The following is a 57671-nucleotide window of genomic DNA, read 5'->3' as shown; positions in this document are numbered from 1 at the left end:
TCGGTCTGGGGGAGGGCGACGCAGGCGAGTGCGAGTGGCGCGGCGATCACCAGCACCGAGGTCAGCGCGGCGCGCAGTACGAAAGTGATCAACAGGAGCACCAGCAGGATCACCGCGACCAGAGCCAGCAGGATGTAGAAGATCTGCGAGTTGCCCGGCGGGACGATCAGGAACTTGATGGCGTTGGCGGCGCGCCGGGCGTCGAAGCCCTGCCCGAGCAGCGCGGCGGACAGGGCGTTGGCGACGTCGATGGACTTGGCCGTGATGACGAAGCCGGCATTGGCCGCCAGGGACGCCACCACCAGGCGCGGCAGGATCTCCCTGATGGCGTACCGGGACTGGACCGTCTCGTAGGTCATCGTCAGCATGCCGCCGACCACGACGAACATGACGAACGCGCCGTTGGCGATCGCGGTGGTCGCCTGACACAGATCCCAGATCCGGCCCTGCCGTTCCACGCTCGGCGTGGCCAGCAACGTCACGGCGAGCAGATCGAGCAGCGGCTTGATCGCCATGGCGACCAGGTCTGCGAACCAGGTGGTGATCGCGTTGCCGATCCAGCCACCGATACCGAAGCTGAAACCGGGGGCACTCGGCAACGGCGGCAGCCATGGCGCGTCACCCAGCGGCGACGGCGAGGGAGACGGACTGGGAGTATGGCCGGGTTCGGCCCATGCGGCAGGGGCGGCAACGACCACCGCACTCGCGGTAACGAGGGCGGTAATCCACAGGCTGTGGAAAAGTCGAACGGGCACCATGCCGTCACCCGCCGACCACGCGCTTGAGCACGTTGACGAACAACGGCGCGAGCACGGCCAGGGCGTAACCCAGCGCCGCCGCCTTCAGAGCGGCCTTGGCCTTCTGCACCTCACCGGGGTCACCCCCGGCGATGAGATAGCGCAGGCCGCCGATGGTCAACATCAGCGTCGCCAGGGTGGTGAGCAGGCTGATCAGCCAGGTCCGCAGGTTGCCGAAGACCCTGCCGAGCTGGTCGGGGTTGGAGGGCGCCGCCGCGGTGATCGCGTCGCTTTCGGCCAGTACGGCGGTCGCCGCGAAGGCGACGAGAAGGGCCACGGTCGTCGTGACGATCAGAACCTGCCTGGCCTGTCGCACCCAGGCGAGCCACGGCGGGATCGGAGGACGGTCGGGCGGCCCTTCCTCGACTGAGCTGTCCGCCGCGATTGCCGGAGCGGCAGTGGTTGACGTGGTGATTTCCGCCTGGCCGTCCAACGGCAGGGGGGTGGTGGACCGCACGGAGCCGGAGGTGGTGCCCGAGCCTCCTTTCGGATCGTGGTGACCGGAGTGCGCATCTGAGGAGCTCCGGCTCCGTGCGGTGGCTGTTGTCCCTGCCGTTCCAGGGATGTCCGTGACCACGGCGTCGAACAGCACGAGGTCCGGGTGCTTCCAGGGCGCCTGCGGCGGGGCGGCGGCACGGTACGGCAGGCGGCAGGACCCCGTCTCGACCACCCGGCGCGCGTACCGGCTACCCCGACGGGCGGCGTCACACAGGTGCGGCCGGACGTCACCCGCCTCAAGGTCGGCGGTACGGATCGCCTCGATGAAAAGGTCAGAACCTCACTGTCGACATCGGCGGCGTCACGCGCGACGTGATCACTCTTGATCTGCCCGGCGGTGCGTCGCAGCGCGGGGATCGCTACACCCACGGCTCCCACAAGCCAGGCAGGACCCTCTTGGCGGGCGCGGATCACCAGCGACCGCCAGACGACGTCGCGGGCGTGGTTGCCGAGTCTGCGGTCCATCAGCAGGTCACGCAGTTCGGGAAGGAGGATCGGCCGCTGCGGGAGTTCGGCGATGAGCCCGGTGGCATCGAGAGCGAGGCCGCCGGGCTCACGGCAAAGGAGCTGGAACATGTGCTCGGCGATGTCGAGAGGCGAGTGGCCGGCGTCTGCGTTGCGAAAGTCGATACCCATGAGATCGCTCCAGAGCGAGAAGGTTTCCGCGTCTTGAAACCTGGTATACGGACCGCCTCTGGCGAATCTCTGGCGCAGTGGAGAAAGCGCAAGAATTTCTTCGGACGCTGCTTTCTTCGAGCCTCTGGCACAGTGCGTCCCCGCTGCTCAACGCTCATGCCAGAGCACTGCCAGAGCCGCGCCAGAGGGCTTCGCCGGAGACCTGCCAGAGCGCTCTGATGCACTGGTGGCCGCATCCGAGGAACGCCCGAACGAAAATGGAGCCAAGAAATGAAACGAGCCCGCGAAATGACCTGAAGCAGGAATCGACGAACCAGCGGGCAGCCCAGGAAAGGGAGAACGCGACGCCCTTTCTGACGGTCACCTCGATCCCGGCCTCGACCGCCCGGGCGTTCATCGCCTGGTCCCACTGCAGGCTGCTGTTGCCGGGGAAGGTCGAGTTCGCCGTCGGAGTCACCACCGAGGACGGAATGCTCGTCGGAGTCGCCATCGCCGGCGAGCCGAATGAGGCCGCTCTCGACGACGGGGACACCGTCAGGCTCCTGCAGTCGGTCGTCGACGGAGCTCCCGGCGTCTATCAGCTGCTGCTGCAGGCCGCCTGGCAGGAGATCGAGACGCGGGGATACCGGCGTCTGCTCCTGAGCACCTTCACCGACGACGCCTACGCCCCCACCACCAGGACCCAGCAGGCCGGAGAGCCGCGGTGAGGGCCCCCTACTGGAGCGACGAACACGCGGAGATCTACCAGGGTGACGCGCTTGAGGTGCTCACCGAGACGCCCGACCGGTCGGTGGACTGCGTCGTCACCAGCCCGCCGTACTGGGGACTGCGGCACTACTGCGACGGCGAGTACGGCCAGGAGCCCACCCCCGAGGCGTACGTCGAAAGACTCCGCGCGACCTTCGCCGAGACCCGCCGGGTCCTGGCCGACGACGGAACCTTGTGGCTGAACCTCGGAGACTGCTACGCGGCCAACTCCGACGGCTGGGCCCGGGGCAAGGACTTCAACGACAGGCAGCCCGAGGTCCGGCCCCGGGCGAGGCTGTCGGTCCCACCCAAGAACCTGCTCGGCATGCCCTGGCGGGTCGCCTTCGCTCTCCAGCAGGACGGCTGGATCCTGCGCACTGCGCAACGCCATCGTCTGGCACAAGCCGAACGCGATGCCGCAGTCGGTCCTCGATCGCCTGTCCAACCGCTACGAACTGCTGTTCCTCCTCGTCAAGCAGCGCCGCTACCACTTCGACCTCGACCCGATCCGCCAGATCTACATCGGCGACCGGCCGCTCTCCTCCCGCGCACGCAACGGAGGTGGCAACAAGCCCAACTCGATCAAGACCCCATGGCCGCCCACCGTGCCGACCGGCAAGTACGACTCCGAGGCGGAGGTCTTCTCCGGCAGGCGCCCCGGCGCGGCGATGCGTCCCACCGGGGAGCGGCATGTTGCGGGTCACCCCAACGGCAGGAACCCCGGTGATGTGTGGTCGATCTCCACCCGCCCGCTGAAGGCCGCTCACTTCGCGGCCTTCCCCGTCGACATCCCGCTCAGAGCGATCGTGGCCGGTTGCCGCTCCGGCGGCACCGTTTTGGACCCGTTCGCCGGCAGCGGCACCACCGGCATCGCCGCCCGGCAGCTCGGTCGCCGCTTCCGTGGTATCGAGCTGAGTCCCGTCTACTGCGAGCTGGCCCGGGAGAGGTTGCTCGCTGCCGCTCTCCGGCCTCCTTCGGGAGGTGGCCAGGGTGGCTGAACGGCTACAAAGGGCCTGCTCAGGGCCTCCGGAATCCGATTCGCCGTCGTACGCTTGCGGGCCCGGAGCCGCGAACGTCTCGGGTATCCGAACGGTTCTGCCCGAGGATTCGCCGTACCTGACCCCCAGGGCGGCGGTGGCGCTGTTCCGCATCCTGATCAAGGCCTACGAGCGCCTCGCGCAGGAGACAAGCGAGCAGGAGACAGGAGAAGGGAGCTGACGTGATCGACCTGGCGTTCTGGGGCCGGTGCTCCACGGAGGACCGGCAGGACCCCGAGGCGTCCCGTGCCTGGCAGTTGAGCCGTGCCAGGACGCTCGTGGAGCCGCAGGGAGGCCGGATCACGGCGGAGTTCTTCGACGTGGACAAGTCACGGTCCATACCTCCGCTGCGACGGCCCCAGGCCGCCCTGTTGCTGGACCGGCTCGCCGACCCCGGCCGCGGTTTCGCGGCCGTCGTGGTCGGTGAGCCCCAGCGGGCGTTCTACGGCAACCAGTTCGGGCTGACCTTCCCGCTGTTCGAGCACTACGGCGTGCCGCTGTGGGTGCCCGAGGTCGGCGGCCCGATCGACCCGGCCAACGAGGCCCACGAACTGATCATGTCCATGTTCGGCGGGATCAGCAAAGGCGAACGCAATCGGATCAAGATCAGGGTGAGGACCTCCATGGCGGCGCTCGCCCAGGTCGAGGGCCGCTACCTCGGCGGTCGCTCGCCCTACGGCTACCGCCTGGTGGACCTCGGACCGCACCCGAACCCGGGCAAGGCCGCCGACGGCAAACGCCTCCGAGGTCTGGAACCGGACCCGGTGACCAGCGAGGTGGTCAGGCGAATCTTCCGGGAGTTCATCTCCGGCAAGGGCCTCTACGCCATCGCCGAGGGCCTCACCTGCGACGGTATCCCCTCCCCATCGGCGTACGACCGTTCCAGAAACCGCCACAGAGAAGGCTTGGCCTGGTCCAAGAGCGCCATCAAGGCCATTCTCACCAACCCCCGCTACACCGGCCGTCAGGTGTGGAACAAGCAGCGCAAGGACGAGGTCCTCATCGACGTCCACGACGTCGCCCTCGGCCACATGACCAAGCAGCGCTGGAACGACGCCGACCAGTGGATCTGGTCCGAGCAGATCACCCACGAGCCGTTGGTCTCCACGGAGGACTTCCAGCAGGTTCAGGCGATTCGCGCCGGTCGCGGTAGATGCGGGAATGAGGTCATCACGCACAAGCCCCATCCGACGCGCAGGCCGTACGCCCTTCGCGGAGTGCTCTTCTGCGGCTACTGCGACCGTCGTATGCAGGGGAACTGGAACAACGACCAGCCTTACTACCGCTGCCGTTACCCGGCGGAGTACGCCCTGGCCAACAAGGTCGACCATCCCAAGACGGTCTATCTCCGTGAGGTGGACGTTCTTCCTGACCTGGACAGGTGGCTGGCGAGAGAGTTCAGCGGGTCCCGGCGGGACAAGACCATCCGGCTGCTCGCCGCGTACGGCCAGCCCGAGACGGATGTGGCGGCCGAGGCGGCCCGGCGACGCGTCGCCGAATGCGATCAGAAACTCGCCCGGCATCGTGCGGCTCTGGAAGCCGGTGCAGATCCCGTTCTGGTCGCTCAGTGGATAGCCGAAACACAGGCACAGCGAGTGGCGGCCGAGGCGAACCTTCGCCAGAGAGGTGATCGTCGCCGTATGACACGAGAGGAGATCGATGCAATGGTGACCGCGATCGGGGACCTGGTGCAGGTCCTGTCCGAGGCCGACCCGAACGACAAGGCCGAGGTCTACGCGCAGATCGGCCTGCGCCTGACCTATCAACCCCAGAAAAAGCTAGTGGAGGCTCGGGTTCAACCCGGCCTCCACATGTGCGAAAGGTACGTGTCCGAGGGGGGACTTGAACCCCCATGCCCCGCAAAGGGCACTAGCACCTCAAGCTAGCGCGTCTGCCTATTCCGCCACCCGGACTTGGTGCCTGCACGCGGGACCGTCATCCCGCGTCGGCGGAATCAGGTTAGCAAACTCTTGAGCTTGCGTCATATCGGTATGCGGGCAGGTCCGCCGGGGATGCCGAGACGTGTCCGGCGGCGGCAGGATGGGAGGCGCAAGCCGTACGAGATTTAAGGAGTCGCCATGACCGCGCTCAACGGTGAGGACGAGGTCGCGGGGCTGTGCCGTGATCTGATCAGGATCGACTCGACCAACATGGGCGACAACTCGGGTCCCGGGGAACGGGCGGCGGCGGAGTACGTCGCTGAGAAGCTGGCCGAGGTCGGGCTTGAGCCGCGCGTCCTGGAATCCGACAGCCGCCGGGCGAACGTGGTCGTGCGCGTCGAGGGGGAGGACCCCTCCCGTGACGCGCTGCTCCTACACGGTCATCTCGACGTCGTCCCGTTCGACGCCGCCGACTGGACCCTCCACCCGCTCAGCGGGGAGATCGCCGACGACTGCGTCTGGGGACGCGGCGCCGTCGACATGAAGAACATGGACGCGATGATCCTCGCGGTCGTCAGGCAGCGGATCAGCGAGGGACGCAGGCCGCCGAGGGACGTGGTGCTGGCGTTCACCGCCGACGAGGAGGCGGGGGGCGAGTACGGCGCGCAGTGGCTGGCCAACGAGCACAAGGACCTCTTCGAGGGGTGCACGGAGGCGATCGGCGAGGTCGGCGGGTTCAGCGTCTCCCTCGACGACGCGCGCAGGCTCTACCTCATCGAGGCCGCGGAGAAGGGCATCGCCTGGATGCGGCTGACCGCGACCGGCAGGGCGGGGCACGGCTCCATGCTCAGCGCCGAGAACGCCGTGACCGAGCTGGCCGAGGCGGTCGGCCGTGTCGGGCGCCACCAGTGGCCGGTACGGCTGACGCGGACCGTGGAGACCTTCCTCACCGAGGCCTCCCGGGTGCTGGGGTTCGACTTCGACCCCGACGACCCCGAGGCGACCGTGGCCAAGCTGGGCCCGCTGGCCAGGATGATCGGCGCCACGCTGCGCAACACCGCCAACCCGACCATGCTCCAGGCGGGTTACAAGGCCAACGTGATCCCGCAGACCGCCACCGCGCACATCGACGGCCGCTTCCTGCCCGGTTACGAGGAGGAGTTCTTCCGGACGCTCGACGAGCTGCTCGGGCCCAACGTGACTAGGGAGTTCGTCTATCACGACGTCGCCCTGGAGACCGGGTTCGACGGGCCGCTGGTGCGGGCCATGGCCGACGCCCTGGTGGCCGAGGACCCGGGGGCGCTGGCGGTGCCGTACATGTTGTCGGGGGGGACGGACCTGAAGGCGTTCAGCATGATGGGGATGCGCGGGTTCGGGTTCGCGCCGCTCAAGCTGCCCGCCGACCTGGATTTCTCCGGGATGTTCCACGGGGTCGACGAGCGGGTGCCCGTCGACTCGCTCAAGTTCGGGGTGCGGGTGCTTGACCGTTTCCTCGACGCCTGCTGAGAGGTTCTTGGCCAAACCCTCAGGAAACCTCTCACGTTAACTCCCCGTGCTGATAGCGTAACCCTCCGTTGAGGGCCGGGCTTTGCCTTGGGCTGGTCCGGCTGGGAGCTTCGGGGAGGTTCGCGTGGCGCGTGTGCCGCATGGTCGGTGGAGGGTTCTCCCGTCCGCCGTCCAGCGCGCGTGCGTGACCGTCCCCGTTGTCCGGGCTGATCGGATGGCACGGTTCGTGGCCGGTGCCCGGACAGTCGTCAGGCGGGTTCTCGCGCTCGGCGGCGTAGTGGCCGCCGGGTGGTTGCTCGCGCTTGTCTTCGGGCTTCTCGGTGCCGCTCCGGCGGCCGCGGGCACCACCGCGGCCGCGGAGACGGCACGTCTCGACGTTCTCGATCCGGCCGCTCCCGGACCGGCCTTCCAGGCCGGTGTCTTCCCCACGGGAGGCGGCGGGTTCTCGGTGTCAGGAGACGCCGAGGCCATGGCGGGGCGGGGTGTGGACGGGCTCACCAGCCAGTCGAAGCCTGCTTTCCCGGCCCCCGCGTCGGCCGACCACAACTCGGGCGCGAACGGTTTCGTGCCCCAGGGCGGTGGCGGTTCCGGCCTTTCCTGGCCGGGCGCGGGGGACGTCACCCGGTTCGTTCACGACCCTCGGGTGACGGCGCGGCGTGCCCCTGCGGCCCGCGCGTTCCCCCCGGTCGTCCGCACAGCGGCGGACGACCCCTCCATCTCCCCTGACTGAGTTCCCCGGGCTCCTTCCGGGCTCCTCACGCGCTCATGCCGGGCGCCGGCCTGGTGGCCGGGAACTCCGATCATTCCGCCGGAGAACACACATCCCTCGTGACGGTCGCTGCCGCACGGGCGCTCAGCCGACCCCGCACGGCCTCCAGCCGATCACGAAATATCCGGCATTTCCCCATTAAGCACTGATAAATAATCGCATAGGAGCATAAACAATGCGTATGTGGGTCAAGGGCACCGCCCCGGCGGCACTGCTCGCGCTGGGCGTCATGTCCCTGGGCAGCGGTACGGCCTTCGCCGACACCGACGGTGGGCACTCGGTCGGCGGCGGCAACCAGATCCAGGCTCCCATCACCCTGCCCGTCGACATCAGCGGGAACGCCGCGACCGTCGGAGGCAAGTCGACCGCGGTGTCCCAGGGTGGCGCCTCGGCCACCGAGAAGGGCGGCATCCCCGGCAAGACCTCGGGCAGGTCGTCCGTGCTCGGCGGCAACCAGGTCAACGCGCCGGTGACCGCTCCCGTCAACGCCTGCGGCAACGCCGCCTCGATCATCGGCGGCTCCGTGGCGGCCTGCCGGGGCGGTGCCTCCGTCGTCAAGCGGGGCCGGGGCGCCGGCGGGGCCGGTGGCAACCGTACCGATGGGACCTCCAGCGTCCTGGGCGGCAACCAGGTGACGGCGCCGGTGACGGCGCCGGCCAACGTCTGCGGCAACGCGATCGCGATCTTCGGTGACACGGTCGCGGGCTGCCGGGGCGGCGCCTCCGTGATCGGGTCCGGCGGCCGTGGCGGGGCGGGCGGCAACACCACCTCGGGCAGGTCGTCGGTGCTCGGCGGCAACCAGGTGACGGCGCCGGTGACGGCGCCGGCGAACGTCTGCGGTCTCGCGGTCGGGGCGGTCGGCAACGCCTTCTCCGGCTGCACGGGCGGTGCCGAGGTCCCCGGCGCCCCCGCCCGTCCGAACACCGGCTACGCGGGCGCCGGCCGTCCCGGAGCGGGCGGCAACACGGCCTCCGGCACCTCCGGTGTGGCGGCGGGCAACCAGGTCACGGCGCCGATCACGGCCCCGGTGAACGTCTGTGGCACGGCGGTCGCGGTGGCGGGCGACGCAGCCGCGGGCTGTGTCGGCGGCTCCTCGATCAACGGATTCGGCGCGGGGCGGGGCGCGGGCGGCAACACGACCTCCGGCAGGTCCGGTGTGGTGGCGGGCAACCAGGTCACGGCGCCGGTCGCGGCCCCGGTGAACGTGTGCGGTACGGCGGTCGCGGTGGCGGGCGACGCCTTCGCCGGGTGCCGGGGCGGTTCCTCGGCCGGCGACGGTTACGGCCGGGGCGCGGGTGGCAACCGTACCGACGGGACCTCCGGTGTGGCGGCGGGCAACCAGGTGACGGCGCCGGTCGCGGCCCCGGTGAACGCGTGCGGCAACGCGGTCGCCGCCCTCGGTGACGCCGCCGCGGGCTGCCTCGGTGGTTCCCGGGTGGGGAACCCGGTCGGTTCTGTCGCCGGGGTGCCCGTCGGGGCGCATCAGGCGTGGCGGGCCTACGGCAAGGGGAACCCCCCGGCTCCCGCCGCGCCCCCGGCCGTACCCCCGGCTGTGGCCCCCAGGGTCGTCGGAGGGCTGCTGTCCGTGCTTCCCGCCCCGGTCAAGGGGCTGATCGGCCGCGTCAAGGGAGTTCTGCCCACGCTGCCTCAGACGCCGGTCGGTTCGCGCCCGCGTCCGGCCTCCGCCGGTCTCGTGGACGGCCTCCTCGGCAGGGGCGGGATCGTGGGGGTGACCCGTACCTCCCAGTCGGCGCCCCAGGCGGTACCTCAGTCGGCGCCCCGGCCCGCGCAGGGGAAGGGCGGTTCGCTGCTGGGCGGCAAGGACCTGCCCGTCGACGCCGGACTGCCGGTCGGCCTGATGAGCGCCGCCCAGCCGATCGGGGTGACCGGGATGAACTCGGGCTCGCTCTTCGCGCTGCTTCTCGGGGCCATGGCCGCCGCCTCCGCCGCTCTCTTCGTGACCGCGCGCCGTATCCGCTTCGCCAAGAAGTAAGGCGTTAGTAACCCTCTAGACATGTCTCCTCCGATCATCTGTGGGAGACGCCAGACGCTTCGCGGATGACGGGGGAGATCGACGATCTTCGTTCATCGAGCGGGGCACAGGAGCTTTGCCCGCTCCGGGGGCGCGGCCCGGGGCGGGCAAGGCCATGTCGAAAGCCGTGGAGGGTCATGGCCGAAAGCCATGACAGAGGTCACATTGTCCTGGTCACACGTATGATCTTGCGACGCAGGCGGATGTCACGGCGGCCGTCGGGATACAGTCGCAGACGGTCGAGTTCCCAGTCGCCGTATTCTGCATGTTCGGTCAGTATCCTCCGGGCCACGTCCCGGGAGGTGCCACGCGGAAGATGGAGAACCAAGTAGGAGTAGTCGAGCACAGCGATTAGTCTCCGAGGGTGTGCAGGGGACGTCGGCTCCCATAGGGCTTTATTGTGCGTCCTTGCGGCTTTACTTGGAGTGTGCCCGATGCGGATCGGGTAACCCGAGTGGAAGTGAACGGGGAACGAATGGGAACAGCGAGGTAGGAAGCAGCGTGCCAGCCAAGAACGGCAACGTCGGCGGAACCCGCCTGGTGATCGTCGAGTCGCCCTCCAAGGCGAAGACCATCGCTGGGTACCTCGGCCGTGGCTACGTCGTGGAGTCCAGCATCGGACACATTCGCGACCTCCCCGAGAAGGCCGACGACATCCCGGAGAAGTACAAGGGCGAGCCGTGGGCCCGTCTGGGCGTCAACGTGAACCACGAGTTCGAGCCGCTCTACGTCGTCAACCCCGACAAGAAGTCACAGGTGAGCAAGCTCAAGCAGCTGCTCAAGGACGCCGACGAGCTCTACCTCGCCACCGACGAGGACCGCGAGGGCGAGGCGATCGCCTGGCATCTGCGCGAGGTGCTCAACCCCAAGGTCCCGGTTCACCGCATGGTCTTCCACGAGATCACCCCGAGGGCGATCCAGGAGGCCGTCGCCAACCCGCGCGCCCTGAACCTGCGTCTGGTCGACGCCCAGGAGACCCGGCGCATCCTCGACCGTCTCTACGGCTACGAGGTCAGCCCGGTCCTGTGGAAGAAGGTCAAGCCCCGCCTGTCCGCCGGTCGCGTGCAGTCCGTGGCGACCCGGCTGGTCGTCGAGCGGGAGCGTGAGCGCCTGGCGTTCACCAGCGCGAGCTACTGGGACCTGCAGGCGCTGTTCGACACCGGCCGTGACGAGGTTCCCCACGAGTTCACCGCCGCGCTGACCGGCGTCGAGGGCAAGCGCGTCGCCCAGGGACGCGACTTCGCCAGCAACGGCACCCTCAAGACCGCGGGCGTCCTCCACCTGGACGAGGAGGCCGCGCGGGCACTGGCGGGCAGACTGGCCGGCACGGCCTACACGGTCGCCTCGGTGGAGCGCAAGCCGTACACCCGCAAGCCGTACGCGCCGTTCAGGACGACGACGCTGCAGCAGGAGGCGAGCAGGAAGCTGGGCTTCTCCGCGAAGTCCACCATGCAGGTCGCCCAGCGCCTCTACGAGAACGGCTTCATCACCTACATGCGAACCGACAGCATCACGCTGTCGGAGACCGCCGTCGCCGCCGCCCGCAGCCAGGCCATCAAGTTGTACGGCTCCGCCTACGTGCCGGACAAGCCCAGGGTCTACACCAGCAAGGTGAAGAACGCCCAGGAGGCGCACGAGGCGATCCGCCCCTCGGGGGAGGAGTTCCGCACCCCCGGCGAGACCGGGCTGACCGGCGACATGTTCCGGCTGTACGAGCTGATCTGGCAGCGGACCGTCTCCTCCCAGATGAAGGACGCGGTCGGCGAGTCGATCAACGTCAAGGTGACGGGGACGTCCAGCTCCGGTGAGCGGGTCGAGTTCTCCGCCACCGGCCGGACGATCACCTTCCACGGCTTCCTGAAGGCCTACGTCGAGGGAGCCGACGACCCGGCGACCGACCGCGACGACTCCGAGAAGCGGCTGCCGACCCTGACCGAGGGCGACCGTCTCACCGCGGCCGAGCTCAACGTGCTGGCGCACGCGACCAAGCCGCCCGCCCGTTACACCGAGGCCTCGCTCGTCAAGGAGCTTGAGGACCGGGAGATCGGCCGTCCGTCGACCTACGCCTCGATCATCGGAACGATCCTGGACCGTGGCTACGTCTTCAAGAAGGGCACGGCGCTGGTGCCGTCCTTCCTGGCGTTCGCGGTGGTCAACCTGCTCGAACAGCACTTCGGGCACCTCGTCGACTACGACTTCACCGCCGACATGGAGAAGGTCCTCGACGACATCGCCAACGACCGGGCCGAGCGGGTCCCCGAGCTGCGGCGCTTCTACTACGGCGCCGAGGGTGACGAGGGCCTGAAGGTCCTGGTCACCGAGCTGGGGGAGATCGACGCCAAGGAGATCAGCTCCTTCCCGATCCGGGGCACCGACATCATGATCCGGGTCGGCCGCTACGGTCCTTATCTCGACCGTGACGGCGCCAGGGTGAACGTCCCGGAGGACCTCGCCCCCGACGAGCTGACCGCGCAGATGGCCGAGGAGCTGTTCGCCCGGCCGTCCGGGGTCAGGGAGCTGGGCAAGGACCCGGTCACCGGCAACGTGATCGTGGCCAAGGACGGCCGCTACGGCCCCTACGTGACCGAGATCCTCCCCGAGGTGGAGGAGCCTCCCGCCGAGGGGAAGAAGCGCACCAAGAAGGCCGACGCGCCCAAGCCGCGCATCGAGTCGCTGCTGAAGAGCATGACCCTGGACACCGTCACCCTGGACGACGCCCTGCGCCTGCTCTCGCTGCCCAGAAGTCTGGGCGAGCTCGACGGCCAGGTGGTCACGGTGCAGAACGGCAGGTTCGGGCCCTACGTGAAGAAGGGCACCGACTCCCGCTCGCTGGCGTCCGAGGAGGAGATGTTCACGGTCACCCTGGAACAGGCCGAGGCGCTGTTCGCCCAGCCCAAGGCCCGCGGCAGGGGCAGGGCCGCCGCGGCTCCCCCGCTGCGTGAGCTGGGTGAGGACCCGGTCTCCAAGAAGCCGATCGTGGTCAAGGAGGGGCGTTTCGGCCCGTACGTGACCGACGGTGAGACCAACGCCTCCCTCCGCAAGGGTGACGAGGTCGAGCAGATCACCACCGAGCGCGCCGCCGAGCTGCTCGCCGACCGCCGCGCCCGTGGCCCGGCGCCGAAGAAGCGCACCACCTCCAGGGCGAAGGCCAAGGCCTGACGTTCGTTCCCGCCCGGGGCCCCGATTTCCGGGGTCCCGGGCGTTTTTTCGTGGTTTTCACGGAACGCATCCGGGTTGGTAAGCGTTCTTGGAAACGAGCCGGGTACGGCGAGCGGACGCGAAAGAAAGCGAGTCGTGGCGGCGATGGGCTTCGTGGTGCTGATCGTCCTGATGACCACCCTCGTCCACTACTACCTGTGGCGCCGTCTCGTCCGGGCGACCACCGCCCCGGGGCCGCTCCGCAGGGCGCTCACCTGGGCGACGGTCGCGCTGGGAGCGCTCATCCCCGTCACGCTCGTCGGCTCCCACAGCGACTGGGGGCGTTTCCTGGTGTGGCCGGGGTTCCTGTGGCTGGCGGTGATGTACTACCTGGCCGTGTTCCTCGTGGTGCTCGAGGTGCCCAGGGCGGTCGCGCTGGCCGTACTGCGGCGGCGGGCGCCCGCGAGAACCGTCCCCGTGCTCGTCGGGGCTCCCGAACCTCCCAATGAGGAGCCTTCCACTGAGGAGCCCAAGAGGGAGGCGATGAACCGCAGGGACTTCGTCGCCCGTACGGCCGCCGCCGTCGCCGGGGCCGGGGCGCTCGTCACGGTCGGGACGGGCGTGCGCACCGCCCTCGGCGACCCGTTGATCGAGCGGGTGAGCGTGGCGCTGCCCGGCCTCGACCCGCGTCTGGGCGGGCTGCGCCTGGCCGTGGTCAGTGACATCCACCTCGGTCCGCTCACCGGCCTCGGGCACACCGAGCGCATCGTCCGCATGATCAACGGGCTCCAGGCCGACGTGGTGGCCGTCGTGGGTGACCTGGTCGACGGCACGGTCGCCGAGCTCGGTCCGCTGGCCAGGCCGCTGCGGAGCCTGGAGTCGCGCCACGGCGCCTACTTCGTCACCGGCAACCACGAGTACTACACCGCCAACGGCCCCGACGAGTGGGTCGAGGAGCTCCGTGACCTGGGGGTCCGTCCGCTGCGGAACGAGCGGGTCGAGATCACCCACGCGGGAGCCGTACTCGACCTGGCGGGGGTCGACGACGTCGCGGGGGCCGCGGGCGGGGGCGGGCCCGACTTCGAGCGGACCTTCGGCGGGCGGGACCCGGGGCGCTCGACCGTCCTGCTGGCCCACCAGCCGGTGCAGGCCGTACAGGCGGCGAAGTACGGCGTGGACCTGCAGCTTTCCGGGCACACCCACGGCGGGCAGATGGTGCCCTTCAACCTGATCGTCCCGTTCCAGCAGCCCATGGTCTCCGGCCTCGGCGAGGTCGACGGCACCCAGGTCTACGTCACCAGGGGAGCGGGTTTCTGGGGGCCGCCGGTCAGGGTCGGGGCCCCGCCTGAGATCACCCTGCTCGAACTCCGCCCGGGAGACCGGCGGAAGGCGGGGTGAACCGACCGGTTTTCCTGCCGCCTCCGCTGCGCGGGCCGGGCCGTACGTACTAACCTCAGGCGACGAACGGCCTGGCACATCGCCTGGTCCCGTGTCTTCCCCCGCCCGGCGAACACCTGGATACGCTGACATCATGACCACCCCTGGCCGGAACACCGCGCGTCGCAAGCCTCCCCACGTGCTGGCCAACGCGCCGTTCCGCAAGCTGTGGACGGCCATGTCGGTGTGCAGCCTCGGTGACTGGCTCAACCTCATCGCGCTGACCGCCCTGGCGGGCAACCTCACGGCCGGGTCCGGCTACCGGATCCAGAGCTTCGCGATCGGCGGCGTCTTCGTGGCGAAGATGCTCCCGGCGATCCTGCTCGGCCCGCTCGCGGGCGCGTTCGCCGACCGGTTCGACCGCAGGCTGACGATGGTCGCGGCCGACGTGGCGCGCTTCGCGCTGGTGCTGTCGATCCCGCTGGTCGGCAACTACCAGTGGATCATCGTCGCCACGTTCCTGGTCGAGTGCGTCAACCTGTTCTGGGTCCCGGCGAAGGATGCCACGGTGCCGAACCTGGTGCCCAAGGAGCGCCTGGAGGCCGCCAACCAGCTCAACCTGCTCGTCACGTACGGCACGGCCCCCATCGCCGCGCTGCTGTTCGCGGTGCTGTCCTTCACCACCGACCTGCTGGGCGCCTTCGTGCCCTCTCTCGCGGACACCTCGCTGGCGTTGTTCGTCAACTCCCTGGCCTATCTGGTCTCGGCCGTCATCATCTTCACCCTCAGGGAGATCCCGAAGACGACCTCTCCGATCGTCAAGGTCGCCACGCCCTCGGTGCTGCGGCAGATTGTGGACGGCTGGCGCTTCGTCGGCCGCGACAGGCTGGTCCGCGGTCTGATCACCGGCATGATCGGCGCGTTCGCCGCCGGAGGCGCGGTGGTCGGGGTGGCCAAGCTCTACGTGCGGGCGCTCGGCGGTGGCGACCCGGCCTACGGTGTGATGTTCGGCGCGGTCTTCCTCGGTATGGCGGCGGGCATGTTCTTCGGTCCCCGGATGCTGCGGGAGCTGTCCCGGCGCAGGCTGTTCGGGCTGTCGATCATCGGAGCCGGGGTGGTGCTGGCCGCGGTCGCGCTGGTGCACAACCTGGCGATCGTCGTCATGCTCACCACGCTGCTGGGGGCGTGCGCGGGAACGGCCTGGATCATCGGCTACACCATGATCGGCCTGGAGGTCGAGGACGGGCTGCGGGGCCGTACGTTCTCCTTCCTGCAGTCGCTGGCCAGGGTCACGCTGCTGCTGGTCGTCGCGGTGGTACCGACGCTGGCCGGCCTGTTCGGCACCCACGAGTTCGTCTTCCGCAGGGAGACGGTCTACGTGTTCGACGGCTCCAACCTGGTGCTGCTGATCGGCGCGCTGCTCGCGGTGACCGTCGGCTTCCTCGCGCTGCGGCAGATGGACGACCGTCCCGGCATGTCGGTCCTGGCCGACCTGGTCGCGGCGCTGCGAGGGCACGGCAGCCCGGTGCCGGACGGCGCCGGGCACCCGAAGGGGGTGTTCGTCGCCTTCGAGGGCGGCGAGGGGTCGGGCAAGACCACCCAGTCCCGGCTGCTGGCGATCTGGCTGCGGGACCAGGGCTTCGACGTCGTGCAGACCAGGGAGCCCGGCTCGACCAAGGTGGGGATGCGCCTGCGCGCGATCCTGCTCGACGCCGTGCACCAGGGGCTCTCGGCCAGGTCGGAGGCGTTGCTGTACGCCGCGGACCGGGCCGAGCACGTGGAGAAGGTCATCCGTCCCGCCCTCGACCGGGGCGCCCTGGTGATCTCCGACCGCTACGTCGACTCCTCGCTGGCCTACCAGGGCGCGGGGCGGGCGCTCGACCAGGCGGAGGTCGAGCGGCTCAACAGGTGGGCGACGGGCGGGCTCGTCCCCGATCTGACCGTGCTCATCGACACCCCGCCCTCGGTCGGGCTGGCCCGGCTCGGCGGGGCCGCCGACCGGATCGAGTCGGAGCCGATGGAGTTCCACGAGCGGGTGCGGCGCGAGTTCCGCGCGCTGGCCGCGGCCGAGCCCGAGCGCTATCTGGTCCTCGACGGGACGCTTCCCCAGGAGCGGATCTCCCAGCTCATCCACGACCGGATGCGCGAGATGCTGCCCGACCCGGTGCCGCAGGAGGCGGAGGACGCCACGGGGACCATCCCCGTCATCCGTGACTGATCCCGGCGGTAGGTTGATGACGTGGGTGTCTTCGATGACCTTGTGGGCCAGGAGCAGGCGGCCCTGACGCTGCGCCGCGCCGCCGTGGCGGGGGCCGAGCTCCTGGCGGGCGGGCGCGGAGCGGGGATGACCCACGCGTGGCTGTTCACCGGCCCGCCCGGGTCGGGCAGGGAGGAGGCGGCCAGGGCCTTCGCCGCCGCGCTCTTCTGCAAGGACCAGGGGTGCGGCCACTGCGACATGTGCCACCAGGTGGCCGTCGGCTCCCACCCGGACCTGGAGACGGTACGGCCTCAGGGGCTGTCGTACGGCATCAAGGACACCCGTCAGCTCATCCTGCGCGCGGCCGGGGCGCCGACCCTGGGCCGCTGGCGCGTCGTGCTGTTCGAGGACGCGGACCGTGCCACGGAGGGCGCCTCGAACGCGCTGCTCAAGGCGATCGAGGAGCCACCGCCGAGGACCGTCTGGCTGCTGTGCGCGCCCGCCCCCGACGACATGATGATCACCATCAGGTCGCGTTGCCGTCAGGTCACGCTCGTCACCCCGCCGACCTCCGCGGTCGCCCACGTGCTGGCCACCCGGGAGAACGTGCCGCCCGCCACGGCGGAGTTCGCCGCGAGGGCCGCCCAGGGGCACATCGACAGAGCCCGCAGGCTGGCGCTGGACGAGGAGGCGCGTAAGCGCCGGGACGCGGTGCTGTCCATCCCCAGGTCGCTGACCGGCGTCGCCGAGTGCGTCACGGCCGCCGAACGGCTGGTGAAGACCGCCGAGGAGGAGGCCGCCGCGGTCACCGCGACCCTGAACGAGTCCGAGGTCGCCGAGCTGCGGAAGATCTACGGTGAGGGCTCCTCGGGCAAGGGGCTCAACAAGGGGCTCATCCGGGGCGGGGCCGGCGCGCTCAAGGACCTGGAGGATCGGCAGAAGTCCCGGGCGACCAGGACCAAGCGCGACGTCATCGACACGGCCCTGCTCGACCTGGTCGCGTTCTACCGGGACGTGCTGGCCGTACAGTTCGGGGCGCATGTCGAGCTGGCCAACGAGGACCGCAGGGACGACCTCGAAGGGCTGGCCCGCTCCTCGACGCCGGAGGACACCCTGCGCAGGATCGACGCGATCATGCGGTGCCGGGAGCGGCTGGCCGCCAACGTCAACCCGCAGATGGCCGTGGAGGCGATGACGCTCTCCCTGCGGCGTCCAGTCGCCTGATTTTTCGGACTTTTCACCACCTGTAAGCAACCTTACGGGTGGGTTTCGGCGTCTCTTGGGCATGCAGGTCGGGATGAAACCCCGCCCGGGACGGCCCGCCTCCCTGTGGCCTCGCTCACGCTCGCCGGGCGTGAGCCTGCCAAGGACGTGCGAGAACGTCCGGCGCGCGGGGAGCGGGTGCCGCCCGGTGAGGAACGGTTCCTAGATCGGATGGAACCATTCCAGGCTAATTCCCCTCAAAGTTGGGGTGTGCATCGTTAGAATTCCCAGCAAATTTCGATGCATTCGTTATAAAACTACCGAACATGTCCTGTTCGACGGGGATGGACAGGGAAGGACCGGGGGACTCTTGGTCAGCATGGGATCGCGGGGGGACGTGACGGCGCCAGGGGGCAGGCGGGCCGTCACCAGCCGCGTGAGAGACGACGACACGCTGCGGATCGAGTGGCCGGGGCAGACCGCTCCGGCCGACGACGCGGAGATCGTTCTGCGGCACGCGGAGACAGGGGAGGAACGTTCCGGGACGGACCTGGCAGGTCTGCGGGCCGGGATATGGCTGGCCTCCCACCGAGGGGAGCCGCTGGCCACCGACGACCCCGGTTTCTCCCTCGACGACCTGGTCGCCTACGCGGGAACCCCCCGTGACCGGGAGGTCAGGGCCTTCCGTACGTCGGCGGGAATCCTCGCCCTGACCGTCCGCGAGGTCGAACCGTACGTCGAGGTCACCGGGGTCGTCGCCGACGGCGGGGCGATCGAGGTCGAGGGCCTGGTCGCCTACGGCGAGCCGTACGAGGGGGCGGCCAGGCTCGTGGCCGTGCCGCGCAAGGGGACCGAACCGGTGAGCGGACCGGCCATCTTCGGAGGACGGCGCTTCGGCGGCAGCGTCCTGATCGAACCGATGGCCGACGGCCAGGCGCGTAAGCGCGTCTTCTGGGACCTGCACGCCGAGATCGCGGGAGTACGGCTGCCGCTGGCCGCCCGGCTCGACGACGTCGCCGACAAGAAGACCAAGGTGCGCTTCCCCGCCCAGCACGTGGGCCGGATCAGGGTCAGGCCGTACTACACCGACAGCGACAGCCTGGCCGTCGCCTTCAGCGTCGAGGAGGAGGCCGCGTGAAGGTCTCCTACCTGATCCTCAACGCCTACGGCATGGGGGGCACGATCCGTGCCACCTTCGACCTGGCGACCGAGATGTCCGAACGGCACGACGTCGAGGTGATCAGCGTCTTCCAGCACGCCGACCGGCCCTTCCTGCCGCTGGGGGAGAAGGTCAGGCTGCGTTCGCTGGTCGACCTGCGGCCGGGGGCACGGGTCCGCTGGCCGTACACGAAGCGGGCCGAGCGGCTGAGCGCGATGGAGAGCACGCTCGTCCACCCCGAGGAGCGCGCCTACCCCTCCTTCACCGCCTGGAGCGACGAGGTGCTCAGGCGGGAGCTGCGGCGGCTGCGCACCGACGTGCTCGTCACCACCAGGGCCGGACTGAACATCATGGCCGCCAGGTTCGCCCGCAGAGGGGTCGTGAGGATCGCCCAGGAGCACCTGCACTTCGAGGCGCACAAGCCCGGAATCTTCGAGGAGATCCGGCAGTGGTACCCCAGGCTTGACGCGGTCGTCACCCTCACCGAGGCCGACGAACGCGACTACCGCGCCATGCTCGGCCAGGCGGCGACCCGGGTCTACACCATCGGCAACGGCCTGGCCGGAGGGGCGCGCCCGCGTTCGAAGCAGGACAACCGCATCGTGCTGGCCGCGGGGAGACTGGTGCCGGTCAAGGGCTACGACCGGTTGCTGAAGGCCTTCGCCCAGGTGATCACGAAACGCCCCGACTGGAAGCTGCGCATCTACGGCGAGGGCCGGATCGCCGACAAGCTGATGAAGACGTCCGTCAAACTGCGCCTGCACAACAACGTCATGTTCATGGGGCCGACGGACGACATCGAGGGAGAACTCGCCAAGGCCTCGATCCACGCGGTCAGCTCCCGCTTCGAGGGCTTCGGCATGACGATCATCGAGGCGTTCGCCTGTGGCGTCCCGGTGGTCAGCTTCGACTGCCCCCGGGGCCCCCGGGAGATCATCACCTCCGGCCATGACGGGCTGCTGGTCCCGCCCGACGACGTGGACGCCCTCGCCGAGGGACTGCTGGAGATGATCGACGACGAGGAGGGCAGGCTCAGGATGGCCGCCAACGCCCTGCGGACGGCGGAGAAGTACGACATCTCCACGATCTCCGCCCGCTGGGAGCGGGCCTTCGCCGACCTCACGCACTGAGGTTTCCCGGCGGCAGAAGCAGCGGATCCCGCTCCGAAGCGTCTCTGTGATGTGAAGGCCGAACTGCTCTCCCACAGAGAGCCAACGATCAGGGACGGCACCGACATCGCGGCGTTGTTCGCCGACCACCATCTCGGGCTGGTACGGCTCGCGCTGCTCATGGTCGGCGACCAGCCCACGGCCGAGGACGTCGTGCAGGAGGCGTTCGCCCGCACCCACGCGGGCAGACGCCGCCTGCGCGACCCCGGACGCGCGCTGGCCTACGTCCGCTCCGCGGTGCTCAACGGTTGCCGTTCCGTGCTGAGACGCAGGGCCGTGGCGTGGCGGCGGGCCATGCCGTACGAGCCGCCCGTCTGGTCGGCGGAGCACGCGGCGCTGCTGGGCGAGGAACGTCGTGAGGCGCTCCAGGCCCTGCTCAGGCTGCCCAGGAGGCAGCGGGAGGCGCTCACGCTGCGCTACTACCTCGACCTGTCGGACACGGAGATCGCCGAGACCATGGGCGTCGGCGCGAGCACGGTCCGGTCGACCATCACGCGCGGGCTGGCCGCCCTCGCCAGAGCCCTCGGTGACCCCGGAGCGCCCGGAGCATCCGGAGCGTCCGGAACCCCGGAAAGTCCTGGAGACCTTGGAGACCTTGGAGAGCAGTCATGACCGAGACGGAGAACCGCCTGCGGGACGCCCTGTCCGCCGCCGCCTCGACCGCCGTGGACGTCCGCCCGCTGACCGTGCCTTCGCGACGCCGCAGGCGGTGGACGGTCCCGGTCGCGGTTGTCGCCGCCGCCGCGTCCGTCGCCGTGTTCCTGACGGTACGGGTCACCGCCGCTCTGTCTTCTCCCGACCGGAGCGAGGTCGTCGCCATGTCCGTGGGGACTCTGGACGAGTCCGGTACGCCGAGCGTCAACGTCTTCCTGTGTCTCAGCGGTGATACAACCGTGTACCCGGGATGCGCGGGAGGGAAGGCGACCGAGACGGAGAAGGCCGGCATCCAGCGGGCGCTTCAGGGGCGGCCCGAGGTGGGGAGCGTCTCCTTCAGGGACCAACGGACGGCCTACGAGGGCTTCCAGCGGGAGTACAAGGACAAAAACCCTGTTCTTCTGAAGGCCGTGAAGATCACGGATATGCCGGAAGCCTTCATCGTCCAGGTCAGGCCGGACGCGGACCGGGCGGCGGTGCTCGGAGCCGTGAGCGAACTACCCGGGGTGGCCGTCGCCGTGGACGCCGTGTGCCTCCGCGAACGCGCCTCCCTGCGGTCGGTCATCATCCACACGCTCTTCGGGGACGAGGACGAACCGTCGTGCTCGGTGAAGGGCAGGGGCAGGTAACCCGAGCTTGGGAGTCCACAGGGACGGTCGTGACGCGTAGGGTGACTGGCGTGGGCGCTTAGCCGTACCCCCAGCCGCCTGGAGCCATATGAGCATGATCATGGCCGTGAGCTTCACCCGATACGGCCGTCTGTACTACCTCGATCCGGGCGGTCACAGCCCCAAGGTCGGCGACAAGGTGCTGGTTCCGACCGACGCCGGCCCCGAGGTCGCCGAGTGCGTCTGGGCGCCGCAGTGGACGAGTGAGGAGATCGACGGCCTGCCGGTGTGCGAGGGCCTCGCCGGGGAGGAACACCTGACCCGAGACGAGACCAACAGACGTCGGCGGGCCGAGGCCAGGAGCGTCGCCAAACGGCTGATCAGGCGGCACGAGCTGCCCATGAAGGTCGTCGGAGTCGACTATCTCGACACGGACAACGTCTACACCGTCTACTTCTCCGCCCCCCACCGGGTGGACTTCCGGCTCCTCGTCCGCGACCTGGCCAGGAACCTGCGGGCCCGTGTCGAGCTGCGCCAGATCGGCCCCCGCGACGAGGCCCGGCTGCAGGGCGGGATCGGTCCCTGCGGCCGTGACCTGTGCTGCGCGACCTTCCTGAAGGACTTCGAGCCGGTCTCGGTACGGATGGCCAAGGACCAGGAGCTGCCGGTCAACCCGATGCGCATCGCCGGGGCGTGCGGGCGGCTGATGTGCTGCCTGAAATACGAACACCCCCTCTACACCGAGGCGCAGAGCAGAATGCCCAAGGTCGGGGCGAAGGTGGACACCGAGCAGGGTCCGGGAACCGTGGTCGGGCGCAACGTCCCCTCCGACTCGGTGGTCGTCCGCCTCGACGACGGCGGCCGTCGCTGCGCCTGCCCGTCCGCCTCCGTCTGTTCCCCGAGAAAACAACACGACGCCGCCTACGGCGACTCGCAGTAGGATCCGAACGTCTCGCGCGTGACCTCGCACGCCCTGACCCAGAAGGATGAGGCGAGTGGTCACACCGCACAGGTACCGCCGTACGGCCGTCGCGTTCGCGGCGCTGACGTTGTTCGCGACGGCTTGTTCGGGGGTGGACGCCCGCGACGGCCGTGACGCCGGTGCCGCTCGTGACGGCGGTGCCGCTCGTGACGGCGGGGCGGCCACCTCACTCGCGTGGACCTCCTGCGGCGGTGGCTACGAGTGCGCCAAGCTGGGGGTCCCCCTCGACTACGCCAAGCCGGACGGCGAGAAGATCGAGATCAGCGTCATCCGGCTGCCCGCGAAGGGCAAGCGGGTCGGCTCCATCCTGATCAACCCCGGTGGTCCCGGCGCCTCGGGCGTCGAGTACGCGCGCAACGCCCAGTCGGTGCTGAGCGACGCCGTACGGGAGAGGTTCGACGTGGTGGGCTTCGACCCACGCGGGGTCGGCGGCTCCGCACCCGTGCGCTGCCTGTCGTCGAAGGAACTGGACGACTACACCGGTCTGGACGGCTCACCCGACTCCCCAGAGGAGATCGCGGCCCTGGAGAAGGGCGCGCGCGCCTACGTCGCCGGATGCCAGGCCCGCTCGGGCAAGCTCCTGCCGTACGTCGGCACCACCAACGCGGCCAAGGACATGGACCTGCTGCGCGCGGCCCTCGGCGACGAACGCCTCACCTACCTCGGCAAGTCGTACGGCACGCAACTCGGCGCGGTCTACGCCGACCTGTTCCCCAAGCGGGTGCGAGCCCTCGTGCTGGACGGCGCCGTCGATCCATCGCTCACCCCGGTGGAGATGAACGTCACCCAGGCCCGCGGCTTCGAGGTGGCCCTCGACGCCTTCCTGAAGAACTGTCTCACCGCGCCCGACTGCCCCTTCCAGGGCACCGTGGCCTCCGCCCGGAAGCAGATCGCCGACCTGCTGAGCCGCGCGGACCGGCAGCCGCTCACCAACAGGACCGACAGCCGCGCGATCGGCGAGTCGTGGACCGTCCTCGGCCTGGTCACCCCGCTCTACGAACGGCAGGCGTGGCCGATTCTGCGCCGTGCGCTCACCGACGCCCAACGTGGCGACGGGACCACCCTGCTGCGCCTGGCCGACCTGCTGGTCAACCGTGACCGGAACGGCGAGTACGCCAACCAGACCGAGGCGAACACCGCCATCAACTGCGTCGACTCCGCCTTCCCCAGGGGTTCGACCGAGTTCGCCGCCGCGGCGCGCGAGTCGCTCAAGGACGCTCCCCTGTTCGGGCCGTACATCATGTGGGGGACGCTGGCCTGCGCCTACTGGCCGATCGAACCGGCCCCCAAGGAGAAGATCGACGCTCCGGGGGCCGCGCCCATCCTGGTCGTGGGGACCGAGCGTGACCCGGCGACGCCGTACGAGTGGGCCAAGGCCCTGGCGAGCGAGCTCTCCTCGGGCGTCCTGGTCGACTTCGACGGCGACGGTCACACGGCCTACCGCAGTGGTTCGTCCTGTGTGGACCGTCTGGTCGACGACTATCTGATCAACCTGACCGTTCCCGAGGACGGCGTCCGCTGCCCGAAGATCGACTGACACGGTGGAGCACAAACCCCCGCGAAGCCTGTAGACTGCCGTAGGTCGCGTTCACGCGGACGCGACATGCCGCCTTAGCTCAGTCGGCCAGAGCACTTCACTCGTAATGAAGGGGTCTCGGGTTCGAATCCCGAAGGCGGCTCATAGTGTGACCAGGGCGTTCTCCCGAAATTGGGAGGGCGCCTTTGTCATTCTGGTTGCAGTTCCCGCAGAGCGGTTCAGCGGGCTTTTCCGGCCCTCAGTTCCAGAGGGCTTGTCCCATCCTCTCCATTCCCTCCTGCGCCATCGGAGAGGCGATATGGGTGTAACGCTGGGTGACCCGGATGTCCGAGTGGCCGAGGATCTCCTGAACGGTCCGGACATGGACGCCCTGCTCGATCAGAAGCGTCGCCGCGGTGTGCCGTGCGTCGTGGACGCGCGCCTCCCGCACCCCGGCCGCGGTGAGTAGCTCCTTCCATTCCTCCCAGTCATCATGCTTGTCGATCGGATGCCCGTTCCGCTGCGCGAAGACCAGGTCGAAGTCCTCCCACGCCTCTCCCGCCGCGAGCCTCTCCGCTGCCTGGCGGGCGCGGTGCGCCTTCAGGAGCGGAATCAGGGGCGGCAGCGGTACGGGCCGCTTGGGCTTGCCCTTCGGCTTCTTGAAGGCAAGGATGGCTGGGCCGTACCGGCCACCATCTGGCGCACCTTCTTCGAAGCCGCCCAGACCGAGATCGGCATCCTCGTCTACAGCGGCCTGTTCCTCGCCGAAGACGCCGGACTCCTCCGCATCCTGGTTGGGAGGGCAACCGCTGGAGTTCGGGTACGCATCCTGCTCGGTGATTCCGACAGTCCTCATGTCGCCACTCGGGGTGCGGACGAAGGCGTCGGAGCCGATGTCCTGGTCTCCAGGACCAGGAACGCTCTCACTCTCTGTCGTCCTTTGGGGATGTGGAGGGGATCGAGGTACGGCTACACGGGACGATCCTGTACAACTCCATCTACCGCGCCGACAACGACCTGTTGGTCAATCTCCACGCCTACGGCACCCGCGCCTCCGACGCCCCGGTCGTCTACATCACCGGCAACGAACCCAACAGCACCGCGGCCACCTACCGCGACAGCTTCGAACGCGTCTGGGCTTGCGCAGTACCCGCAGCTCAGAGTGGCTGACGACACTCATTCCAAGATCGAAAGAAACTTATCTGTCCGTCTTTAAAGGCGATCCGCCTTCGGCGTCTCGCCGCGCGTCGGGCGGTCGCTGGCCGCGCTGCGGCTCTTCGGCCGGTCGCGACCAGCACCGCCCACGCGCCTGTGATCACCAGGCGGTAGACCTTATGAGCCGAGAAAGCTCTTCACCGATGTCGTCGTGGTGACGGCCGTGACGATCGCTCACTTCGGTGCTGGCCGTAATCGGTTGGGGCGATCGACTGCCGCGGACCGACTTCGTCGGCCCTTGCCACCGAATGACGCAGAGTAGATTGAAGTTGACGCTTTGCCGGTGTTGGCCGAGGTTTGGTGATTAAAGTCGCTCTTGGTAGAGGACGCCATGGGCAAACCAGCCGGAGAGGCAGAAGCGAAGCCGATAATGGGCTGTATTTTCCCTTGAAAAGAGTGCGCCCTCTAATGTGCTCGTTTGCGCTGGCGAGCGGCGATTTCCGACTTGTGACGGATTGTTGTCGCTTTGCTCAGCCGGTGCTGGATGGCCCGGCGGAAACTGGCGGCTCGTCTCACGAGAGGGGAGGGGCGGCGGTTGGCGGCCCGCCTAATCAGGGCGGTGGCCAAGTTCAAGACGCCGATGGCCAGAGGGATCCATTCAGAGGGCTGCATGTTCGGACTCCTGTCGCTGTGTGGAGATGAGATCGACCCGGCGGATGGATTCCATAGCAGTTCGGATGGGCGGGGTCCGGCAGCGAACGATCGGCAAAAGGCCGAACCGGTCATCCAGACAGGCCCCACAACAGACCGGAGCGCAAACACGATTGGCCTGTCCCAAATTCCAGATTACGACCGTGCGAGCATCAGGTCACACTGGCGAGAGCGTCGATGTGACGCATATCATAGTCATATCGCAGCTGATTGAAATCGGATGTAACCAACTCTTCTGACTACGCGCATTAAACGCATCTACCCACGGCCGGGAACCTTCCGTGACCGGAGCGGCACTTCTCTGGGTATTGACACATATCTGTCGCGCAATGAAGATCGAATATGTTTCATGACATCCCAGTCCTGGCTGTCGACTCCAATCGCGATATCACCCAGTATCAGAGGAAGTCCATGAGCAAGAAATTAAGATTATTACCGAGAAGCGTGTTGCTTCGGCGACGGTTATTCGCCGGAACCGCCACGTTGACCGCGGTCGTACTGGCCGCCCCGCTGTCCGCGCTGACAGGCCTCGCCCCCGCCGTGGCCGAGGCTCCGCCGGCACCCTCCGTGCAGGATCCCGCTCAGCCGAGGCAACTCGACCGGGCCAGGCGGGAGGCGGTCAGCCGCCACACGCCGGTCGAGGTGGAGGCATGGACGACTGAGACGGCGCAGTTCTTCGCCAAGCCTGACGGCAAGACCATGCAGGCCTATCTGAACACTGGGCCGGTCCGCGTGAAGCGAGCAGGCCAGTGGCACGACATCGATACCACTCTTGCCGAGAAGGACGGGATCCTCGCCCCCAGGGTCGCCAAGAACGGACTGCAGCTGTCTACTGGCGGCAGCGGCCCTGTGGTCAAACTCCGGCACGAGAGAGGCCGTTCCGCGCTGCTTGCCCCCTCCACCCTGCCCGCTCCCATTCTTGCGGGGGACACCGCCACCTACCGTGACGCGTACGGCAAGGGCATCGACCTGGCGATCTCGGCCACCCCGACGGGATTCAACCAGTCAGTAGTGTTCCGTGAGCGTCCCCGGCGCAAGACCACGCTTAGCCTGCAGGTACAGCTTCCCCGCGGACTGTCGTACGCGCCGGCCGCGAATGGGAAGACGCAGCTCAAAGAGGGCAAAAAGAAAATAGCCGATATTCCTGACATGCCGATGCTTGACGCCGCGGCGATGAAAGGAGGTCCGGACGATGGCCACCGCGCCGTGGCGAAGGTGTCGACGGGCGGCGATGCTTCACGGCTGGTCCTGTCGGCGGACACCGCCTTCCTGGCAGATCCCGCCACCCAGTTCCCGGTGACCCTCCAGACCGGAGGCTCGGAGTGGCTGGGAGCCGGCCGCGCCATCGACACGTTCGTGTCCAGCACGCAGTATCCGAACTCGCAGGGCTCGTCCACCTGGCTTAGAGCCGGTAAGTCGAGCAACGGCGGCGAGACGTGGCGTTCCTACATCGGTTTCCAGATGGACGCCTCTTTTCAGCTCATGGGTGCCAACATCCTCAACGCCGACCTGCGGCTGTGGAATTACCGTTCCAATGCCTGTGGCCTGGAGGTCGGGTCAGGCATCCTGGTGCGCCAGGTGACCCAGGAGTGGACTCCGTCGACAATCTCCTGGAGCACGCAGCCCGCGACCACGTCCAGTAACCAGGTCATCAATAAGGCCGCCTACAGCGACACCTGTTCATGGGGCGAGGGCGAGCTGTACTACTCGATCGAGGGTATCGCCCAGGCCTGGGCGAACGGAGAGCCGGACAACGGCCTGCAGCTCCGCGCGGTCAACGAGTCCGAGGCGACGAACTGGCGGCAGTACCGCTCAGCCGAGTACGGCTACTCCGCGGGTACGTCGGGACCGCGCGGCCCGGTCCTGTTCATCGAGTTCGAGCCCTCGCAGCAGTACTCCTACTTCCAGGCGGAGAAGCCGTCGAGTTCGCCTTCCCAGGCTGAGATCGACGACATCAAGAGCCGGGAGACCTCCGAGACGAATCCCACGTTCCCCCTCACCGACGATCGGAAGATCGTCGAGGCGGCCAAGTCGGCGAGCGAGTCATTCGACGTCAACGCCGACACCCAGGAGACTCCCCCGGATCTGACCCCGGAAGAGCTCGCGGATCTCGAAGATCCGGACACCGGTCCCGGTTACCGCGTTGAGCCCGACGACCCTGACGCCTCTCCCTCTCCTACTCCTACTCCTACAGGCTCTCCCTCTCCCACTGGTTCACCAGGAGAGGAAGAAGTCCTGGAACTGCCTCTGACGTCCGCCATCACCACCACCAACTGGGGGTACGAGGAGCAGGGCGATCCAGAGCTCGCCGCGGGCAGCTATGACTGGGAGGACGGCACCTACGACCTCTCCCGGACGTACCTGAAGTTCGACACCTCGGCCCTGGCCGGCAAGACGGTGGTGAACGCGCAACTGAAGCTCCGCAACCGATACGGCTACTGCCCCGATGGCACCGCCGCGATCAAGGCGTCCCAGGTCACCGGTCCGTGGAATGAGGCGAGCTTGACGTGGGACTCCCAGCCCACAACGAGCACCACCCAGATCGGTGCCGATTCAGACCCGCCCTGCGAGGATGTGGCGGACATCAGCTGGACCGTCACCCCTATGGCCAGTGCGTGGGCGTCGGGCGCGGTCGACCACGGAATCCAGCTTCGCGCAGTGCCCGAGGCTCAGCCGGGCTCGCTTGAGCGTTACTTCGACTCGACCACGTCGGAGCAACCGGATCCCGCCGCACCGGTGCTGTCGGTGACCGTGGTCGGACCACCCGCAACCGCCAGAACGACGAGCTCGGCGGGTTCGGCGAAGGTGAAGGCGAACACCGCGGCGGTCCCGGTCGGCGGCGGTTTCATGACCGAGGCCGAGTGCCGGCAACACACGGCTGAGGCGAAACGTCCGGGTGTCAACACCCAGACGACCTTCTACCCAGGCGGCTGGCAAAAGGACCGCTTCAACTGGTGCGCCATCCGCCAGGTCGGCATGGAGAGCAGGAGTTGGTCGACACCGCAGGTCAACCACTACATCAACGGTGAGGCGACCGTCCGGATCCGGAGTTACAACGCTGGCAAGGACAAACACGAGCGCACTTTCCAGGTCCGCGTCACGATAAACAACTTCACGTTCAAGGGGCGCGCGTATCCGCGCTGGGCCAGGGTCACCCTGGGCATGAACCTGGAAAAGCCGCCAGGAACGCAACGCTGCCAGATCGTCGGTCAGACCTCGTACACGTATCACCATTCGGCGTGGCCCAACACGGAAGCCGTTTTCACCGTGACCTCCGTCGACGACAACGACTACGACGATCTGGACACCGTCGCGGTCTGTAAGCCGCGTTTCTGGTCGAAGGTGACAAGCCTGACGGAGACCGTTTCGGCGCGATCCTACGACACCGTCCCATCGATCCGATGTGACAGCGCCGCATATCTCGTCAGTTCCATCGGCGCGGGGTGCGTGGTCTACTACGAGGCGCCGACGCTGACGTACGGGCTGTCAGATCCGGCTGATCCGACCGTACCGTCAAATGATCCGAACTCTACGTACCGGTCCGTCGCGGGACATGTCTGGACCGCCCTCAACCAGCCACTGAAGACGATTCCGCACAACCCCAACAAATCCATACCTGGGAAGTCGGGTTCGCCGTCCCCCCTCTACAGGTCGGTCAACGCGACCTGGAACAGGGCCAGCGGTCGCATCATCAGGGCTGAATGCGACAAACTACCGGACTACGATAAGAGCATCAGGCAATGTGACGAGTATCCTTTCAACTCCACGACGTCGAGTGCCTCCAGGACGTCGAACCAGTCATATTCGGTACGCCCGGTGACCAAGACCGTAAACTCCAGTGCGGGCGGAAAGCTGGGGCGTTTCCTCACCAACCAAAGAATCCTGGGCCGCGACGGTTCCCTGCAGAGGGACGTCCTGAACTGGGACCCGTTCTACGTCAACGTCACCCGCCCGGCATCTTCGCACTAGAAATGCGATAGAAATCAGGAACGGAGTAGGATGACGGGGGAACGGATATCCGTTCCCCCGTCATTCCTCGCTCCCTGGGCAGGTCAGGTCATGTACGAAGACGTGTTCCAGCACTACAGATCCCTGCTCAGGAGCCAGCCCATCGAGCTCGGCGCCTGCTGGGGCGTCCTACGGGGAGACTCGCGGACACTGACCGTCGAGGAGGTCGTGCGCCGCCTCGGGCATGAGGCGGGCGAACTACGGCAGCACGCCCTCGATGAATGGCCTGAGCTCGACGGGGCCCCGCTCCATCTCGTCACGGCCCAGTCCGCTGTGATGACCGTCGAACCGCACGGGGCGCGACTCTCCTCCCCCGGCCTACTGGAGTCCCTCAGCGTCGACGCCCGGATATGGAGCGTCTCCTGGAACATCGACCAGCAGGCCTGGCTCACCTACGCCCGCGACGGAAGGTGTCTAGCCACCTACGACTTCCTCTACGAGTCGTCAGCCAGCGGGGACGAACCTGATGTCTTCGACCGCTATCACGAATTCCTCACCGAGCATGTGGACGTGGACGAAGATGACGACGACTCCAGATACGAGCAGACACTTATCCGATGGTGGGCGGCGGGGATGACGGTCGTCGAACTGGCCAGTGGCGTCAGGCTGGAACCTGTTCTCCTCGACGGTCCCCTGCCCACCCTCCTGTACGAGGACGAGAGGTAGCGGGCTCTCCGGTGGATCCCGTGCCGCCGCGGCTTCGGATCGTGGCCAGGTGCCCCGGGAGCCACCCTCCCCGGGAACATGACGGATCCGGTGAAAGCATGTGGTCATCGCCTAGTACTCCAGTGACATTTTGAGATCATGGTTGGGTTCTGCGCTTAGCGGCACCGGCGAGCGATGGCCTGATGATGGCGACGCTACTGTGACCAGCGCAGAACCTCCGAGATCTCGCGAGGCCGGGCAAGAACGAGTACGTCCAGTGGACGACGGATCTCGGGCATCGTCAGCGGGATGTGCTCAGAGCCACTGTCTGGCTGACGTGCGGCCAAAACGGCCAACAGCACCAGCGCGAGCATGGCCAGTGTGATGCGCCGATACCAGCCGATCCAGCTGCGAACCTGGTAGTGGTCCAGGCCGACCTGGCCTTTGGCCGCTTGGAAGGACTCCTCCACCGCCCAGCGCATACCCGCGACACACACCAGCTTCGGCAACGGCATCGCAACGGGGGCGTAGCAGCGGTAGAAGGCCAGCTTTCCGGTGGTGGGATGACGGCGGATCAGCAGTCAGCGGTGACCGCCGGGCTTATCGGCATCGATACGGGTCCAGGCCCACAGGTAAAAGCGCGCGCCCTTGGCTCTGGCTCCGGCGCTGTAGCGGTGCCAATGCCGATCGGCCGCCAAAGCGGCGGCCTCGGCGGCCGTCTGGTCTCTCCCATGCTCCGACCTCCCCCTTAGGCCAGATCTCCACGATACGAGGGAAGGGTCAGATGACCCCTTCGGGTCGGTCCGCTGATCTTTCTGTATCCGATGAACTATCGTCCGTTCGGCCGATGGCGGAGGCCGGTGAGCTGGGGACGATCTAGATCATGAAATGGACACCCCTCATCACGGGCTTGGCGCTGATCGCGGTAGCGGTTCCCGCGGCACCTGCCGCCGCGACCGGCCAAGTGACCCAAGCAGTGAGTGCGACCGGTACGGACACGATCGACTGGCGAGCCTGCGGGGAGGAACCCGGGGCCGAGTGCGGCGCCCTCGCGGTGCCGGTGGACTGGGCGAAGCCGGACGGGCCTCGGATCTCGCTGAACATGACGCGTCGCAAGGCCACCGGACAACGGGTCGGGACGCTGTTCTACAACCCGGGCGGACCAGGGACGGGTGCGGCCTATCTGGTGCGGAATTGGTCGCAGTACTACTTCTCCGAGGAGTTACGCGAGCGGTTCGACATCGTCGGGATCGATCCGCGCGGGGTCGCCGGCAGTGGGCAGATCCAGTGCGGGAAGGCGGTGCATGATCCGGCTGTCACGCAGTTCCCTGAGACGCGGTGGGAGTATGACCGCCTTGTCGCGCACAACCGGGCCGTGGGCGTGAGTTGCGGGCCGTTGATCGGTCACGTGGACACCGGGAGTGTGGCGCGAGACTTCGACGCGGTGCGGGCCGCGCTGGGCGAGGAGCAGATCAGCTACCTGGGACGGTCCTACGGGAGCATGCTGGGGACCGAGTACGCGCGGCGGTTCCCCGACCGGGTACGGGCGATGGCCCTGGACGGGATCGTCGATCACGGGATGGGCTCGCGCCAGATGGTGCGGGACGCGGCGGCGGCGGTGGAGGACGGGTTCGACAGGTTCGGCGAATGGTGCGAGCGGACGAAGGAATGCGAGCTGCACGGTCGGTCCGTACCGCAGGTGTGGGACGCGCTGATGCGCAAGGCGGAGAAGACGCCGATTCCGGTGACCGGCGGGCGTCCGCTGACGGCGGACGAAATGCGCTATGTCGCGTACGCGATGCTCACGCTGGCCCCCGACTTCAACGGCGATCTGGCCCGGGGCATCGTTCAGGCTGAGGAGGGCGATGCGGAGATCTTCGGGCAGATGCGGACCGAGGCGCTGGACAACTCCGCGATGACCTCGGCCTACCGGGCGGTCCTCTGTCAGGACATCGACCCTGGAATCAACGGATTCCCGCAGCTCAGGGCCTGGGCTCGGGACGCCGCACGGAGGGCCCCGCACATGCGCGGGACATCGGAGTTCTGGGACATGACGACCGGATGCCTGGGATGGCCCGTTCAGCCGTCCAATCCGCAGCGGCCGGTGCGCATCACCCAGGTGCCGCCCGTTCTGCTGGTCGGGAACACGCATGATCCCGCGACGCCGCTCGTCTGGGCCAAGAGCCTGGCCAGGGGCATCAAGGGGTCACAGGTGCTGACCTATGACGGCGACGGGCACACCGCATACCTGCGTAACGCCTGCGCGACCGGGAGCGTCGACCGTTACCTGATCTCCGGGACGCTCCCTGTGCCCGGTACGGTCTGCCGCTGAACCCGGCGAGGGCTCCGGTATTCAGTCGCGGCGTCCACCCTGTGGGTAGTCGGCTCGCTCCAGCTTCCCCAGGGTGTCCGGTGCCGCGTTGCTGATCGAGGGTGTGGATGTCGGCCGGGCAGGGGGAACGATGGTTCGGGAGATCATCATGCCGAAACCACTGTTCGCGCGCCCGAGGCCGGACACCGACGAGGGCCGAACGCGGGCGGACATCGCCTTGGCGCGTTCGGCCCCGCCCGGGCGCCCGGGCGGCGGCCGATGGGAGCGGCCCGCCGCGGTGGATGCCGAACAGCTTGACCGCCTTCCGCCCGCCCCGGGCTGGTCGTCCGGCGGGTACCGCGTCAAAGCTCCGCTGACCTGCTCCCGCGGTACTGACAAGACCTGGGTTGCGTATCCGCGACGGGTCGAGTGCGCCCTCGCGTGACAGTGACGGTTGGATCCGGTTGCTTCAGCGGATCGCCGCGGCCAACCGGCGCGGACCGGTCATCGTCGTCACTGACAGTCTGTCCGGCCGTTTCAGCTGACGGGTCCGCCTGACGACTACGGCCAGGGTGGGACCGTCTCCATGGGCATGTCGGCGGTAGGAGCATCCAGGCCATGCCTGGCGGTGGGTCGTCGTCCTATGCGAGATTGATCTCGTGAGTTCCGCAGATCGGCCTTCGTCGTGGTTCAACGCGCTGTCCAAGTCACAGAAGGTGACCGCGATCATAATGTCGCTGATCGGCTCCATAGGCGGAGCGGCCTGCCTCTGGTTGGGGCCGCCGATGGATTCCGTACCGGGCTACCTGATCTTTGCTTACGTGATTCTCAGTTTGATGATCCTCAACGGCATTCCCCGTGTCCACCTGTGGTTCGACGGGCGAGGCTTCGTGCTCTACCTGGGTGCCTTCTTCGTGCTCAAAGGGGCGTCAAGAGACCTTGAGACCCCCGCGATCCGCGTGGGTGTCCTCGTCGTGGGGGTGCTGCTGCTGGCTTACCTGATCGTTCGCGCCGTAGGCATCGAACGGAAGAGGCGGCAGACAGACCATGCCGAGGCGCAACTTCTCTGATGGTTCTACGGGGATGTTAGAGGCCCTTGCCGTACAGACGCCGTGCGTGGTTCCGGTTGGGGAGATCCAGCAGGAGGGTGGGTTTCCATGGCGGAGCTTCTCGCAAGCGTGGTGGACGAGGTGCACGAGGCCTTCTCCCTGTTGGACGGTGAGATCCTCGAGGGCGACCAGCCAGACGGGCCTGGGACGTGGGGCGATGAGTCCGGTCCGCCGGGGCAGGACCGGCTGGAAGTCGGCTCCGGCAGCGTGATCCTCTGAGGTTCCAACCGTTACGGCACACGTTACGCTCGGTTCGAGCTGTGGAGCGGTCAGCCTCCCGCCGGCCATTCATGGCAGAAGTCATGGGAGGGGAGCTTTTTCCGGCGTCAGGGTGAACCACAGCGAGGCTGACCAACACCACCTTCTCTTTGGTGTGGGCCGGCGAGAAACGACCTGGCGGGTTCGGATACAGACGGAGCTCCTGGAGAACGATCGGGAACCGGAGTTTCCCACCACCATCTATCAAGTGGACCTGTACGAGACGCAGCTCCGGCAGTCGCCCGAGAGGACATCTTTGTGACGGTGGTGTGTGGTGCGATCGCTCCCGGAAACGGGGGAGGGATCCTCCGGGCATACTCCAGAGCCGGCCGGGGCCCTTCTCCGTCGAGTCTCACCACCGACCATGGCTGAGGTAGCCATGGCGTTGGCGGCGGCGTTCCCACTCGTGAGCAGAATCGATGTCTTCAGTGCTCGAACAGGGCGGTCGGCGGTTCAGTCGAAGCTGGCGTGCGGGGCGCTGGTGCCCTGCGGTACGCGGAACGGGCCGGACGCGCCGGGACGGACGTCGAAGTCGAAGATCGCGGTTGGCAGATAGACGGTGGCGCAGGAGTTGGGGATGTCCACCACCCCCGACAGCCGGCCCTCGATCGGCGCGGCGCCGAGCAACAGATACGCCTGCTCGGGGCTGTAGCCGAACGCCGTCAGGTAGTCGATCGCGTGCAGGCAGGCCCGCTGGTAGGCCAGCTGCGAGTCGAGGTAGCGCTGCTCGCCGTCCAGGGTGACGGACACTCCGGAGAAGGCCAGCCACTCGCTGTACTGAGGGTCCGTGCGGCCCGGCATGAAGATGGCGTTCTCGCCGACACGGTAGGTCTGCATGCCGTCCTTGATGACGTCGACCCGCAGGTCGATGAAGCCGCCCATCTCGATGGCGCCGCAGAAGGTGATCTCGCCGTCGCCCTGCGAGAAGTGCAGGTCGCCGACCGACAGGTTCGCACCGGATACGTACACCGGGTAGAAGATTCGGGAGCCCCGGGTGAGGTTCTTGATGTCCTGGTTGCCGCCGTTCTCTCGCGGCGGCGCGGTACGGGCGGCCTCGGCCGCGACCCGGTCGAACTCGGACGGGGAGACACCGCCGAGGATGGCCTCCCGGGGCTCGGGAGACAGGGCCAGCGGCGGCACCCTCTGCGGGTCTGTGGCTATCAGTGCCGACTCCCGCGCGTTCCACTTCGACAGCAGCGCCGCCGACGGCGCGGTGCCCATGAGCCCGGGGTGGGCGATGCCGGTGAACGACACCGCTGGGATATGGCGTGATGTGGCGACCTGGCCGGAGAAGTCCCAGATCGCCTTGTAGGCGTCGGGGAACTGCTCGGTGAGGAACCCCCCGCCGTTCTTGGTGGGGAAGATCCCGGTGTAACCCCAGCCCTGACCGGCCAGTGGGCCGCTGTCCTCCTGGGGGATGGGCCCCAGGTCGAGGACGTCCACGACCAGCAGGTCGCCCGGCTCGGCCCCCTCGACCGCGAACGGGCCGCTGAGCGCGTGCACCTTCATCAACGGGGCGTCACGGACGTCCTCGGCGGAGTCGTCGTTGTGGATCGCGCCGTCGAACCACTCCCGGCAGTGGACCCGGAAGCTGTCGCCGGGCTTGACCCGTGCCACAGGCGGGATCTCGGGGTGCCAACGGTTGTGACCGATCTTGGCCTGGTCGGTGAACTTCTTCGTCGAGTCGAGCGGGAAAATCAACTCTGGCACGGCTGGATTCCTTTCGGCACTGCGGGACGGTCACGGCCGCGGCAGGCGGGCGGTGGCGGGATGGACGGCCACCGCGCCTCCGGTACGGCGCGGCGGCAGGGACGTGACGACTTCGGGCTCGGAGGCGCTGCGCTCCGCGCGCTGCAACCGCGTGGACACGGCGGTTGGAATGCGCGTCAGCATCGGCGCTGAGAACGTCCGAACCGAGGCCGTTCCGCAGTCCGGGCACGGCACCGTAGCGGGTGCGGTGCCGATCGGAAAAACGGCCTCAATTTCGGAGCAATGCGGACACCGGTATGCATATGCCGCCATAGCATGCACCCTTCGAGCGAATTCAATCCGGTCCTCCCCGGTCGTGATCCCTCTCTACCGATGCAACCTCGGGAAACAGTCTCAGAGTCGGATGTATCCGCAATTTAACGTGTGAATTGGATGTAATCCATCTCACTTCCGTCAACTTGCTCACGCATTAAGGTAGATCGCTCAGTTCATGGGCGGAAATTTGGGGATATGTCTTTCGTGCTGAATAAGTGAACTATGTTACTTTTTGCCGATCCGGCTCCCCTGAAGTGGCCGTGACCCATCCCTCGGCCATTTGAGTTGCTTGGTCCGGCTGCCTGCGGCTGAGTTCGATTTCAGGTTGGTCGTCGGTAGGTGTCGATCAGGGTGTCGAGGGTCTGGACGATCCGTTCGCGGAGTTCGACGGGGGCGAGGACCTCGGCGTCGGCGCCGAGTTTGAGGAGTTCGGGGAGGGCCTGTTCGACGGACTCGATCGGGATGGTCACCCGCGTCCAGCCGTCGGGATCCGGGGCCGTGGAGGTCCGCCGTGCGGCGTGGACCACGGCCGGTTCCATCAGATGGGGCAACCGGTCGAGGGCGTTGGGGGAGAGACGGAGCGTCGCCTCCCCCTGGTGCCGGCGCGCGTCGAAACACTCCAGATAGGTCCGCCAGTAGTCGGCCAGGTCGAACCCGTCGGGCCGGTCGAACCGCTCGTCGAGGACGTCGAGGTCCAGGATTCGCGAGACTCGGTAGGTACGGATCCGTTCGGCGCCACCGGCCACGAGGTACCAGCGACCCGCCTTGAGGACCAGTCCGTACGGCCTCACCGTCCGGGTGGTCTCGTGTGGTTCCTCCCAGCGCAGATAGCGCATTCGTACGGCGAGGCCGTTCCACACCGCGTCCGCGATCGCGGTCAGGTACGGCGCGCGCTCGGCGTCGCGGTACCACGATGGGGCGTCGAGGTGGAATCGCCGGGTGAGCCGCTCCGCGCGCTCGCGGAGCTCGGCGGGCAGCGCGGCCATGAGCTTGAGCTCCGCGGCGGTCACGACGGCGCCGAGACCCAGGTCGGCGGCGGCCGCGGGCAGTCCGGTCAGGAAAAGCGACTCGGCCTCGTCGGCGGTCAGCCCGGTCAGGCGGGTGCGGAAACCGCCGAGCAGCCGGTAACCGCCGTCGTGTCCCGGCTCGCCGTACAGCGGCACACCCGCCGCGCTCAGGGATTCCATGTCACGGTAGACGGTGCGCACGGACACCTCCAGCGTGTCAGCCAGCTGCCGCGCCGTCATCCGCTCCCGGGTTTGCAGCAGCAACAGGATCGACACCAACCGGCTCGCGCGCATGACGCGAAGCCTGCCGCACTCCACTGACAGAAGGTGTCAGGGAAGCGGCGCTAGCGTCCGCGGCCATGGACATCGATCTCAACCAGTTCGTTGATCGCTATATCGCCGTATGGAACGAGCCTGATCAGGAGGTCCGCCGCGGTGCCGTCGCCACGCTGTGGGCCGAGGACGGCGTCGAGATCATCGAGTCGGCGCGGTACCGCGGTCATGAGGCCATCGAGGACCGGATCACCCGGGCCCACAACGAGTTGGTGCGGGACGGGGGGTTCGTCTTCCGGTCCGCGAACGACACGACCGGCCATCATGACGCGGTCAGGTTCACCACGCACATGATCCCCGCCGGTGGCGGCGACATCGCGTGGACCGGCTTCGTCTTCGTCATCCTTGGCGAGGACGGGCTCATCCGGTACGACTACCGGTTCACCGTGGAGACTCCCGCTGACCGGAAGGACGCGAGCACCCTTCCCATCGTGGAGGACTTCCTCCGCCGACTGGGAGAGGGCGACCCGGACCGGATCGCCGAGTTGTTCGCCGACCGTGTCGACTGGCGGCTGGACTGGCCGGTCGGCGGTCATCCGGCGGTGCCGTGGATCCGGCCTCGCTCGACCCGTGGGGACGTCGCCGACCACTTCCGCGAGATAGCCGCCTTCCACGTCCCCGGGAAAGCGGGCGGATCGGCTTCCCGCATCGTCGTGGACGGCGCCGACGCGGTCGTGCTCGGCGACATCCGGCAGACGGTGAGGGCCACCGGCAAGTCCTACACGGCGCTGTGCGCGCTGCACCTCACCGTCGAGGACGGCCTGATCACCCGCTACGCCGTCTACGAGGACAGTCTCACCGTGGCCGAAGCCCTCGACGACCGGCCCGTGGAAGGTCGTCGCTGACGGCGACGGTGGTTGTCGCGGGCCCGGCCGGGACCGGACAACGGCCGTCGGCCTCGTGGCGTGACAGCCGCCCGGTTGGGGAGAGCGGACGAGGCGGACGGCCAAGTGTTCCCGGTTCAACCTCCATGGCGTGGACCTCGATCCGGCCGTCGAGGTATTCGCCCGCGGTGATGGTGCTCATCGAGACGGACCGAAAAAGAACCGAGACGGACCGGGGAAGACGGGAACGGTTCTGCTCTGCGCGGATTGGGCTGAACGTGGGGGTGGCGTCTCCTTAAGGTGAGGTATGGCCTCTTCCGTTCCGCCGCTGCGTCCGGCGATCGTTCGGACCGACTCCAAGCCGTCTCCGGTTCGCGAGCCGTTGTGGCGGCACGCGCTCGGTGAGTGCCTCAGAGGTCTTCGTCACGAGCGGGGCGAGAAGCTGAGTGAGACGGCACGTCGTGCCGGGGTCTCGCCGCAGTATCTCTCCGAGATGGAACGGGGCGTCAAGGAGCCGTCGAGTGAGATGATCGCCGCGGTCGCCGGGGCGCTGGATGTGACCCTGATCGACTTGACCCTCGCCGTCTCCGAGAGCCTGCGGTCCGCGCAGAGCGGTGTGTCGAGAGGCGCCACCTGCTCGGCGGCGTACGCCCTGGCCGCGTAGCCGCCGGGATCACCCGCGGGCGGGCGAACGCTCCTCGATGATCTGGTCGAGGAGTCCGTACTCCAGGGCCGCGGCCGCGGTGAACACGCGGTCGTGGTCGGTGTCGGCGCGGAGGGTCTCGATCGTCTGACCGGTGTGCCGTGACAGTACGCGTTCGATGTCCGCCCGGACACGGACGACCTCGTCGGCCTGCAGGATGAGGTCGGGGATCGTCCCGCGCCCCTGAGCGGCGGGCTGGTGCAGGATCACCCGGGCGTGCGGGAGAGCGGCGCGCTTTCCCTCGGTGCCCGCGGCGAGAAGGACGGCACCGACCGCCACGGCCTGCCCGACGCAGGTCGTCGAAACCCGTGGGCGGATGTAGCGCATGGTGTCGTATATCGCGAGCATCGCGCTCGGGTCCCCGCCCTCACAGTTGATGTAGAACTGTATTTCGGCCTCGGGGTTGTCCGACTCCAGGAAAATCAGCTGCGCGATGAGCGCGTTCGCGACGCCGGCGTCGATCGCGGTGCCCAGATAGACGATTCGCTCGGTGAGCAGGTGCGAGTAGACATCCATGATGCGCTCGCCCCGGGGGTTCTGGGCGATGACGTTCGGGATCGTGTATGTGCTCACTGGCCGACTCCTCCGGTGATGCCGAAACCGGTTCGGGGGCGATTGTGCGGTGCGATGTCGTGGAAGTCCTGCACGATCGTGTCTATGAAGCCGTATTCCAGTGCCTCCTGCGCCGTGTACCAACGGTCGTGCAGAGAGTCCTCGAATATGCGCTCGACGGACTGCCCCGTGTCCTCGGCGATGAGACCGAGCACCGTGTCGCGAGTGTGCCGCAGGTCACCGGCCTGGAGTTCGATGTCGACCGCGGTGCCACCGATTCCCGCCGAGCCCTGGTGCATCAGGACGCGTGAGTGCGGCAGGGCGCGGCGCTTTCCCCTGGCCCCCGAAGAAAGCAGGAACTGCCCGGCGCTGTAGGCGATGCCCAGGACGAGGGTCGACACATCACAGGGAATGAGTCGAATGACGTCGCGAATGGCGAGCATTGAGGGAACGGAACCGCCCGGGGAGTGAATCCAGAGCGCGATGTCCGTTGACGCGTCCTGTGTGGCGAGCGCTATCAGTTGCGTGGCCAGCAGGGTCCCGTTGTCGTCGTCGAGAGGGCCGTCGAGAACGAGGACACGCTGTTCGTAGAGTTCGCGCCTCACCCGCGTGTCGAAAAGCGGAGGATTCGATTTTTCGCTCATGCGTCCATGATGTGAGGCGATTCGGACCGGGGTCGACACGATCCGCCTGGGGCAGATCTGCTCTGAGCAGCGTGGGTTCGGTTTCCGGCCCGGTTCTGGGATCGAGCGCGCTCTCCTTGGATTCGGCCCCTCGGAGACCGGGACACCCGGAGGATCAAGGCCTCTCCGCGACCGGTCGCCCGGCCCCGGTGTCGGGGGCCGGGGCGTGGAGTATCGCGGGCAGGAGGACGAAGTCGACGATCTCGGTGATCGCGTCCTCGCCCGGTGGCCGGCCGTACAGCACGATCTCGTTGCGGATCAGGTCGAGCGGGAGGGTGGTCACGCGCGAAGGCAGGAGGACGGGGAGGATCTCGTTCCGCTCGACGGCTCGCCGGACCATGGTCGCGACCTGTCGTCCCCGGGTTGTGACGGCCAGCCGGGCGCGTAGGGCGTGGGCGGCCTCCGGGTCGCGGGCCGTCTCGGCCGTCATCCCGGCGAGGACCTCGCCGTGCACGGAGCCGAATCGGTGGGCGATCTGCCGCATCATGGCGAGCAGGTCGGTCCGCAGCTCGCCGGTGTCCGGTGGCTCGGTGTCCGAGGGCGCCGCGTGGTCGAGGGCCGCGAGCGCGAGTTGTGCGCGGGTGGGCCAGCGGCGGTGGATCACCGGTCGGCTGGTACCCGCTCTGGCGGCCACGGCCTCCATGGTCAGCTTGGCGTAGCCCACCTGGGTCAGCAGATCCCAGGTGGCGTCGAGGATGGCCTGCTCCAGCCGTTCCCCTCGCCGTCGGCCCATCGTGCACTCCTTTAGATGCGTTGCGCATCTTATTGGGAACGGTCTACTTTAGATGCGATCCGCATCTTATCCGCCGCGTGCGAAGGTGAGGCGTGATGGCTGTGCGTGAGAACCATGTCCTGGATGTGGGCGGAGCCCGCATCCACTACGAGGTCCGCGGTTCGGGGCCGGTGCTCCTGTTGATCCCTGGGAGCAACGGCGACGCCGGGTTCTTCGACGCCATGGCCGATCGGCTGGCCGATCGTCATACGGTCGTCAGCTACGACCGGCGAGGCTTCTCCCGGAGCTTCGCCCAGGAGGAGCCCGCAGGGTGGATCGAGACGCACGTCGAAGACGCGCGCCGCCTGATCGGTGCCGTCTCCGAGGGACCGGTCCGTGTTTTCGCCACAAGCGCGGGAGCCGTCATCGGGCTCGACCTCATCGGTCGGCATCCCCGGCTGGTCAGCAGGCTCGTGGCTCACGAACCGCCCATCTTCGAGGTTCTGCCGGACGCCTCGCGCTGGCGCGCCTTCTTCGATGAGGTCGGCGCGACCTACCGGAGCGAGGGACAGGAAGTGGCGATGCGTCGATTCCTGGCGGGCATCGGGGTCGCCGAGGCTCGGCGACCGGCCGATCCCGATCCGGAGTTGCTCGCCCGCATGTCCGGGAACACGCACACCATCCTGACCCAGGAAGTGCCCAACGCTCCCGGCCACCGTCCGGACTTCGCCGCGCTTGACGCGTGGCGTGATCGCGTCGTCCTGGCGGGTGGCCGGGACTCCCGTGCCCACTTTCCCTACCGGCCGGCCGTCGTGCTCGCGGCCCGATGGAATCGGCGGGTCGTCGACTTTCCGGGGGACCATCTGGGTTACTGGTCCCACCCCGATGAGTTCGCCGCCGTTCTGGAGGGCTGCGTGACCGTGTGACCCGGAATTTCGGAGTGGCGATGATTGCCTTTGCGGAAACTCCGTTACGGCTTCCGGGGTGTTCGGCTCAGGACCGGAGTGTTTGGTGGTCGCCGATCTCGGTTGAAACCAAAGGTAAAGGTCCTGAGGATCGCCGCTCGGCGATAGGTTTGTGGGGGTTCTCGCTTTTGAGAAGTGAGGGCTGTGGTCAAGCGGTTGGTGGATGCGCCTGCCGTACGTCTGTCCCGTAAGCTCTCTCGATCCTCGGAGGTCAACGTGCCTAATGTACGACGTCTCATCCTCGTGGCGGCGGTCGGCGCCGGTGCGGTCGCCATGGCTCTGACCTCGACGTCCATTGTCAGTGCGGCCGGCCCGTCACCTGCGGACACCGCGACGATCACGCCTCGGGAGAAGAGACTTCCGCAGTCGGACAAAGCGGTGACGATAACCGTGGACCCCAGCACCGGCCGGGTACTGGAGGTGTCGGAGGGGAAGTCGTCGACGCTCGGCGGGAAGACGGTGAACGTGGATCCGCTTACCGGTCAGGTGCTATCGCTGTCCACGAACGGGAAGTAATCCCGGTGAATCTCGTCTCCGGTTTCGACGGTCCGTGAGTCGACGTTCTCCATACGCAGAGCGGGAAGGCTCGGCCTCCCCGCTCTCGATCGTTCAACGTGAGCGACGATGTCGCTCGGTCATGTCCTCACCGGTGGCTCAGTAGAGCGTGACGCTGGTGCCGGTGACGAGCGAACCGTTGAAGTTGACGTAGCTGTTGGGACCCCACGGGCCGCTGCAGGGTGACGATCCCTGATAGGTCCAGCAGGCCCGGCCCCTGTAGTTGCCGGTGTCGAAGTAGGACCGGGAGGGCCAGCTTCCGGTCTTCGTGCCCGCACTGCCGTAGAACCCCTGGTGCGCGTACGGGACCTGGCCGGACGCGTAGCAGAAGTCACCCGAGTTGCAGATGTTGTGCTGGCTGATCGCGGGGGTGGAGATGGCTCCCTCGGTCACCGACAGCACCTTGCCGGTTCGCGGGTCCACCGAGATCGTGTGCGGGGCGTCGGATTTGAGGAGTTCGAGTTGCTGTGGACTGAGGGCCGAGACGTCGGCCGACGCCGGAATCGGAGTGGAGTCCGCGGCCATGGCGGTGTGAGGCGAGAGCAGTGCCGTCGCGGCGGCAGCGGCGCCGACAATGGAAGCCAGCATAATTCGTCGTGACTTTAACACGTGCAACCTCCGGTGGTAGGCGATAAAGGCGGGTTGAAATTCAAATCCCGCCTTCGCACTTCTTAAACATATCCCTCCCGTCGTCGAATGCGGTGTGATGTGGATCACAATTCATATCGTGTTCCGCTCGTCGCCGCAGGTGGCAGGGGTTTCCGTGCGGGCACCGTCGGTAAGAATTGCAGCTCACCACAGCCGTTCTCGCGGATTTGCGACCTCCGGTCGCCGGCGATTATTACGGAGTGTGTGAGCGTTAATTTCAGTTCGTGATTTCCCTGGGTTCTGAAAGGTGGTTCCCGGGCGACACGAACAAGCATTTCGGTCCCGCCGCGGCCGATGACGCCCTCCGGTGCGGGCCGGGGCTTTCCGCGATCGATCCGATCCCCCGCGGAGTGACGGGCTCCGTGGGTCGCCCCGGAAACGGAAGCCGATGCCGCCCCTATGGGGGTCCTTGACGGGGTGGGAGGCGTCCGTGAGGATCTGTGGGCTTCGGCTCTTTCGTGGTAGTCGTCCTAAATGGGGTGATTGTCTTGGCTGAAACTCCGCTATGGCTTCAGGGGCGTTCGGCCGTGGTCGCGGCCACGGATCCGAGTGAGTGGCGGGACGGCCTGCCCGACTACGACCTCTCGCACGAAGTCATGCCACGGCAGCGGACGCACCACTTCGAACCCGGTTCGCTGGAGGCCGTGGTCGAGGGGATCGTGCAGGTCTTCGAGATGGAGGTCTCGCACAAGAAGGACCCGGCGACCTGGGTGTCGATGGTCGCCGACCGTTTCCGGACCAACGTCAACGGCGGCCCGTGGGCCACCGCGGCGGACATCGCGGAGATCGGCAGCTACAACGTCCTGATCGGCGAGAGCGTCTTCTACCCGACCGGGCAGGAGACCTTCGACTCCTCACACCGGGTGTTCCACAGGGCGTTTCCCGGCGGATTCTTCTGGGAGGTGCTCGAAGTTCTCAGCCCGCCCCCGACCGTCACCGTCAAATGGCGCCACTGGGGCGTCTTCGAGGGTGAGTACCACGGTTTCCAGCCCACCGGGCAGACGATCGAGATGTACGGCGTCAGCATCGCCAAGGTGTCCGACGACCTCAAGCTTGTGGAGGTCGAGCACTACTACGACCCCAACGACTTCCTCGGCAGGCTGACCGGCGGCTGCCCGGTGGCGCACAGGGAGTCATGAGCCCGCCGTGTCGATGCCTCCCCCGGTGAGGTCGGCCGCCCGCCCTCGGTGAGACCGGTCCGGTCGTGTCAGCGGTCGACCACGGTGAAGTTCGGCAGCGCCTCCAGACTTCGGGCGACCGCCGCGAAGCCGTAGTCGAGCATTTCGCGTTCGTAGAGTTCCACGGCGGCCAGCAGGTCGCTCTCGCCCCGGTGGACCTCGGTGAGGCGGCGGCGGAGCAGGGCCGCGTCGCGGAAGGCGGTGTTCGCGCCCTGGCCGCCGCTCGGCGGCATGACGTGGACGGCGTCGCCCAGCAGGGTCACCCGGCGGGTTCCCCAGTGCGGCACCGGCCGCGCGTAGCTGACCTTCAGCGGCGAGCTGTTCACCACGTCGGACCGCTCGACCAGCTCGACCAGGTCCGGGTGCCAGCCATCGATCAGGGCCAGCAGCAGATCGCGGGTCGCGGCCCAGCCGCCGGGCAGCCGCTCGACACGCTCGGGCAGGAACACGGCCCAGCGCAGGTAGCTCTCGGTGGCGGGCAGTTCGACGTCGGGGGCGAGTTCGGCGGCGGCCAGGTGCGGCGGGCGGCGGAACTCCATCTTGCCGAGCAGCATGCTCATGTCCGGGCCGCGCACCACGGTGCCGAAACCCGGCACCAGGCCGGCGAGGCGCTCGGTGAGCGGAGTGCGTCCGAGCAGGCCGTTGCCGCCCAGCGTGACGACCGAGGCGTCGGGCAACAACTGGCGGCGGACCGGAGAGCCGACTCCGTCGGCGCCGACCAGGAGGTCACCGGTGGCCGTGCCGCCGTCGGCGAAGACGGCCCGCACGGTGCCGTCGGGCAGCTCGGCGTACTCGACCAGCCGCCTGCCGTACTCGATCCGGTCGGAGAGGCCGGCCAGTAGCAGGTGCCGCAGCACGTGCCGGTCGGTGGCCATGCCGTCATTGATCGGGCCGAGTCGGTCGATCACGTTGAGGTGCTGGTCGACGACCGGCCGTTCCCCGGACAGCTCTCCTGTGGTGGCCTCCAGCAGGCCGTGCAGCCGTCGCGGCAGGCATTCGCGTAGCGCGGCGAGCCCCGCCCCGCCGATGCCGATCCGGAAACCCTGGTAGCGGCTGTGGGCGCCCGTCTCCCGCTCGTAGATCCGCACGTCGATCCCGGCCTGGACCAGCCCCTGCGCCAGGCACAATCCGCCGATGCCCGCCCCGATCACCAGAACCCGCATGGTGACTCCCTTGACTTGAACACCGCTCAATTGAGCGATGTTCAAGTTACTTGGTCGGTGTTCAAGTGGCAAGCTCTCCGTGGAGGACGAGGAGAAGGGGGAAGCGGATGCCGCTCCGGCAGGCCGATGTGCTCCGTGGCGCGATGGAACTGCTCGACGAGGTGGGTCTCGACGAGCTGACCACCCGCAGGCTGGCGGACCGGCTCGGTGTCCGGGTGGGCGCCCTGTACTGGCACTACCCGAGCAAGACCGCCCTGCTGGACGCCCTGGTCGAACGGATCGTCGACGAGATTCTCGCCGAGCCCCTCCCGGAGCAGGACTGGGCGGGCCGGCTGCGGGAGCTGGCCGTACGGGCTCGCTCGACCATGCTGGCGCACCGGGACGGAGCCCGGCTGGTGGCCTCCTTCAGCGTGCTGCCGGCCTCGGCCGTGGCCTACTTCCAGGCACTGGTCGACTCACTGCGCACGGCGGGCGTCCCGGAGCGGGACGCGGAGCTCGGCGCGGACCTGCTGACGAGTTTCACGAACGGTTTCACGCTTGAGGAGCAGGCCCGGCAGGCCAAGATATGGCCCCGTGACCGGCGCGACGAGACCTTCCTCAGTGAGCTGGACATTCTCATCAACGGCATCCGGGTGAGCCTTCTGGAGAAATGACCCGCCGTGAATGAGTAGTGCTGCCTGTACCTGGATCTTCCACCAGGCGGGATGGGGCGCGGTGCGTCCGCGCGGAACGCTTGTCGGCGTACGGCCCTGAGCCGCCGTGCTTTTCGCGTGCGGCCAGGAGATTCCCGTCCTTTCTGGAATTCTGGAAGAGGAATGTCAATGCGAAGAAAGGCGTTGACCGGTGTCGTCGTGCTGGCGGCGACGCTGGGATTGACGGTGGTGGCCCCACCCACCCAGGCCACCCCGGGTCCGTCCAAGGAATCCCCCGCAGGAAAAGCCACAGGAAAAACCACGGAACCGGTGACGATCACTCTGATCACCGGCGACCGGGTGACCCTCACCCCGTCCGGATACCGGGTACGGCCGGGCAAGGGCCGGGAGAAGGTGGCGTTCGTCGGTCAGCGGCACCGGGGCCACCTGTTCGTGTTCCCCTCGGACGCCCACCCGCTGGTCGAACGGGGGCTGGTGGACGAGCGGCTGTTCGACGTCACCCAGCTGGCCGCCTGGAACTACGACGACGCGCACCGCCAGGACGTGCCAGTGCTGGTGCGTTCAGGCGGGAAGACGACCCCCTCCCTGACCTCGGCGAAGACGGGCTGGCGGAGCCGGGAACTGAAGCTGGCCGCCATGAAGGTGACCAAGGCGAAAGCCGTACAGGCCTGGGGGGAGCTGAGCCGGGGCGCCGAGGCGCGTGCCCTCGGCGAGGGGGTCTCCAAGCTGTGGCTGGACGGCAGGTTGTCCCTGGACCTGGACCAGAGCGTGCCGCAGATCGGCGCGCCCGCGGCCTGGCAGCGCGGGCTGACCGGCAAGGGGGTGAAGGTGGCCGTGCTGGACAGCGGCTACGACTCCGGCCACCCCGACCTGAAGGACGTGGTGACCCAGACCAGGAACTTCGGCAACGACCCCGACCCCGAGGACAGGACCGGGCACGGCACCCACGTGACGTCGATCATCGCCGGGTCCGGCGCGGCCTCCGGCGGCAGGTACCGGGGCGTGGCCCCGGACGTCCGCGTCGCCGTGGGCAAGGTCGTGAACAAGGACAGGCAGAGCATCGACGAGTCGGCCGTGCTGGCGGCCATGGAGTGGGCCGCGACCGAGGTCGGGGCCAAAGTGATCAACATGAGCCTGAGCGGCCCGGACGACTACGGGGACGACCCGATGGAGGAGGCGCTGAACACGCTCAGCGCCGACACCGGTGCCCTGTTCGTCAACTCCGCGGGGAACAGCGGGCCGGGGGAGAGCACCCTCGGCACCCCGGGAACGGCGGACGCCGCCCTGACCGTGGGCATGGTGGACAAGTCCGGCGCGATCACCCCCAGGTCCAGCCGCGGACCGAGGGTGGGCGACCTGGCGGTCAAGCCTGACATCACCGCGCCGGGCGCCGACATCACGGCCGCCCGGAGTCAGCTCACCTCGGGAACGGGGTTCTACACCGCCAAGACCGGCACCTCCATGTCGGCGCCGCACGTGGCGGGGGCCGCGGCGCTCCTGGCCCAGGAGCATCCGGACTGGAACGGGGAGCGGATCAAGGGCGCGCTGATCGGCAGCGCCACCCGGAACCCGGCCCTTTCCGCCTACGACCAGGGCACCGGGCTGGTGAACGTGGACCTGGCGACCAGCCAGCGGGTGAGCGCGGCGCCGGGCAACGTGTGGCTGGTGCTGCCGTCCCCGAACGGGGAGACCGCCACCAGGACCAGGACCGTCACCTACGCCAACGCGGGAGACCAGCCGGTCACCCTGAACCTGGCGCTGGAACCGGCCAAGGCGGGCGGCACCCTGCCCACCGGGCTGCTCGGCCTTTCGGCGAGCACACTGACGGTGCCCGCCGGAGGTGAGGCGTCGGTGACCCTGACCGCGTCCTCGGCGGGTGTCCCGGCGGGCGCCTACCCGGGCGCGCTGGTGGCCACCGCCGCCGGTGGGGCGCGGGTGCGCACCCTGGCCGGGGCGTACGTGGAGCCGGAGGCGCACGACGTCACCATCAACCTGATCAACCGCGTGGGTCCCACTCCGCTGGACGCCGACGTGACGGTGTACGACCTCAAGGGGCGGCAGCTGTTCGTGCCGCTGGTCGACGGGCAGGGCAGGGCCCGGCTCACCGCGGGCCAGTGGTACGTGGGAGGCCGGATGAGGGACGTCGAGGGAGGAACCACCGTCTTCGCCACGGCCCTGACGGTGGACCACGACCAGACGGTCACCCTGGACGGACGGCAGGCCAAGGAGGTGACGTTCTCGGCGGACGATCCGACCGCCGTGATGGTTCCGTACGTCAGGCTCAAGATCAGCCACCGGCAGGGCGAGAACGAGTTCCACCTGGTGGAGACCGCCACCCAGGGGGCGTACGTGATCCCGGCCACCGTGCCGGGCCTCGTCTACCAGGCTGCGGACAACCTGGTGAAGGAGGGGGCGCGCTTCAGCCCGTACCGGTACGACCTGGTCGACCGGCGGGAGGGCGGGCTGCCCGCAGACCCGGCCCACCGGGTCGTGACCGGGTCGCTGGCCAGGGTCGTCGGCACCTACCGCGCGGCAGGGACGCAGACCGAGGGGACGGCGTCGGCCGGGAGTCCCGATTTCGACCTGCCCGGCAGCCCGGTCGCGATGCCCGGCACACTGACCTCCTACCGCACGCCGAACCTGGTCTGGGACTCCCGGCTGCAGTACGGCGAGCTGAACTCGGTCGAGTATCGCCAGCCCGGCGTCCTGCTGCCGCCCGGATCCTACGAGGAGGTGTGGAACAGCGCCGTCTTCGGCCCGGACGTGACCGGGAACAAGTCCGACCGGACCGGTGACCGGTTGAGTTACGAACTCGGGATGACGCACGCCGAGGGCGGGCCGGGCCGTGGCGGGGCCGACGACGAGGTCACCGGAACGGCCACCCTGAGCAAGGACGGCACCGTGATCGAGCGGATGGAGTGCGACCCCGGCTTCGACTGCCGCCTGACCGCGGACCTCCCCGCCGCGACCGGGGTCTACACCCTGACCGAGAGGACGACCAGGAACGTGACCTACGCGTCCCTGTCCACCTCGGTCGAGGCGACCTGGACCTTCCACTCGGGTCACACCGCCGACGAGCAGCCGCTGCCGCTGCTCGGGGTACGGATGACCCCGGTGCCGCTGGACGACCTCAACCGGGCCGGGCACGGGCGGCGCACCCACATCCCGATGACCTTCGTCCGGGCCGCCGGCCACCCCGTCCCGAACCTGACCTCGCTCAAGGTCGAGGCCTCCTTCGACGACGGCGCCACCTGGCAGCAGGCGCAGTCCACGTTCAACGGCAACGGCGCGGTGGCCCAGGTGGACAACCCGTCCTCCGGTGACTTCGTGTCCCTGCGGGTGACGGCCGTCGACGGCAACGGCGACACCCTCACCCAGACCGTGCTGCGGGCCTACGGCCTGACCGGTTGATCCATGGATGATGCCCGCGCCGCCCACCCGGCGGCGCGGGCATCGCTCGTCCCACGGCCTGGAGGCGGGTGACGCAGGGCCTGCGGGGAGAGGTCCAAGGTCCCTGTCCCGGGGAGGTACCGGCCGGAAACGCTGTGTGTCGACCACCGTGTCCTGGGCGGCACGGCGACACACAGTGGAGGAAACCATGAGTGCGGGAGACGCGCCGGACAGGCGTCCGGCGCTGATGCTGACCCTGGCCACGGCCGGTTTCGCGATCAACTTCTGGGCGTGGGCGCTGCTCAGCCCGTTGGCGCCGAGGTTCAAGGAGGCCCTGCACCTGAGCCCGTTCCAGCAGGCGCTGGTGGTGGCGGTGCCGGTGGTCGTCGGCTCCCTCGGCCGCGTCCCGGTCGGCGCGCTGACCGACCGGTACGGCGGGCGCGTCATGTTCCCGCTGGTGTCGCTGGCGACCGTCGTCCCGGTGCTCTATCTGGGGCTTGCCGGGCAGACGTCCCTGGCAGGGCTGCTGGTCGGAGGCTTCTTCCTCGGCGTCGGCGGCACGACCTTCGCGATCGGTGTGCCGTTCGTCAACGCCTGGTTCCCGCCCGCGCGGCGCGGCCTGGCCGTCGGTGTGTTCGGCGCGGGCATGGGCGGCACCGCGATCAGCGCGCTGACCACGGTCAAGCTGGTCGACGTCGGCGGCGGCGCGACCCCGTTCGCGGTCACCGCCGTCGTGCTCTGCGGGTACGCGGCGGTCGCGGCGCTGCTGCTGCGGGACGCGCCGGGCCGTACGGTGCCGGTCGAGTCGATGGCGCGGCGGCTGGGGGACACGCTCCGGCTGCGGGTGACCTGGCAGGCCTCGGCGCTCTACGCGGTGGCCTTCGGGGGGTACGTGGCGTTCTCGGTCTATCTGCCGGCCTACCTCAAGACCGCGTACGCGCTGGACCAGGCCGACGCCGCCAACCGGATGGCCGGGTTCGTGCTGCTTGCGGTGCTGATGCGTCCGGTCGGCGGGTGGCTGTCGGACCGGTTCGCGCCGACCAGGGTGCTCGCCTGGACGCTGGTCGTCGTCGTGGCCGGTGCCACGGTCCAGGCGTTCACCCCCGGCCTGGCACCCCTCGGGACGGTCGCGTTCCTGTCCATGGCCGCGGCCCTCGGCGCGGGCAGCGGCGCGACGTTCGCCCTGGTGGCGCTGCTCGCCCCGGCGAACAAGGTCGGCTCGGTCACCGGGATCGTGGGCGCCGCGGGCGGTCTGGGCGGGTTCGTGCCGCCGCTGCTGATGGGCGTCATCTATGGCTGGTACGGCAGCTACGCCCTCGGCCTGGGGCTGCTGGCCCTGGTCGCGCTGGCCGCTCTGCTGCTGGACACCACCGCCGTCGCCAGGACGGCCCGCCGCGCCGTGCGTCCGCGCCTGGTCGAAGGGTCGGAGGCGTCCGGGACTTAGGACCCGGCTGATCGGGACCGTCGGCACCTGACGTGCGACCCGGTGCCACGGGAGCCTGAGTACGCGTCCCGCGATCGAAGGAGTGCAGCACCGTGTCACCACACCCCCAGACCCCCGCGACGGACTCGGTGCCCGGTGTGGCGCCGCTGTTGGCCGTACGTCGCTTCCTGACGAAGGAGACGGTCGGCGACGGGGGACGGACCCTGCACCAGATCGACCGCAACGCCTGGGAGACGTTCTACCGGGACCGGTGGCGCTACGACCGGGTGGTCCGCTCGACGCACGGCGTCAACTGCACCGGCTCGTGCTCGTGGAACGTGTTCGTGAAGGACGACCTCATCACCTGGGAACACCAGGCGACGGACTATCCGACGACGGGTCCCGACGCGCCGGACTACGAACCTCGTGGCTGCCCGCGCGGGGCGTCCTTCTCCTGGTACGAGTACTCGCCGTCCCGGGTACGGCATCCGTACGTGCGCGGGGCGCTGGCCGAGATGTTCCGCGAGTCGCTGGAGCGCCTCGGCGACCCGGTGCTCGCCTGGGCCGACATCGTCGAGAACCCCGTGAAGGCGCAGGCCTACAAGAGCCTGCGGGGCCGGGGCGGCTTCGTGCGGGCCTCGTGGGAGGAGGCGATCACCATGATGGCCGCCGCCCACGTCCACACGACGAAGAAGTACGGCCCGGACCGCGTCGTGGGGTTCTCGCCGATCCCGGCGATGTCGATGGCGTCGTTCGCCGCGGGCACCCGGTACCACGCGCTGCTCGGCGGCACGCTGCTGAGCTTCTACGACTGGTACGCCGACCTGCCCGTCGCCTCCCCGCAGATCTGGGGCGACCAGACCGACGTGCCTGAGGCCGGAGACTGGTGGAACTCCACCTACCTGATGATGTGGGGCTCCAACATCCCGGTGACCAGGACCCCGGACGCGCACTTCCTGGCCGAGGCCCGCTACCGGGGCACCAAGGTCGTGGCCGTGAGCCCCGACTACGCCGACAACGTCAAGTTCGCCGACGACTGGCTCGCGCCGCACCCCGGCACCGACGGCGCCCTGGCGATGGCCATGGGTCACGTCGTCCTCACCGAGTTCTTCCGCGACCGCCAGGTGCCGTACTTCACCGACTACGTCCGCCGCTACACCGACCTGCCGTTCCTCGTCACGCTCAGAAGAAGGGAGAACGGCGCCTGGACCTCCGACCGCTTCCTGACCGCGAAGGACCTCGGCGAGGAGGGCCAGGGCGCCGCGCACCGGACGGTGTTCCTCGACGAGCGCACGGGCGAGCCGGTCGTACCGAACGGCTCACTCGGGTTCCGGTACGGCGAGCGGGACGCGGGCCGGTGGAACCTCGACCTCGGCGAGGCCGTACCGGCGCTGGGCCTGCTCGGAACGACCGACGAGGCCGTCGAGGTCGAGCTGGCCAGGTTCGACGTCGGGGAGACCGAGGGCGGCGCCACGACGCGCAGGGGAGTGCCGGTCATCCGGATCGGCGGCCACCTCGTGACGACCGTGTTCGACCTGCTCATGGCCCAGTACGGCGTGCGCCGCGGCGACCTGCCGGGGAGCTGGCCGAGCGGCTACGACGACGCGGAGGAGCCCAACACCCCGGCCTGGCAGGAACGCGTCACCGGGGTTCCCGCGGCCCTCGCCGCCCGGATCGCCCGGGAGTTCGCGCGCAACGCCGAACGCAGCCGGGGCCGTTCCCTGATCGTCCTGGGCGCCGGGGCCAACCAGTGGTTCCACTCCGACATGACCTACCGGGCGTTCATCTCGCTCGTCCTGCTGACCGGCTGCCAGGGTGTCAACGGCGGCGGCTGGGCGCACTACGTCGGCCAGGAGAAGGCCAGGCCGCTGACCGGCCAGCAGCACATGTCCTTCGCCTTCGACTGGCAGCGCCCGATGCGGCACCAGGCCGCCACGCCGTACTGGTATCTGCACACCGACCAGTGGCGCTACGAGCGGGTGCCCGCCGACGAGCTGGCCTCGCCGCTGGGCACCGGCCGGTTCGCCGGCATGACGTTCGCGGACACCGTCGCCGCGGCCCAGCGGATGGGGTGGAGCCCCGGCCACCCGGCCTTCGACCGCAACCCCCTCGACCTCACCGACGAGGCCGCGGCGGCGGGCCGTACGGTCCAGGAGCACATCGTGGAAGAACTGAAGGCCGGGCGGCTCGGGGCGGTCGCCGACGACCCGGACGACCCGGCGAACTTCCCCCGCTGCCTCACCCTGTGGCGGGCCAACCTGCTCGGCTCCTCGGGCAAGGGCAACGAGTACTTCATGCGGCACCTGCTCGGCGTCGACTCCCTCGCCCAGGCGGAGGAGTGCGAACCCGGCGAACGGCCCCGCGACGTGGCCTGGCGTGCGGAGGCGCCGACCGGGAAGCTGGACCTGCTCACCGCGATCGACTTCCGGATGACCAACACCGGGCTGCACGCCGACCTGGTCCTGCCCGCCGCCACCTGGTACGAGAAGCACGACATCTCGACCACGGACATGCACCCGTTCGTGCACGCGTTCAGCCCGGCCGTCGAACCGCCCTCGGACGCGCACACCGACTACGACACCTTCCTCGCCCTCGCCGACCGGGTCAGTGAACTCGCCGCCGTCCACCTCGGCGTACGGCGTGACGTCCTGGCGGTGCCGTTGCAGCACGACACCCCCGACGAACTCGCCACCCCCGGCGGCCGGGCCAGGGACTGGAAGGCGGGGGAGTGCGAGCCCGTCCCCGGCGTGACCATGCCGAAGCTCGTGGAGATCGAACGCGACTACACGCTGATCGGCGCCAAGATGCGGGCGGTCGGCCCGCTGCTCGACACCCTCGGCACGACCACCAAGGCCATCACCGTGGACGTCACCCCGGAGATCGCCTACCTCGCCGAACGGAACGGCGTCGTCACCGAGGGCCCGTTCGCCGGGCGCCCGTCGCTGGCGACCGCCGACCGGATGTGCGAGGCGATCCTGGCGCTGTCGGGGACCACCAACGGTCGGGTGGCCGCCGCCGGGTTCGCCGCCCTGGAGGCGCGCACCGGGCAGCCGTTCGCCGACCTGATCGAAGGCCACGAGGACGACCACATCACCTACCCGGACACCCAGGCCGCGCCGCAGCCGGTGTTCACCAGCCCGGAGTGGTCCGGCTCGGAGAAGGGCGGCCGCCGCTACTCGCCGTTCACCCTCAACGTCGAACGGTCCAAGCCGTGGCACACCCTCACCGGCAGGCAGCACTTCTTCGTCGAGCACGACTGGGTCGCCGAACTGGGCGAACAGCTGCCCGCCTTCCGGCCGCCGCTGAACATGGCGCGCCACTTCGGCAGGCCCGGCGAGGTCGTCGACGGCGGCGTGACGGTACGGTTCCTCACCCCGCACGCCAAGTGGTCGATCCACTCGATGTACCACGACAACGAGCTGATGCTCGCGCTGTCCCGGGGCGGACCGGTCATCTGGATGAGCGTCGAGGACGCCGCGAAGATCGGCGTCAGGGACAACGAGTGGATCGAGGCGCACAACCGCAACGGCGTCGTCGTCGCCCGCGCCGTGGTCAGCCACCGGATGCCCGAGGGCACGGTCTTCCAGTACCACTCGCCGGAGCGGACGGTGAACGTGCCCAAGGCCGAAGGGAACGGCCGCCGCGGCGGTTACCACAACTCGATGACCCGGCTGCTGGTCAAGCCGACCCACCTCGCGGGCGGGCACGCCCAGCTCACCTACGCCTTCAACTACTACGGCCCGATCGGCAGCCAGCGCGACGAGATCACGGTGATCCGCCGTCGTTCGCAGGAGGTGGAGTACTGATGAGAATCCGTGCGCAGGTCGCGATGGTGATGAACCTCGACAAGTGCATCGGCTGTCACACCTGCTCGGTGACGTGCAAGCAGACCTGGACCAACCGCGAGGGCACCGAGTACGTCTGGTTCAACAACGTCGAGACCAAGCCCGGCATCGGCTACCCCAAGCACTACGAGGACCAGGACCGCTGGCACGGCGGGTGGCGGCTCGACCGCAAGGGCAGGCTGGTCCTGCGCTCCGGCGGCCGGATGAAGCGGCTGAGCCGCGTCTTCGCCAACCCGGACCTGCCGTCGATCGACGACTACTACGAGCCCGCGACGTTCGACAAGGACATCCTGGTCGGCGCGCCCGCCGGGCTGAAGGACACCCCGGTCAAGAGGCCGTACTCCGCGCTGACGGGTGAGCCGATGGCCGTGGAGTGGGGGGCGAACTGGGAGGACGGCCTCGGCGGGGCGCACGAACGGGCGGACCGGGACCCGAACATCACCCGGATGCCCGCCGAGGCCGCGGCGAAGGTCAGGTTCGAGTTCGAGAAGACCTTCATGTTCCACCTCCCCCGGATCTGCGAGCACTGCCTCAACCCGGCCTGCGTTTCGGCCTGCCCGTCGGGCGCGATGTACAAGCGGGAGGAGGACGGCATCGTCCTCGTCGACCAGGACAGGTGCCGGGGCTGGCGGATGTGCGTCTCGGCGTGCCCGTACAAGAAGGTGTACGTCAACCACGCCACCGGCAAGGCCGAGAAGTGCACCTTCTGCTTCCCGAGGATCGAGGCGGGCCAGCCGACCATCTGCTCGGAGACCTGTGTGGGACGGCTCCGCTATCTCGGCATCGTCCTCTACGACGAGGACGCCGTCCTCGCCGCCGCGTCGGTGCCGGACGAGCACGACCTGCTCGACGCCCAGCGTGACGTCTTCCTCGACCCCCACGATCCGGCGGTACGGCGGGCGGCCCGCGACGCCGGGATGCCCGAGGAGTGGGTCGAGGCCGCGAGGCTGTCGCCGGTGTGGCGGCTGATCAGCGAGTACCGGATCGCGTTGCCGTTGCACCCGGAGTACCGGACGCTGCCGATGGTCTGGTACGTCCCGCCGCTCTCCCCGGTGCTCGACGCGACCGGCGCGGCGGGCCGTGACGACACCGACGCGGACGACGTCTTCCACACCATCAGGGACCTGCGCATCCCGGTCGAGTATCTCGCCGAGCTGTTCACCGCGGGCGACGCCGACGCCGCCGCCGGGGTCCTGATGAAGCTGGCCGCGATGCGTTCCTACATGCGGGCCAGGACTCTGGACGGCACGGTCGCCGGGGAACTGCTCGACGGCATCGGGATGACGGCCGAACAGGTCGAGTCGATGTACCGGCTGCTCGCGATCGCCAAGTACGACGAGCGGTACGTCATCCCGACCGCCTACAGCGGGGACGCCGCCGCCCTTGAGGCCCAGGCCGTCGCGTCAGGCGGCTGCTCCCTGGACTGCGAGGGCGGCCCGGGCATGGGCGGTTCCGGCGCGGCCGGGTCCGGTGCGGACGGTTCCGGCGTGGGCGGGTTCGGTGCGGACGGTTCCGGGGCGGGCGGGTTCGGTGCAGGTGGTTCCGGTGCGGGTGGTCCTGGCGCGGGTGATGCCGAGCGGGTCAGGGCCGTGACCGAGCGCTTCCACCTCGTCGAGGGCGGTGCCGAGGACGTGCACGTCGGCAGACAGGGGCTCACGACGCGACGCCCCGACGGCCGGACGGGCCTGACCATCGACCCCCTGCGGGACCGGTCATGACCACACCCCCGACCAACACGGCCTTCACGGTGACCCCGGTGACCCCGGTGACCGCGACCACCAGGATCCCGGTGCCCGTGATCGACGTGATTTTGACGGCCGTCACCGATGCGGCCCCCATGCCCGTGATCGATACGGCCCCGGCCGCCATGGACGCGTCCCCGATGGCGGTGATCGATGGAGTCCCGGCCGCCACGGGTACGACCCCGGCGGTGGTGGCCGATGGGACCTCCGTGATCGATGGGACCTCCGTGGCCCCGGCCGACCGGATCCGGCTGTTCCAACTCGCCTCGGTGTTGCTCACCTATCCGGACGCGGAACTGCTCGGCGCCGCCGACGAGCTGCGCGGTGCCGCCGCCGGAATCGGGCACCCGTGGCTGCGCGGGCAGGTCGAGGGGTTCCTCACCTGGCTGACCGGCACGGCGCCGATCGACGCGCAGCGGCACTACGTGCGGACCTTCGACCTGCGCCGTAAGTCCGGCCTCTACCTGACGTACTACCTGCACGGCGACACCCGTAAGCGGGGCATGGCGCTGCTCGTCCTCAAGCGGCGTTACCGTGCCCACGGCCTGCGGCTGGCCGCCGGTGAGCTGCCCGACCTGCTGCCGGTCGTCCTTGAGTTCGCCGCCGTGGTCGGTCCCGGCGAGGGGGAGGCGCCGCTGCGCCAGCACCGGCGCGGCGTCGAACTGCTCCGCGCCGCCCTGGCCGACCTCGGCACGCCGTACGGCCTGCTGCTCGACGCGATCACCGCCGTCCTGCCCGAACTGACCGACGCCGACCGGGCGGCCATCGCGGAGCTGGCCCTGGACGGCCCACCCGTCGAGTCCGTCGGCCTGGACACCCCCGGCTCGAACCCCTGCGGACCGGGCTCTCCTGGCCTGGACCCCTCTGGCCTGAACCTCTGCGGTCCGGGTTCTCCCGGCCTGGGCTCTCTGGGGCCGGATCTCCTGGGCTCGGACCCCTTCAGCCCAGGCCTCCCGGGTCCGGAGGGCCCGGACCTCGACCTCCACGGTGACGAGCTCGGCGGTATCGGCCTGGCACCGTACCCCACCCCCTCCTCGGAGGACCTGCGATGAACACCGTCATCTGGATCGCCCTGCCGTACCTCTGCCTCGTGGTGTTCGTCGGCGGCCACATATGGCGGTGGCGCCACGACCAGTTCGGCTGGACCACGCACACCAGCCAGCTGCTG

46 protein-coding genes, 2 tRNA genes and 3 pseudogenes (2 of these 51 cut by a window edge) are annotated in these 57671 nt (G+C 68.6%); 36 read left to right on the top strand and 15 right to left on the bottom strand.

What is annotated here, in order from left to right:
* Positions 1 to 599, bottom strand: partial view of a conjugal transfer protein TrbL family protein gene (locus ACFYY8_RS24380; RefSeq protein WP_390044558.1) — the start only. 844 nt of this gene lie to the left of the window's left edge; only the first 599 of its 1443 coding nucleotides appear in the window; its start codon is at positions 597 to 599; its stop codon lies beyond the left edge, outside the window.
* 163 nt (positions 600 to 762) lie between these two features.
* Positions 763 to 1467, bottom strand: coding sequence for a hypothetical protein (locus tag ACFYY8_RS24375; RefSeq protein WP_390044556.1), 705 nt, complete (start codon positions 1465 to 1467; stop codon positions 763 to 765).
* A gap of 721 nt (positions 1468 to 2188) precedes the next feature.
* Between ACFYY8_RS24375 and ACFYY8_RS24370 the strand changes: the two genes are divergently transcribed.
* The 4 genes and pseudogenes from ACFYY8_RS24370 to ACFYY8_RS24355 all read left to right on the top strand — a co-directional run.
* Positions 2189 to 2638 (top strand): hypothetical protein, encoded by a 450-nt coding sequence (locus ACFYY8_RS24370; protein WP_390044554.1) that lies wholly within the window; start codon positions 2189 to 2191, stop codon positions 2636 to 2638.
* Positions 2635 to 3042, top strand: a pseudogene (locus tag ACFYY8_RS24365) (DNA methyltransferase); the annotation flags it as partial. The gene ACFYY8_RS24370 and the pseudogene ACFYY8_RS24365, both read left to right, overlap by 4 nt.
* 13 nt (positions 3043 to 3055) lie before the next feature.
* Positions 3056 to 3676, top strand: a complete 621-nt coding sequence (locus ACFYY8_RS24360) for a DNA-methyltransferase (RefSeq protein ID WP_390044966.1) — start codon at positions 3056 to 3058, stop codon at positions 3674 to 3676.
* A 221-nt stretch (positions 3677 to 3897) separates the two neighbouring features.
* Positions 3898 to 4989, top strand: a pseudogene (locus ACFYY8_RS24355) (recombinase family protein); the annotation flags it as partial.
* A gap of 553 nt (positions 4990 to 5542) precedes the next feature.
* Here the strand turns inward: ACFYY8_RS24355 and ACFYY8_RS24350 are convergent.
* Positions 5543 to 5628, bottom strand: a tRNA-Leu gene (locus tag ACFYY8_RS24350).
* A gap of 165 nt (positions 5629 to 5793) precedes the next feature.
* Between ACFYY8_RS24350 and ACFYY8_RS24345 the strand changes: the two genes are divergently transcribed.
* The 3 genes from ACFYY8_RS24345 (at position 5794) to ACFYY8_RS24335 (ending at position 9863) form a co-directional block, all read left to right on the top strand.
* Positions 5794 to 7101, top strand: a complete 1308-nt coding sequence (locus ACFYY8_RS24345) for a M20/M25/M40 family metallo-hydrolase (protein WP_390044552.1) — start codon at positions 5794 to 5796, stop codon at positions 7099 to 7101.
* 214 nt (positions 7102 to 7315) lie between these two features.
* The gene (locus ACFYY8_RS24340) at positions 7316 to 7831 is read left to right on the top strand and encodes a hypothetical protein (protein ID WP_390044550.1); all 516 of its coding nucleotides are present in this window, start codon (positions 7316 to 7318) and stop codon (positions 7829 to 7831) included.
* A gap of 214 nt (positions 7832 to 8045) precedes the next feature.
* Positions 8046 to 9863, top strand: a complete 1818-nt coding sequence (locus ACFYY8_RS24335) for a chaplin family protein (RefSeq protein ID WP_390044548.1) — start codon at positions 8046 to 8048, stop codon at positions 9861 to 9863.
* Positions 9864 to 10062: 199 nt separating this feature from the next.
* Here ACFYY8_RS24335 and ACFYY8_RS24330 read toward each other — a convergent pair whose 3' ends face one another.
* On the bottom strand, positions 10063 to 10248 hold the full coding sequence (locus ACFYY8_RS24330) for a DUF5703 family protein (RefSeq protein WP_312863762.1): 186 nt from the start codon (positions 10246 to 10248) through the stop codon (positions 10063 to 10065).
* Between the two features lie 155 nt (positions 10249 to 10403).
* Here ACFYY8_RS24330 and topA point away from each other — a divergent pair, with 155 nt between their 5' ends.
* The 11 genes from topA (at position 10404) to ACFYY8_RS24275 (ending at position 24068) form a co-directional block, all read left to right on the top strand.
* A complete protein-coding gene (gene topA, locus ACFYY8_RS24325; protein WP_390044546.1) occupies positions 10404 to 13061 on the top strand; it encodes a type I DNA topoisomerase in 2658 nt (885 codons plus the stop codon).
* A gap of 144 nt (positions 13062 to 13205) precedes the next feature.
* The gene (locus ACFYY8_RS24320) at positions 13206 to 14438 is read left to right on the top strand and encodes a metallophosphoesterase (RefSeq protein WP_390044964.1); all 1233 of its coding nucleotides are present in this window, start codon (positions 13206 to 13208) and stop codon (positions 14436 to 14438) included.
* A gap of 133 nt (positions 14439 to 14571) precedes the next feature.
* Positions 14572 to 16635, top strand: a complete 2064-nt coding sequence (gene tmk, locus ACFYY8_RS24315; RefSeq protein WP_390044544.1) for a dTMP kinase — start codon at positions 14572 to 14574, stop codon at positions 16633 to 16635.
* Positions 16636 to 16656: 21 nt separating this feature from the next.
* Complete coding sequence (locus ACFYY8_RS24310) at positions 16657 to 17838, top strand: DNA polymerase III subunit delta' (protein ID WP_390044542.1); 1182 nt, start codon at positions 16657 to 16659, stop codon at positions 17836 to 17838.
* Between the two features lie 358 nt (positions 17839 to 18196).
* A complete protein-coding gene (locus ACFYY8_RS24305) occupies positions 18197 to 18955 on the top strand; it encodes a hypothetical protein (RefSeq protein WP_390044540.1) in 759 nt (252 codons plus the stop codon).
* The gene (locus tag ACFYY8_RS24300; protein ID WP_390044538.1) at positions 18952 to 20106 is read left to right on the top strand and encodes a glycosyltransferase family 4 protein; all 1155 of its coding nucleotides are present in this window, start codon (positions 18952 to 18954) and stop codon (positions 20104 to 20106) included. Before ACFYY8_RS24305 ends, ACFYY8_RS24300 begins: the two co-directional genes overlap by 4 nt.
* Before the next feature lie 51 nt (positions 20107 to 20157).
* Entirely contained in the window at positions 20158 to 20757 is a 600-nt protein-coding gene (locus ACFYY8_RS24295) for a SigE family RNA polymerase sigma factor (RefSeq protein ID WP_390044536.1), read from the top strand.
* A complete protein-coding gene (locus tag ACFYY8_RS24290; RefSeq protein WP_390044534.1) occupies positions 20754 to 21428 on the top strand; it encodes a permease-like cell division protein FtsX in 675 nt (224 codons plus the stop codon). Before ACFYY8_RS24295 ends, ACFYY8_RS24290 begins: the two co-directional genes overlap by 4 nt.
* Positions 21429 to 21522: 94 nt before the next feature.
* Entirely contained in the window at positions 21523 to 22347 is an 825-nt protein-coding gene (locus ACFYY8_RS24285) for a stage 0 sporulation family protein (protein WP_390044962.1), read from the top strand.
* Between the two features lie 55 nt (positions 22348 to 22402).
* Positions 22403 to 23926, top strand: coding sequence for an alpha/beta hydrolase (locus ACFYY8_RS24280; protein ID WP_390044532.1), 1524 nt, complete (start codon positions 22403 to 22405; stop codon positions 23924 to 23926).
* A gap of 68 nt (positions 23927 to 23994) precedes the next feature.
* Positions 23995 to 24068: transfer RNA gene (locus ACFYY8_RS24275), tRNA-Thr, on the top strand.
* Between the two features lie 96 nt (positions 24069 to 24164).
* On the opposite strand, the gene ACFYY8_RS24270 is transcribed toward ACFYY8_RS24275, so the two are convergent.
* A complete protein-coding gene (locus tag ACFYY8_RS24270) occupies positions 24165 to 24761 on the bottom strand; it encodes a tyrosine-type recombinase/integrase (protein WP_390044530.1) in 597 nt (198 codons plus the stop codon).
* A gap of 92 nt (positions 24762 to 24853) precedes the next feature.
* Between ACFYY8_RS24270 and ACFYY8_RS24265 the strand changes: the two genes are divergently transcribed.
* The 3 genes from ACFYY8_RS24265 (at position 24854) to ACFYY8_RS24255 (ending at position 30445) form a co-directional block, all read left to right on the top strand.
* The gene (locus ACFYY8_RS24265) at positions 24854 to 25075 is read left to right on the top strand and encodes a hypothetical protein (protein WP_390044528.1); all 222 of its coding nucleotides are present in this window, start codon (positions 24854 to 24856) and stop codon (positions 25073 to 25075) included.
* 1107 nt (positions 25076 to 26182) lie between these two features.
* A complete protein-coding gene (locus ACFYY8_RS24260; protein ID WP_390044526.1) occupies positions 26183 to 29740 on the top strand; it encodes a DNRLRE domain-containing protein in 3558 nt (1185 codons plus the stop codon).
* A gap of 90 nt (positions 29741 to 29830) precedes the next feature.
* Positions 29831 to 30445, top strand: coding sequence for a DUF6461 domain-containing protein (locus tag ACFYY8_RS24255; protein ID WP_390044524.1), 615 nt, complete (start codon positions 29831 to 29833; stop codon positions 30443 to 30445).
* Positions 30446 to 30639: 194 nt separating this feature from the next.
* Here ACFYY8_RS24255 and ACFYY8_RS24250 read toward each other — a convergent pair whose 3' ends face one another.
* Positions 30640 to 30939, bottom strand: coding sequence for a hypothetical protein (locus ACFYY8_RS24250; protein ID WP_390044522.1), 300 nt, complete (start codon positions 30937 to 30939; stop codon positions 30640 to 30642).
* 368 nt (positions 30940 to 31307) lie between these two features.
* Between ACFYY8_RS24250 and ACFYY8_RS24245 the strand changes: the two genes are divergently transcribed.
* From ACFYY8_RS24245 to ACFYY8_RS24235, 3 genes are all read left to right on the top strand, one after another.
* Positions 31308 to 32756 (top strand): alpha/beta hydrolase, encoded by a 1449-nt coding sequence (locus tag ACFYY8_RS24245; RefSeq protein WP_390044520.1) that lies wholly within the window; start codon positions 31308 to 31310, stop codon positions 32754 to 32756.
* Between the two features lie 638 nt (positions 32757 to 33394).
* Complete coding sequence (locus ACFYY8_RS24240; RefSeq protein ID WP_390044518.1) at positions 33395 to 33805, top strand: hypothetical protein; 411 nt, start codon at positions 33395 to 33397, stop codon at positions 33803 to 33805.
* 87 nt (positions 33806 to 33892) lie between these two features.
* Positions 33893 to 34063, top strand: coding sequence for a hypothetical protein (locus ACFYY8_RS24235; RefSeq protein ID WP_390044516.1), 171 nt, complete (start codon positions 33893 to 33895; stop codon positions 34061 to 34063).
* A gap of 492 nt (positions 34064 to 34555) precedes the next feature.
* On the opposite strand, the gene fmdA is transcribed toward ACFYY8_RS24235, so the two are convergent.
* The 4 genes and pseudogenes from fmdA to ACFYY8_RS24215 form a co-directional block, all read right to left on the bottom strand.
* Positions 34556 to 35812 carry a formamidase gene (gene fmdA / locus ACFYY8_RS24230; RefSeq protein WP_390044513.1) on the bottom strand — a complete coding sequence of 419 codons (1257 nt, stop codon included), beginning with the start codon at positions 35810 to 35812 and terminating at the stop codon, positions 34556 to 34558.
* Between the two features lie 30 nt (positions 35813 to 35842).
* Complete coding sequence (locus tag ACFYY8_RS24225) at positions 35843 to 35971, bottom strand: hypothetical protein (protein WP_390044978.1); 129 nt, start codon at positions 35969 to 35971, stop codon at positions 35843 to 35845.
* 33 nt (positions 35972 to 36004) lie between these two features.
* Positions 36005 to 36124, bottom strand: a pseudogene (locus ACFYY8_RS24220) (FmdB family zinc ribbon protein); the annotation flags it as partial.
* Positions 36125 to 36447: 323 nt separating this feature from the next.
* The gene (locus ACFYY8_RS24215) at positions 36448 to 37428 is read right to left on the bottom strand and encodes a helix-turn-helix transcriptional regulator (protein WP_390044510.1); all 981 of its coding nucleotides are present in this window, start codon (positions 37426 to 37428) and stop codon (positions 36448 to 36450) included.
* Between the two features lie 65 nt (positions 37429 to 37493).
* On the opposite strand from ACFYY8_RS24215, the gene ACFYY8_RS24210 reads away from it, so the two are divergent.
* Both ACFYY8_RS24210 and ACFYY8_RS24205 read left to right on the top strand, forming a co-directional pair.
* A complete protein-coding gene (locus ACFYY8_RS24210) occupies positions 37494 to 38312 on the top strand; it encodes a nuclear transport factor 2 family protein (RefSeq protein WP_390044508.1) in 819 nt (272 codons plus the stop codon).
* A 286-nt stretch (positions 38313 to 38598) separates the two neighbouring features.
* A complete protein-coding gene (locus tag ACFYY8_RS24205) occupies positions 38599 to 38955 on the top strand; it encodes a helix-turn-helix transcriptional regulator (protein ID WP_352012792.1) in 357 nt (118 codons plus the stop codon).
* Between the two features lie 9 nt (positions 38956 to 38964).
* On the opposite strand, the gene ACFYY8_RS24200 is transcribed toward ACFYY8_RS24205, so the two are convergent.
* From ACFYY8_RS24200 to ACFYY8_RS24190, 3 genes are all read right to left on the bottom strand, one after another.
* Positions 38965 to 39567 (bottom strand): ClpP family protease, encoded by a 603-nt coding sequence (locus tag ACFYY8_RS24200; RefSeq protein WP_390044506.1) that lies wholly within the window; start codon positions 39565 to 39567, stop codon positions 38965 to 38967.
* Positions 39564 to 40190: a ClpP family protease gene (locus tag ACFYY8_RS24195; protein ID WP_390044504.1), complete on the bottom strand. Its 627-nt coding sequence runs from the start codon at positions 40188 to 40190 to the stop codon at positions 39564 to 39566. The genes ACFYY8_RS24200 and ACFYY8_RS24195 overlap by 4 nt, the downstream gene beginning before the upstream one ends.
* A 154-nt stretch (positions 40191 to 40344) precedes the next feature.
* The gene (locus tag ACFYY8_RS24190; RefSeq protein ID WP_390044501.1) at positions 40345 to 40962 is read right to left on the bottom strand and encodes a TetR/AcrR family transcriptional regulator; all 618 of its coding nucleotides are present in this window, start codon (positions 40960 to 40962) and stop codon (positions 40345 to 40347) included.
* Positions 40963 to 41057: 95 nt separating this feature from the next.
* On the opposite strand from ACFYY8_RS24190, the gene ACFYY8_RS24185 reads away from it, so the two are divergent.
* The gene (locus ACFYY8_RS24185; RefSeq protein WP_390044499.1) at positions 41058 to 41867 is read left to right on the top strand and encodes an alpha/beta fold hydrolase; all 810 of its coding nucleotides are present in this window, start codon (positions 41058 to 41060) and stop codon (positions 41865 to 41867) included.
* Between the two features lie 183 nt (positions 41868 to 42050).
* Positions 42051 to 42422, top strand: a complete 372-nt coding sequence (locus ACFYY8_RS24180; RefSeq protein ID WP_390044497.1) for a hypothetical protein — start codon at positions 42051 to 42053, stop codon at positions 42420 to 42422.
* A gap of 138 nt (positions 42423 to 42560) precedes the next feature.
* Here the strand turns inward: ACFYY8_RS24180 and ACFYY8_RS24175 are convergent, their stop codons facing one another.
* Positions 42561 to 43049: a hypothetical protein gene (locus ACFYY8_RS24175; RefSeq protein WP_386191359.1), complete on the bottom strand. Its 489-nt coding sequence runs from the start codon at positions 43047 to 43049 to the stop codon at positions 42561 to 42563.
* 548 nt (positions 43050 to 43597) lie between these two features.
* Between ACFYY8_RS24175 and ACFYY8_RS24170 the strand changes: the two genes are divergently transcribed.
* Positions 43598 to 44248, top strand: coding sequence for an ester cyclase (locus ACFYY8_RS24170; RefSeq protein WP_390044495.1), 651 nt, complete (start codon positions 43598 to 43600; stop codon positions 44246 to 44248).
* Positions 44249 to 44316: 68 nt separating this feature from the next.
* Here the strand turns inward: ACFYY8_RS24170 and ACFYY8_RS24165 are convergent, their stop codons facing one another.
* Positions 44317 to 45450, bottom strand: a complete 1134-nt coding sequence (locus tag ACFYY8_RS24165; protein WP_390044493.1) for an FAD-dependent oxidoreductase — start codon at positions 45448 to 45450, stop codon at positions 44317 to 44319.
* A gap of 107 nt (positions 45451 to 45557) precedes the next feature.
* Between ACFYY8_RS24165 and ACFYY8_RS24160 the strand changes: the two genes are divergently transcribed.
* The 7 genes from ACFYY8_RS24160 to narI all read left to right on the top strand — a co-directional run.
* The gene (locus ACFYY8_RS24160; protein WP_390044491.1) at positions 45558 to 46103 is read left to right on the top strand and encodes a TetR/AcrR family transcriptional regulator C-terminal domain-containing protein; all 546 of its coding nucleotides are present in this window, start codon (positions 45558 to 45560) and stop codon (positions 46101 to 46103) included.
* A gap of 309 nt (positions 46104 to 46412) precedes the next feature.
* Complete coding sequence (locus ACFYY8_RS24155; RefSeq protein WP_390044489.1) at positions 46413 to 49514, top strand: S8 family serine peptidase; 3102 nt, start codon at positions 46413 to 46415, stop codon at positions 49512 to 49514.
* A 187-nt stretch (positions 49515 to 49701) separates the two neighbouring features.
* A complete protein-coding gene (locus ACFYY8_RS24150) occupies positions 49702 to 50937 on the top strand; it encodes an MFS transporter (protein ID WP_390044487.1) in 1236 nt (411 codons plus the stop codon).
* Between the two features lie 92 nt (positions 50938 to 51029).
* Positions 51030 to 54722, top strand: coding sequence for a nitrate reductase subunit alpha (locus ACFYY8_RS24145; protein WP_390044485.1), 3693 nt, complete (start codon positions 51030 to 51032; stop codon positions 54720 to 54722).
* The gene (gene narH / locus ACFYY8_RS24140; RefSeq protein ID WP_390044483.1) at positions 54722 to 56479 is read left to right on the top strand and encodes a nitrate reductase subunit beta; all 1758 of its coding nucleotides are present in this window, start codon (positions 54722 to 54724) and stop codon (positions 56477 to 56479) included. The genes ACFYY8_RS24145 and narH overlap by 1 nt, the downstream gene beginning before the upstream one ends.
* Positions 56476 to 57555, top strand: coding sequence for a nitrate reductase molybdenum cofactor assembly chaperone (gene narJ, locus ACFYY8_RS24135; RefSeq protein WP_390044481.1), 1080 nt, complete (start codon positions 56476 to 56478; stop codon positions 57553 to 57555). Before narH ends, narJ begins: the two co-directional genes overlap by 4 nt.
* Positions 57552 to 57671 carry the 5' portion of a respiratory nitrate reductase subunit gamma gene (gene narI, locus ACFYY8_RS24130; RefSeq protein ID WP_390044479.1) on the top strand. 609 nt of this gene lie beyond the right edge of the window, so only the first 120 of its 729 coding nucleotides appear in the window; it begins with the start codon at positions 57552 to 57554; the stop codon falls past the right edge of the window. The genes narJ and narI overlap by 4 nt, the downstream gene beginning before the upstream one ends.

Source organism: Streptosporangium sp. NPDC001559, from assembly GCF_042893955.1.
Classification (GTDB): domain Bacteria; phylum Actinomycetota; class Actinomycetes; order Streptosporangiales; family Streptosporangiaceae; genus Streptosporangium.
The sequence above is the reverse complement of the archived record's forward strand: the minus strand, read 5'-3'. Positions and strand labels throughout refer to the sequence as shown.

Excerpts from the sequence above, each read along its gene's own strand:
- ACFYY8_RS24370 (WP_390044554.1), top strand. The coding sequence starts at position 2,189 with ATGGAGCCAAGAAATGAAACGAGCCCGCGAAATGACCTGAAGCAGGAA.
- ACFYY8_RS24345 (WP_390044552.1), top strand. The coding sequence starts at position 5,794 with ATGACCGCGCTCAACGGTGAGGACGAGGTCGCGGGGCTGTGCCGTGAT.
- ACFYY8_RS24340 (WP_390044550.1), top strand. The coding sequence starts at position 7,316 with ATGGCACGGTTCGTGGCCGGTGCCCGGACAGTCGTCAGGCGGGTTCTC.
- ACFYY8_RS24335 (WP_390044548.1), top strand. The coding sequence starts at position 8,046 with ATGCGTATGTGGGTCAAGGGCACCGCCCCGGCGGCACTGCTCGCGCTG.
- ACFYY8_RS24320 (WP_390044964.1), top strand. The coding sequence starts at position 13,206 with ATGGGCTTCGTGGTGCTGATCGTCCTGATGACCACCCTCGTCCACTAC.
- tmk (WP_390044544.1), top strand. The coding sequence starts at position 14,572 with ATGACCACCCCTGGCCGGAACACCGCGCGTCGCAAGCCTCCCCACGTG.
- ACFYY8_RS24305 (WP_390044540.1), top strand. The coding sequence starts at position 18,197 with ATGGGATCGCGGGGGGACGTGACGGCGCCAGGGGGCAGGCGGGCCGTC.
- ACFYY8_RS24290 (WP_390044534.1), top strand. The coding sequence starts at position 20,754 with ATGACCGAGACGGAGAACCGCCTGCGGGACGCCCTGTCCGCCGCCGCC.
- ACFYY8_RS24285 (WP_390044962.1), top strand. The coding sequence starts at position 21,523 with ATGATCATGGCCGTGAGCTTCACCCGATACGGCCGTCTGTACTACCTC.
- ACFYY8_RS24270 (WP_390044530.1), bottom strand. The coding sequence starts at position 24,761 with ATGAGGACTGTCGGAATCACCGAGCAGGATGCGTACCCGAACTCCAGC.
- ACFYY8_RS24260 (WP_390044526.1), top strand. The coding sequence starts at position 26,183 with ATGAGCAAGAAATTAAGATTATTACCGAGAAGCGTGTTGCTTCGGCGA.
- ACFYY8_RS24255 (WP_390044524.1), top strand. The coding sequence starts at position 29,831 with ATGTACGAAGACGTGTTCCAGCACTACAGATCCCTGCTCAGGAGCCAG.
- ACFYY8_RS24250 (WP_390044522.1), bottom strand. The coding sequence starts at position 30,939 with ATGCCGTTGCCGAAGCTGGTGTGTGTCGCGGGTATGCGCTGGGCGGTG.
- ACFYY8_RS24245 (WP_390044520.1), top strand. The coding sequence starts at position 31,308 with ATGAAATGGACACCCCTCATCACGGGCTTGGCGCTGATCGCGGTAGCG.
- ACFYY8_RS24235 (WP_390044516.1), top strand. The coding sequence starts at position 33,893 with ATGGCGGAGCTTCTCGCAAGCGTGGTGGACGAGGTGCACGAGGCCTTC.
- ACFYY8_RS24215 (WP_390044510.1), bottom strand. The coding sequence starts at position 37,428 with ATGCGCGCGAGCCGGTTGGTGTCGATCCTGTTGCTGCTGCAAACCCGG.
- ACFYY8_RS24210 (WP_390044508.1), top strand. The coding sequence starts at position 37,494 with ATGGACATCGATCTCAACCAGTTCGTTGATCGCTATATCGCCGTATGG.
- ACFYY8_RS24205 (WP_352012792.1), top strand. The coding sequence starts at position 38,599 with ATGGCCTCTTCCGTTCCGCCGCTGCGTCCGGCGATCGTTCGGACCGAC.
- ACFYY8_RS24195 (WP_390044504.1), bottom strand. The coding sequence starts at position 40,190 with ATGAGCGAAAAATCGAATCCTCCGCTTTTCGACACGCGGGTGAGGCGC.
- ACFYY8_RS24190 (WP_390044501.1), bottom strand. The coding sequence starts at position 40,962 with ATGGGCCGACGGCGAGGGGAACGGCTGGAGCAGGCCATCCTCGACGCC.
- ACFYY8_RS24185 (WP_390044499.1), top strand. The coding sequence starts at position 41,058 with ATGGCTGTGCGTGAGAACCATGTCCTGGATGTGGGCGGAGCCCGCATC.
- ACFYY8_RS24175 (WP_386191359.1), bottom strand. The coding sequence starts at position 43,049 with ATGCTGGCTTCCATTGTCGGCGCCGCTGCCGCCGCGACGGCACTGCTC.
- ACFYY8_RS24165 (WP_390044493.1), bottom strand. The coding sequence starts at position 45,450 with ATGCGGGTTCTGGTGATCGGGGCGGGCATCGGCGGATTGTGCCTGGCG.
- ACFYY8_RS24160 (WP_390044491.1), top strand. The coding sequence starts at position 45,558 with ATGCCGCTCCGGCAGGCCGATGTGCTCCGTGGCGCGATGGAACTGCTC.
- ACFYY8_RS24150 (WP_390044487.1), top strand. The coding sequence starts at position 49,702 with ATGAGTGCGGGAGACGCGCCGGACAGGCGTCCGGCGCTGATGCTGACC.
- narH (WP_390044483.1), top strand. The coding sequence starts at position 54,722 with ATGAGAATCCGTGCGCAGGTCGCGATGGTGATGAACCTCGACAAGTGC.
- narJ (WP_390044481.1), top strand. The coding sequence starts at position 56,476 with ATGACCACACCCCCGACCAACACGGCCTTCACGGTGACCCCGGTGACC.